General features: G+C 35.3%; 38 protein-coding genes and 4 pseudogenes. 36 read left to right on the top strand and 6 right to left on the bottom strand.

Annotation, left to right across the window (positions count from 1 at the left end):
* Nucleotides 1-507 (top strand): IS3 family transposase (locus M014_RS0119370; RefSeq protein WP_026593175.1); only part of this gene is annotated, 507 nt, incomplete at its 5' end.
* A gap of 30 nt (nucleotides 508-537) precedes the next feature.
* Here the strand turns inward: M014_RS0119370 and M014_RS0119375 are convergent.
* Nucleotides 538-1,521, bottom strand: a complete 984-nt coding sequence (locus tag M014_RS0119375) for a hypothetical protein (protein WP_231503973.1) — start codon at nucleotides 1,519-1,521, stop codon at nucleotides 538-540.
* Nucleotides 1,522-1,543: 22 nt separating this feature from the next.
* Here M014_RS0119375 and M014_RS27240 point away from each other — a divergent pair.
* The 15 genes and pseudogenes from M014_RS27240 to M014_RS0119450 all read left to right on the top strand — a co-directional run.
* A pseudogene (locus M014_RS27240) lies at nucleotides 1,544-2,176 on the top strand (helix-turn-helix domain-containing protein); the annotation flags it as partial.
* A gap of 85 nt (nucleotides 2,177-2,261) precedes the next feature.
* On the top strand, nucleotides 2,262-2,762 hold the full coding sequence (locus M014_RS27245) for a DUF3994 domain-containing protein (protein ID WP_051588604.1): 501 nt from the start codon (nucleotides 2,262-2,264) through the stop codon (nucleotides 2,760-2,762).
* A gap of 24 nt (nucleotides 2,763-2,786) precedes the next feature.
* Nucleotides 2,787-3,233, top strand: coding sequence for a hypothetical protein (locus tag M014_RS0119390; RefSeq protein WP_026593177.1), 447 nt, complete (start codon nucleotides 2,787-2,789; stop codon nucleotides 3,231-3,233).
* A 639-nt stretch (nucleotides 3,234-3,872) separates the two neighbouring features.
* On the top strand, nucleotides 3,873-4,340 hold the full coding sequence (locus tag M014_RS0119395; protein ID WP_026593178.1) for a DUF6985 domain-containing protein: 468 nt from the start codon (nucleotides 3,873-3,875) through the stop codon (nucleotides 4,338-4,340).
* Between the two features lie 508 nt (nucleotides 4,341-4,848).
* A pseudogene (locus M014_RS30490) lies at nucleotides 4,849-5,293 on the top strand (helix-turn-helix domain-containing protein); the annotation flags it as partial.
* A gap of 297 nt (nucleotides 5,294-5,590) precedes the next feature.
* Nucleotides 5,591-6,058 (top strand): SMI1/KNR4 family protein, encoded by a 468-nt coding sequence (locus M014_RS27255; protein WP_269321448.1) that lies wholly within the window; start codon nucleotides 5,591-5,593, stop codon nucleotides 6,056-6,058.
* A gap of 19 nt (nucleotides 6,059-6,077) precedes the next feature.
* Nucleotides 6,078-6,574 (top strand): annotated as a pseudogene (locus M014_RS27260) (SMI1/KNR4 family protein).
* 95 nt (nucleotides 6,575-6,669) lie between these two features.
* Nucleotides 6,670-7,359, top strand: coding sequence for a hypothetical protein (locus M014_RS27265; protein WP_051588606.1), 690 nt, complete (start codon nucleotides 6,670-6,672; stop codon nucleotides 7,357-7,359).
* Nucleotides 7,360-7,361: 2 nt separating this feature from the next.
* Nucleotides 7,362-7,790, top strand: a complete 429-nt coding sequence (locus tag M014_RS0119420) for a hypothetical protein (protein ID WP_026593179.1) — start codon at nucleotides 7,362-7,364, stop codon at nucleotides 7,788-7,790.
* Nucleotides 7,791-8,519: 729 nt separating this feature from the next.
* Complete coding sequence (locus M014_RS0119425) at nucleotides 8,520-12,011, top strand: DUF4132 domain-containing protein (RefSeq protein WP_026593180.1); 3,492 nt, start codon at nucleotides 8,520-8,522, stop codon at nucleotides 12,009-12,011.
* A gap of 15 nt (nucleotides 12,012-12,026) precedes the next feature.
* Entirely contained in the window at nucleotides 12,027-13,133 is a 1,107-nt protein-coding gene (locus M014_RS0119430) for an ATP-binding protein (protein ID WP_026593181.1), read from the top strand.
* On the top strand, nucleotides 13,094-15,400 hold the full coding sequence (locus M014_RS0119435) for a DUF5682 family protein (protein WP_026593182.1): 2,307 nt from the start codon (nucleotides 13,094-13,096) through the stop codon (nucleotides 15,398-15,400). The genes M014_RS0119430 and M014_RS0119435 overlap by 40 nt, the downstream gene beginning before the upstream one ends.
* On the top strand, nucleotides 15,390-16,496 hold the full coding sequence (locus M014_RS0119440) for a VWA domain-containing protein (RefSeq protein WP_026593183.1): 1,107 nt from the start codon (nucleotides 15,390-15,392) through the stop codon (nucleotides 16,494-16,496). Before M014_RS0119435 ends, M014_RS0119440 begins: the two co-directional genes overlap by 11 nt.
* Nucleotides 16,472-18,109 (top strand): SWIM zinc finger family protein, encoded by a 1,638-nt coding sequence (locus M014_RS0119445; protein WP_026593184.1) that lies wholly within the window; start codon nucleotides 16,472-16,474, stop codon nucleotides 18,107-18,109. Before M014_RS0119440 ends, M014_RS0119445 begins: the two co-directional genes overlap by 25 nt.
* The gene (locus M014_RS0119450) at nucleotides 18,081-18,359 is read left to right on the top strand and encodes a hypothetical protein (RefSeq protein WP_026593185.1); all 279 of its coding nucleotides are present in this window, start codon (nucleotides 18,081-18,083) and stop codon (nucleotides 18,357-18,359) included. Before M014_RS0119445 ends, M014_RS0119450 begins: the two co-directional genes overlap by 29 nt.
* A 379-nt stretch (nucleotides 18,360-18,738) precedes the next feature.
* Here the strand turns inward: M014_RS0119450 and M014_RS0119455 are convergent, their stop codons facing one another.
* The gene (locus M014_RS0119455) at nucleotides 18,739-19,365 is read right to left on the bottom strand and encodes an FMN-binding negative transcriptional regulator (protein WP_026593186.1); all 627 of its coding nucleotides are present in this window, start codon (nucleotides 19,363-19,365) and stop codon (nucleotides 18,739-18,741) included.
* A 389-nt stretch (nucleotides 19,366-19,754) separates the two neighbouring features.
* Between M014_RS0119455 and M014_RS0119460 the strand changes: the two genes are divergently transcribed.
* The 3 genes from M014_RS0119460 to M014_RS0119470 all read left to right on the top strand — a co-directional run bounded on the left by M014_RS0119460 (nucleotide 19,755) and on the right by M014_RS0119470 (nucleotide 23,283).
* Entirely contained in the window at nucleotides 19,755-21,716 is a 1,962-nt protein-coding gene (locus M014_RS0119460) for a bifunctional metallophosphatase/5'-nucleotidase (protein ID WP_026593187.1), read from the top strand.
* Nucleotides 21,717-22,104: 388 nt separating this feature from the next.
* Entirely contained in the window at nucleotides 22,105-22,461 is a 357-nt protein-coding gene (locus M014_RS0119465; RefSeq protein ID WP_026593188.1) for an Imm3 family immunity protein, read from the top strand.
* A gap of 126 nt (nucleotides 22,462-22,587) precedes the next feature.
* Nucleotides 22,588-23,283, top strand: a complete 696-nt coding sequence (locus M014_RS0119470) for an endonuclease V (protein WP_026593189.1) — start codon at nucleotides 22,588-22,590, stop codon at nucleotides 23,281-23,283.
* 318 nt (nucleotides 23,284-23,601) lie between these two features.
* Here the strand turns inward: M014_RS0119470 and M014_RS0119475 are convergent, their stop codons facing one another.
* A complete protein-coding gene (locus tag M014_RS0119475; protein ID WP_026593190.1) occupies nucleotides 23,602-24,030 on the bottom strand; it encodes a hypothetical protein in 429 nt (142 codons plus the stop codon).
* Nucleotides 24,031-24,930: 900 nt separating this feature from the next.
* On the opposite strand from M014_RS0119475, the gene M014_RS0119480 reads away from it, so the two are divergent.
* From M014_RS0119480 to M014_RS0119520, 9 genes are all read left to right on the top strand, one after another.
* The gene (locus tag M014_RS0119480) at nucleotides 24,931-26,400 is read left to right on the top strand and encodes a TROVE domain-containing protein (protein ID WP_026593191.1); all 1,470 of its coding nucleotides are present in this window, start codon (nucleotides 24,931-24,933) and stop codon (nucleotides 26,398-26,400) included.
* A gap of 304 nt (nucleotides 26,401-26,704) precedes the next feature.
* Nucleotides 26,705-27,049 carry a DUF2185 domain-containing protein gene (locus M014_RS0119485; RefSeq protein ID WP_026593192.1) on the top strand — a complete coding sequence of 115 codons (345 nt, stop codon included), beginning with the start codon at nucleotides 26,705-26,707 and terminating at the stop codon, nucleotides 27,047-27,049.
* Nucleotides 27,050-27,319: 270 nt separating this feature from the next.
* Nucleotides 27,320-28,195 carry a DnaD domain-containing protein gene (locus M014_RS0119490; RefSeq protein WP_026593193.1) on the top strand — a complete coding sequence of 292 codons (876 nt, stop codon included), beginning with the start codon at nucleotides 27,320-27,322 and terminating at the stop codon, nucleotides 28,193-28,195.
* 390 nt (nucleotides 28,196-28,585) lie between these two features.
* The gene (locus M014_RS0119495) at nucleotides 28,586-28,867 is read left to right on the top strand and encodes a contact-dependent growth inhibition system immunity protein (protein WP_026593194.1); all 282 of its coding nucleotides are present in this window, start codon (nucleotides 28,586-28,588) and stop codon (nucleotides 28,865-28,867) included.
* A 283-nt stretch (nucleotides 28,868-29,150) separates the two neighbouring features.
* On the top strand, nucleotides 29,151-29,546 hold the full coding sequence (locus M014_RS0119500) for an immunity 22 family protein (protein ID WP_026593195.1): 396 nt from the start codon (nucleotides 29,151-29,153) through the stop codon (nucleotides 29,544-29,546).
* Between the two features lie 67 nt (nucleotides 29,547-29,613).
* A complete protein-coding gene (locus M014_RS0119505) occupies nucleotides 29,614-29,961 on the top strand; it encodes a hypothetical protein (RefSeq protein WP_026593196.1) in 348 nt (115 codons plus the stop codon).
* 220 nt (nucleotides 29,962-30,181) lie between these two features.
* Nucleotides 30,182-30,391 carry a hypothetical protein gene (locus M014_RS0119510; protein WP_026593197.1) on the top strand — a complete coding sequence of 70 codons (210 nt, stop codon included), beginning with the start codon at nucleotides 30,182-30,184 and terminating at the stop codon, nucleotides 30,389-30,391.
* Nucleotides 30,392-30,653: 262 nt separating this feature from the next.
* Nucleotides 30,654-31,118 carry a GNAT family N-acetyltransferase gene (locus M014_RS0119515; protein WP_026593198.1) on the top strand — a complete coding sequence of 155 codons (465 nt, stop codon included), beginning with the start codon at nucleotides 30,654-30,656 and terminating at the stop codon, nucleotides 31,116-31,118.
* A gap of 273 nt (nucleotides 31,119-31,391) precedes the next feature.
* Entirely contained in the window at nucleotides 31,392-31,604 is a 213-nt protein-coding gene (locus tag M014_RS0119520) for a hypothetical protein (protein WP_231503977.1), read from the top strand.
* A gap of 58 nt (nucleotides 31,605-31,662) precedes the next feature.
* Here M014_RS0119520 and M014_RS0119525 read toward each other — a convergent pair whose 3' ends face one another.
* On the bottom strand, nucleotides 31,663-32,481 hold the full coding sequence (locus M014_RS0119525; protein ID WP_026593200.1) for an alpha/beta fold hydrolase: 819 nt from the start codon (nucleotides 32,479-32,481) through the stop codon (nucleotides 31,663-31,665).
* Nucleotides 32,482-32,872: 391 nt separating this feature from the next.
* Between M014_RS0119525 and M014_RS0119530 the strand changes: the two genes are divergently transcribed.
* The 3 genes from M014_RS0119530 to M014_RS0119540 all read left to right on the top strand — a co-directional run bounded on the left by M014_RS0119530 (nucleotide 32,873) and on the right by M014_RS0119540 (nucleotide 36,963).
* Nucleotides 32,873-33,304: a DUF7832 domain-containing protein gene (locus M014_RS0119530; protein ID WP_026593201.1), complete on the top strand. Its 432-nt coding sequence runs from the start codon at nucleotides 32,873-32,875 to the stop codon at nucleotides 33,302-33,304.
* Between the two features lie 479 nt (nucleotides 33,305-33,783).
* A complete protein-coding gene (pulA, locus tag M014_RS0119535; protein ID WP_026593202.1) occupies nucleotides 33,784-36,354 on the top strand; it encodes a type I pullulanase in 2,571 nt (856 codons plus the stop codon).
* Nucleotides 36,355-36,597: 243 nt separating this feature from the next.
* Entirely contained in the window at nucleotides 36,598-36,963 is a 366-nt protein-coding gene (locus M014_RS0119540) for a hypothetical protein (RefSeq protein ID WP_026593203.1), read from the top strand.
* 95 nt (nucleotides 36,964-37,058) lie between these two features.
* Here the strand turns inward: M014_RS0119540 and M014_RS0119545 are convergent, their stop codons facing one another.
* Nucleotides 37,059-37,313, bottom strand: a complete 255-nt coding sequence (locus M014_RS0119545) for a hypothetical protein (protein WP_155924352.1) — start codon at nucleotides 37,311-37,313, stop codon at nucleotides 37,059-37,061.
* Between M014_RS0119545 and M014_RS30495 the strand changes: the two are divergent.
* The 3 genes and pseudogenes from M014_RS30495 to M014_RS0119560 all read left to right on the top strand — a co-directional run.
* A pseudogene (locus tag M014_RS30495) lies at nucleotides 37,282-37,485 on the top strand (hypothetical protein); the annotation flags it as partial. The gene M014_RS0119545 and the pseudogene M014_RS30495 sit on opposite strands and share 32 nt — an antisense overlap.
* 158 nt (nucleotides 37,486-37,643) lie before the next feature.
* Nucleotides 37,644-38,273: a GNAT family N-acetyltransferase gene (locus tag M014_RS0119555; protein WP_026593206.1), complete on the top strand. Its 630-nt coding sequence runs from the start codon at nucleotides 37,644-37,646 to the stop codon at nucleotides 38,271-38,273.
* Between the two features lie 279 nt (nucleotides 38,274-38,552).
* Nucleotides 38,553-39,155 (top strand): DedA family protein, encoded by a 603-nt coding sequence (locus M014_RS0119560; protein ID WP_026593207.1) that lies wholly within the window; start codon nucleotides 38,553-38,555, stop codon nucleotides 39,153-39,155.
* A 254-nt stretch (nucleotides 39,156-39,409) separates the two neighbouring features.
* Here the strand turns inward: M014_RS0119560 and M014_RS27270 are convergent, their stop codons facing one another.
* Nucleotides 39,410-39,631 carry a hypothetical protein gene (locus tag M014_RS27270; protein ID WP_035415510.1) on the bottom strand — a complete coding sequence of 74 codons (222 nt, stop codon included), beginning with the start codon at nucleotides 39,629-39,631 and terminating at the stop codon, nucleotides 39,410-39,412.
* 1,549 nt (nucleotides 39,632-41,180) lie between these two features.
* On the opposite strand from M014_RS27270, the gene M014_RS28690 reads away from it, so the two are divergent.
* Together M014_RS28690 and M014_RS0119580 are read left to right on the top strand one after the other, a co-directional pair.
* Nucleotides 41,181-45,743: a Cna B-type domain-containing protein gene (locus M014_RS28690; protein WP_081811091.1), complete on the top strand. Its 4,563-nt coding sequence runs from the start codon at nucleotides 41,181-41,183 to the stop codon at nucleotides 45,741-45,743.
* Between the two features lie 789 nt (nucleotides 45,744-46,532).
* The coding region (locus tag M014_RS0119580) for an RNA-guided endonuclease TnpB family protein (RefSeq protein WP_026593208.1) at nucleotides 46,533-47,051 on the top strand (519 nt) is incomplete at its 3' end.

A 47,051-nucleotide genomic window follows, 5' to 3' on the forward strand; every position in this document is an offset into this window, starting at 1 on the left:
TCTACAACGACAATCAATGAAAAATGGGTAACGGATATTACCTATATTCACACGCAAAAAGATGGTTGGTGTTACCTTGCATCTGTCATGGATTTGTATTCTAAAAAAATTGTTGGATATTCATTTTCACGAAATATGACAACGAATCTTGTGGTAAAAGCGTTAGAAAACGCTTACTATGCACAGAAACCACCAGAAGGTCTCATTCTACATACTGACTTAGGAACACAATATACAAGTCAAGAATTCCAAACGATACTCGCGAACTATAAAATCACCCCCTCTTTTAGCAAAAAAGGGTGTCCATATGATAATGCTTGCATAGAATCGTTTCATGCCACTTTAAAGAAAGAAGAAGTATATCGTACAAAATATGTCACATTTAAACAAGCAAGCTTAGCATTATTTCAATACATCGAGGGATGGTATAACCGCAAGAGGATTCATAGTAGCATTGGTTATAAAACTCCTCAAGCAATAGAAGATCTAGCTAAAAAAGTAGCTTAGATTTAACTTTTTTGTGTCCAAAATATTGACTCAAATCCAGCGTTTTTCTTCATCTTTTATATATGGTAAGAGTTCAAATATACATATGTTTGTCATTTTATCGTTAATGTATTCTGGTTTTTCATGTCCTCTTAAATAGATAAAGACTAACTTTTCGCAATGGTCTTTGTATTTGTTATGTGTGTTTGATGTAAACCATGTCCAATAGGATAATTTTGAATCTATCCATAATTCTTGATTAGGTGATGACTTAAATAAGTTGTGTAAGTTATTGTCCATATTGGTTATTTTAAAGTCTGGTATAATCCAAAAATCATCACTTATATATGTTCTTTCTTGTGTTATATAGGTAACTGATAAACAATCAAAAACTTTTTCTATAATCTTTTCTAGTATCAGACCTTTGCTTCTTTCAAGTGGATTGTCCATAATGATTGATGTATAATCTATACCAAATTCATTTAAAGCGTTATAGTATGAACCAAAATAATTCACACAAGATTTATATACTTCACTATGATTGTTAATTAAATACATAGGCGTTAAACTGATTCCTTCATTATGAAGGTCTAATAATTTATTTTTCACTTTTTCTTTAGACCATACTTTTCTTTTTGTAATATTGTAGTAGTCAATTCCAGCCTGTTTAACCCCTTCTTCATAAGAATTAAAATACCATTTACATGCGTGATCTAATTCATTGTATTTTTCGGAAACGTATTTGGAGGTTAAATCTTCACCTTTATCGTGTAGTGATTTAATTTCATTTAAAATTTTTTCTTTTGACCATGTTTTTGTTTTTCTAATATCATCATAGTTTAAATTTATTGACTCGATAGCAATTTTATAAGAACCAAAAACGCGCTGGCAACTTGCATGCAAATTTCTATATTTTTGTTGCATGTTTTGAGATGATATATCTTCACCCTTTTCATATAGATTTCTTAACTCGTTTTGTATGTCTAGGGGAGTGAGTTTTTTAACTTGTGATATATCGTTATAATTAATACCCAAATGTTCAATTGTATTTTTATATGAACCATCATATAAAACTGTGCAACATTTAATGAAGAAACTTGTGGACCTGGACATGATCAAGCAGATAGCTATGAAACGAAAAAAAGATATGCTTCAAACTGCTAATGCAATTATTGTTCAACCTATTGTGGAAGAAGTGTCCGACAGGAAATCTGCTAAAAGTCCTACAAAGTGTCCGACCATTAAAACAACACCTGTTTCCTTAAAACAAAATATAAAAGATATAAACAAACGTAATAGTAATGAGAATAGCAATACCACTGAAGAGAATATTAAACAAGCTGATTTTGTTGCTCACTGGGTACCAGAACGTTTTGTTTCTTTAGTTAGCTCTTTTTATTCTGAATCAAAAACAATTCAAGAACTGTGGAAGGTCGTAAGACAGTGCAATAAAGTTACAAACTTCTCTACAGGTAATAAAGCATTTACTAAAGATCAGGAGCTTACTATTGGCTTAAAAGCTATCAAAGAGTTTGTTATGAAAATTAAATCTGGAACAAAAATGAAGAATGGTAAATTCGCTTATTTCAACGGGATTGTAAATAACTTAATGGACAAGTATTACTTTGATCGGGATTTTATTGGGAGCATAAAAAAACAAAATGCTAAACATTTGGAATTCAAAAAGTAAGGGGGAAATTCATATTATTTATCTGATTTATATTATGGTACAATATGTTAATTAATTACAATACTTTCTAAAAGGGGAATGCATAATGAAAGGAACGAAACTCGTATCATTAGCAATACCGATTCTATTATTAGTAGGTTGTAGTACAGAAAAACAAGAAATGAAACCGAATTCGATGAATGTATCTGATTTAAAGATAGAAAAAACTTCTACTACTAAAGGTGACTACGATGACGATTCTAGAGTACAAATATCTAGAGACGGTAAGGAGTTATTAGGTGAGTGGGGTAGTTACGTTGGTGACAAGTTCTTTGTGGGTTTAGACTTTAAAAGTGATGGTACATATGGTGCTTATGATAATAGTGGTAAAACTTCAAAAGAAGAAAACAACATGAAGGGTAAATGGAAGTACGATTATGACAATAAGCAAATCATCTTTACCATTGAAGAGACGGCTGGTGATGACAGACCAATAACTGATTATAGACCAGAAATAAAATATAAAGTTGACTTCTTTAGAGCAGGACAGTTAAAGATAATAGATGAAACAGGTAGTCCATTAAACGTAGAAAGAAAATCTAAATAATCAATATCAAAGGGGTATATGTTGATGAGAGCAAAGAAACTAATAACGTTAGCACTACCAATCATGTTATTAGGTGGTTGTGCAACAGACAAAGCAGAGAAGAAAGACTACAAAATGCAAATGGCTTATCAGATGAAAGACATTTCAGAAGAGTCAAAAGTTATTAATGACATCTTAACAAGTCAGAAACCAGTAGAAGAAAAAGCAAAAGAGTTTAAAGAGAAGTCGAAACCTCTTTTAGAAACAGCAGAGAAAGTTAAGAAGTTAGAACCAGGTGAAAAGTATAAAGACGTACAATCTCTTCTAAATGAATCTATGGATTTAATAAAAGAGTCTGTAAGTCAAACTCAAGACGGTTTAGATAAACAAGACCGAGTTCTTCTCAATCAAGGGTTACAGACTATGTCTAACTCATCTAAACGTATAGTTGAAGCACATAAGAAATTAAAGGAAATGGGTGAAGCAAATTAAGTAGAAAGGGGTATATAACAATGAAACACAAATTATTAGCAGTAGCAGTACCAATCATGTTAGTAGCAGGGGGTAGGTTGTTCTAAAGACAATGCAGAAAAAAAGAAGACTGATAGTTTACAAGTAGCAGTAGATTATAAAACTTCTATACTTGACTTAAGTAAAGCGTTAGAAAGCAAATTATCTACAGAAGAATTAAAAGAGTTACTTATGAATACTAAAGTTTAATACATAGTAAAAAAGTGCACCTCCAATTGTTAAGTGTGTCTAACAATTGGGGTGCACATCAAATTAAGAGCCGGCACTTTTTTATCGAATCCATCTAATATAAGACTCGTCGAAATAAATCCAACCTTTATCTTTAATGTAAACCCAATCTTTATTTTCTCTTAGTTCAACTTCCCATTGTCCAATGCAAATACGACTCCTAACACCACTGTCAGCAATGGAATAGTGGAAGCATTCTAATTCGTCTTTATTGTTCCAGATTACACCTTTAGTTTTACCATCTTTTTCGATTACGAATAAAATATTACTAAGATATTCGAATGATAAAATTTTATTACCTGATTTTATGGATATCTATTAAATTCTGTATTTGTTAGTGAAGGATTTGCCAATAAAAAAGGAGATTTTAAAATGATAATAAATGATGTGGTTTTTGGAGAGCTTGAATATAATTATGGGTGGTCTAAGGATACTACAATTAATTTTTTTGGAAATGAAGTCGAAATAGCATTGATGGTCGATGGTGATGAGGATGGTAAATTTGATGAAGAGCAATATACAGCATATACCTCACTGATGCAAAATTGGGAACACTTACAAAAAAGTTTTTTGCAACCAATATTAGACTATTACAAACAAACACGACATGAACTAGGTTATGATATTGAAGTAAATGAGAATTATCCATTAGTTGAAATAACTGATCAAATACTAGAAATGATAAGTTTAGATGGAATTGTTGTTTCATATGCGGATATTTTTGAAGGTCGAGATATCGGAATTACATTTAATTGTACATGGGACACAGAAAATGGACTAGGGCTTCGTCTATTAAATGAAAAAGTGACGGAAGTGGGTTACCAAGATGTTGCAATTTGAATATGGAATTTGTTAATAGGGACTAATAGAGAAAGACTAATGAATTATGAACACTGGGGAACAATCTACATATAGCTTAGATATTCTTTTCAAATATAAACCTGAAGAAAAAGAAGGTACCTATATAAATTGAGCAAGAATCTAAGAGATGTTTTTAAAGGTAACTGACAAACATGTTTTAATAAATTTACAAGGTTTATTCCAACTTGAATGATGAGGAGGAACGAGCCTTTTTTTATGGCAAAAAACAAAGGAGGAAAAGGAAAATTTGACGGCTGAAACTGATGGGGATTTGAAATAAAGTTTAACAGTACTCCAACAGAAGTCCCCTTCCTCAAGCGCGTGCAGGACATAATCCAGTGGTAGGGAGGGGATGAATGTTGGTCGTGCACAGCACGAAGTTTTCGTTTCCTTTTTTTGTAACTTCATGTATACTAGTATCAACACGAACGTATATTCGTTTTTGTTTTAGGGATTTGAACCACTACAATGAAAAAAGAGGAAGGTGATGACAATGTTGCTGAGCCAAAAATATAAAATTTTCCCAACGAAAGCACAGAAAGAAATGTTAGAACGTTGGCTACAATATTGTCGTCAAACCTATAACTCTGCTCTTTTAGATAAACAGAGAAAATAAGCAATTGTATACACATTCTGACATGCAAAAGCAACAAGTAATCGATAAGAAGAGATATCCTTTTCTGAAAGAAGTGCCATCACAGCCCTTACAAGAAGTATTTTTACGACTCAAAAAGGCATATGATGGCTTTTTGAGTGGGGATACAAACTATCCCAAATTGAAAACGTATAAAGACTATAATAGTCTCACTTTCCCTCAATTTGGATTCAAATCGAATGGGAAACACCGCTTTGCGATGTCATTTGCAGATAACGGCAATTTATATAACAAACAATTAGGAGAAATAGAGATTCATCTGCATAGGCTGATAGAAATTCTTTCATATAGAATAAAAACTGATTTGATAAATTAGTGTCATTTCGGTTTTTTGTTGCCTTTTTTGACACGCGATATCCGTATCAAACGTGTTTGTACCACCACTGAAGAAATCAACTTTAAAATGGTATGAAACGACTCAATACCATCATTGCGAGCATTATAAGATGAAAGATAGCGCAGCAGGTGTAACTGGATGAAGTAGAAAGTGAGGGAGATAGAATGTATATAAGTAAATTAAAAAATATAATTAAACCCAATAATTAAACCCAATAATGATTTATTAGATACATACATTAAAGAAAAATGGGATGAGATTGAATTCATATTAGGAATCAAGCTACCAACAGATTATAAAAAAATTATAAATACATCTGGAGTTGGAAGTATAGATGAATTTTTATTGGTTCTAAATCCATTTACCCAAAATATGAATTTAAATCTAATTGAAAAAGGTAAAGAAATTAGAGAAGCATATATTGTATCAAAGAATGCGTTTCCAGAAGATTTTGCGCATGATGTTTTTCCAACTGGGGGTGGATTATTGCCATGTGCAATAACAGATAATGGGGACGAAATTTACTGGTTAACATCTAATATAGGTGATGAATGGCATATAGTTGTATATGAATCAGGGTCAGCAAGCTATTATGAATATTATATGGGTTTAGCTGAGTTTCTATATAAAATTCTAACAAAGGAAGTAGAATGTTTCGCTTTCCCAGATGATTTTCCAGGAGATGAGTGTGAGTTCATAGTATAAATTATTTAGGCGGTATTAGATGGGGAATTTAGAATGGAAGTATGCGGATGATCCGATTACTGAAGAAATTGTTGGGAAAATAGGTCAAGCAATGGGGATTAAACTTCCGAAAGATTATATCGAGTGTGTAAAGGTGAATCATGGGGCTAATGTAGTAGCGTATTGTTTTGATGTTGAAGGAATAGAAAGAGTCTTTGGTTCATTACTTTCGTTTGATGAGGGAAGTAGTGATTACATCGTAACAGATTATGATAACTATCGTGCTACTTTACCTAATGGTGTAATTCCTTTTGGCATTGATCCAGCGGGGAATTTAATATGTTTTGATTATAAAAATCATAACGAAAATCTCATTGTTATCTTTTGGGAGCATGAAGGTGTGATGTATGGGAAAAAGAAGAACTGATGGAAGGTGAAGGGATTACAGTAGGAGAAGCAGAGGAAGTAGCAAGAGGAAATGTATTTTATGTGGCAAGTACTTTCACTGAGTTTTTAAAAAAAATGTATGATTCATGATAGTTAAAATAAAAGATGACAGATACTTATGATCGTTTTCATTTGTCAAAAATAAATATGTAAGTGTTTCTACAATTGTTAAGGGATGTGTGTGAATGGAAGAGTTTTATCACTCTAAAAAGAAGAAAATACGAGGGTGGAAACGACATAAGAGAAAGATAGAAAGATGGAAGCAAAATGTAATCGACATAGATATGAATTACATTCGTGAGCATCAAAGAGATTATGCAAAGTTGTGGATTCATCCCTTTTATTCTTTAGTCCGTAGAAATCCTCCTAATTGGTATAACCGTTTATTATTAAATGAAATGATAGATGTATATCTAAACTGGTATGAAAAAATGACAATGGAAGATGAAAACTTTTACCTGAAAATTTGGTTATATGAACCAGATTTTATAAGTTCTCAAATTGTCGTTTCTTACAAGGAGTGTATAAATACTTACAATGATACCTTTGACAAAAACCTTACCACGAAGAAATTTCCATTTCATAAATATGAATCATTAAAGGATAAATTAACTTTGTTTGATTGGGAAGCTCACATTGATACCGAAATGTATTGGGATGAGGAACTAAAAGAAGATATAGTAACAGGATTTAGAACAAAAGACGAGGTAAATGAAATAATAAATAAGGCCTATAAAATTCAGAAGATTAAGCTCAGTGATGGAGATGACGTTCTTTATAAGGTTAATGTTGGGGAAGTTTGGTTGGGAACACTAAAAAAAGGTCTTTGTAAATTGTTAGAAAATCAAAGAGGGAGAAGCTTTAGGAGGGAATGAAAGTGAATGTTTTGCCTAATAAATTAAACCAAGTTCTTGAAGAAGATATTTATAAACGTAAAGATAAGAAAAAAGTGAAAGAGGCCTTAATTAGCTTAGGTGTAGAAGTATCTGATGTATTCAGTGGATTTTATGATCGATATGCTGGCCCTTTTTGGGAAGAGCACGTTCCCTACGAGTTGTTAGATATTGTAGATGAGGAGAACAATATTCAATCAAATACAATGATTGCTCGAAATGAGCATGGATTTCCTAAAAAGTATCTAGTTTTAAGTGAAATGTCAGCAAATGCTGTACTGATACTTGATAGTGTAACTGATCGAGTTTATTCGGTTCATTTTGAAGGCGGAGATGAGCTGCTTTTAAGTGGAGAGTTAAAGGAAACTTGGTCAACATTTTATGTGTTTTTAAAAGAATATTTTAACTGTTAGCTAGGGAATAAGTTAATGTCAAATAGAATGATTGTAACTACTTAGCCACTCTATGAAAAACTGACAGAAAAGCATTTTTTTAAATGGTCGAAAGCGTCTGGCCATGCGTGAAACGGACAATTCCTTTTTCTGCCACGTGCAAAGTTCAAACAAAGAGAGAAAAGAAGTAGTAGGTTATTTTTTATTCAGCATGGCGGCGACTTGTGTGTTGGAAAGTCAAGTTGGATTTATATATATCATATATTTTTAGAAACGTATGTTCGCATAAATGTTAATATGCTATACTAGTAATGTAAATATATTCCGTATATTGTACAAAACGGTTTATCCCGCATTAACGGGCAGTAATACTCCCGCCTCAAAATTCAGCGAAAGCATTGTCCAGCTCTAGCGGCTAGAATCTCCGGTCGTTTCGCCCCCTCGGACGAGGCAAAAAGCGCCTCTCTGTCGGGGGCTCCAACGTCCTGCGATTCTAAGCGAGCCGCTTCCGCTTTTCTTAAGAAGTTAGGCGGGAGATAAACTGCCCGTAAAAGCCCGATTGGTGAGGGCTGATAATCAGTGGGGATGAAGAAAATCCCCCACTGATTAAAGTTTCACTTTATCGCAATTAAGTGTTTTGGAATTAGAGATTTCAGATATATGAAAAAATAAGCGTTATCATTTTTATATTATGTAATTAACTATAAGTTGCAGTGATGAGCTTATAAAAGAACTAGGGAGGCAGAGAAGATGGCAGTCAGTACATATCAGTTGTTTCAGCACCTTAATATGACAGGGGCACAAGAGGATTTGGCAATGCGTTACTTGCAGACGAGAGACGAGGAAGTTTTAAAAGATATAGAACGAGCGACCATTCGCGACAAGAAGCGAAATGATTTTGCTCGGCAGTTCATGAATGATTTTGAGAAAACGTATAAGCAAGATCCAGTCTTTTTTAGGTTATTTTATCATTTGCTTGAGGATCAATTATTGAATGTTCTTATTGTTCGTTTTTCAGAAGTAAGCTTTCCAAAAATGAAGGTGTATTTAGAAAAAAGCAGTCTTTCACTTGATCTTCTTGTAGCTGCTGCTTGTAAGCAGTTAACAAAGCTTTCAGGCTCCGTTAACGATGCAGATGTATTCCTTAGAGAGTTAATTAAGGAGAATCCAGCGTACATAGAAGAACGATTACAAGTACTAACAGGGCAGTCAAAATTGCTTTTACTCCTACTTATGTTTGATACAGACTATGAGAGATTTCATGCCTACCAGCCTTTATTGGAGGAAGAATTACAAGAACATGCGAAATTTATATTGCACTTTGGCAGAACGCGAGAGCAGATGGAAGAAGTACAAAAGCAGATAGATATAGCACAAGAACAGGTAGACGTAGAGCAACAGCAGATAGAAGCAGTTAAAAGATATGTTCAAGGTGAAACCGTCAGCAAGGTTGCTATCGGTTCATCGTTACCGGATTTAACTTGGTGGCTTTTATTTAGTGTGCAGCAGTATTCTGATGTTGCAAGACGGTATATTGACTTGTTGGCGAAATATTCTGTTAATAATTTTGTCTTTTATGCGACGGATCATGCATGCGGTGTTCTCAAACAGTCCTGGTACTATATGAGAAGAACGGTTCTAAGTAAACCATCGTATGAAACGCTTCGAAGCTTATGCGAACAATTTGGTGTGTCAGAGGAAAGAATCCTTGCCTACCATCTTGCTCAGCATAATCTAGAATATGCTGATTTTGAGAAAAGCTATGAATATCAATTACTGTTTCGCATGTTGGAAGAGCAACCAGAATTTATCCAGCGCATATTGCAATATTTGAGTAAAAGTCATTATATTTTCGTGTCAGCACTTTTGGAGGAAAAAGGATACGAATTAAATAAGAATAAAGTGCGCGAAGAGTTTTTGACGGTTGCCTTACAGTCGAAAGTATCTGAGATACGCAATCTATATCGCGACTATTTAGTTGGTAAAGTGTCACTTGAAGATATGATGCAAGTGTTCCAAGAGCCGAAATATAAACATAAGCGTTGGAGAATGCCTGTTTTAGAAATTGCGGCCCTTTGGGATACAGAGGAAGCTACGAAGAGGGAAGCAGTGCTTAGTCTTCAGTTTGCAAATAGCTATAGCCGTAGTTTATATGAACTTTTACGGCGGTATTCTCTGACGGGACATTCGCCAGAACAAATGTTTGAGGATATTCTTTCCTATGGCTTACCTAAGGAGAGGCTCGTTTCCTATTCAGTGGTACAAGCTTTGGGGCACGGTGAGAAGGGGAAAGAAGCGAAGGAAGCACTTATTCGTTTTTTTGTAAAAGAACGGGCATATGTGACAGAAAAATTTGCTGAATATAGTATAGAGGAACGAATTTTTATTTTGGATGAGCTGGCAAAAGATGATGTTGTTAAAACACGTCCCCTTCTTATTCAAAGTCTTGGAGATTCCTCTAAAAAAATACGTACCGCTGCAGTCGAGCTTCTTACAAAGGATGAAGCAGCAGCAGAGGATGTAGCAAAGGAACTAAGTAATAAAAAGAAAACTATACGAGAACAGGCAATGCGCATACTTTTATTCTATAAATCTGAGAAATATACACAACTTGTGGAGCAAGCTTTACAAGAAAAGAAAAATGCTTCCTTGATGGAGGAATTTGCTCATTTACTTAACGGTGCAGAATTAGACGGAGCACCAGGAAGTGTGGAAGCCCTTTGTATGCGTGTTTTAACGCCGCAAAAAAGAAACGCACTCGTGCAGTGGCTCGGATTTGAACCACAAATTCGTCTTCGAGATTCCGATGCAATTGCAGATGCAACGCTTCCGCTTGCTTATTTTCAGCAGTATGTATCGGAGTCCGTAATTGAGAAAAAGGAAGCGGCGGAAGTGATAGGTGCGGCTTTGAATGAACAAGATTTGAAAGAAAATATACAAGCGATCTATCAGCTGTGGATTTCTCAAGGGGCGGAGGCGAAGAAGCGCGGTATTCTTTCGATGTACGGCATTCATAGTGATGATGAAATGGCGCTGCTGCTCAAAAAGCAGATTGATGAGTGGGCTGTTGGCATGCGCGGAGCTATCGCTGCTGCAGCTGTTCAGGCGTTGGCGTTGTCTTCGTCACATCTTGCACTTATGACGATTAATACTATGGCATTCAAATATAAACATAAACAGGTGCGTAATGCTGCGAAAGAAGCGTTGAGTCTCGCTGCTAAAACACGCGGTATAACAGAAGAAGAGCTAGAAGATCAGCTTGTTCCGGACCTTGGTTTTAATAAACGCGGTGAAAAGACAATTGATTACGGAAGCAGGACGTTTACTGCCTATTTAACGCCAAACTTGAAAATTGAATTAAAAACAGAAGAAGGAAAACGAATAAAGTCGCTTCCGAAACCAAATGCAAAAGATCATACGGAAAAGGCAGAAGAGGCTAAGGCGGAGTTATCGTCTATAAAGAAACAGCTTCGAAGCATCATTAGTATGCAAACGCTGCGTCTTGAAATGGCACTTTCTCTTAATCGCTATTGGTCGCAACATACGTGGAAGTCTCTGTTTGTGGAAAATCCAATTATGCAGCAATTTGCTATCTCGCTTATTTGGGGCGAGTATAAAGAAGGGAAATTGTTTGCGATGTTCCGTTATATGGAGGACGGCACGTTCAATACGATTGAAGAAGAAGAGCATGAACTTACGCCAGACACTGTTATCGGTCTGATCCATCCGCTAGAATTGTCCGAAGAGGAACGGGAATTATGGAAGGAACAACTAGAAGATTATGAAGTTGTCCAGCCATTCCCGCAAATTTCCCGCGAAGTATTTCGTGCGAAGGAAGATGAGGAAGTAACTGTGGAACGGTTTGCTGGCATTCAAATCAATGGTCGTTCGCTGTTTGGTAAGTTGACGAAGTACGGCTGGAATCGCGGACCGGTTGAAGATGCTGGTGTGTACCATACTTTCTATAAGGAAGAAACGCGCACAGGATTAGGAGCGGAGCTTGCATTTGAAGGCGCCCCAGTTGGATATGAAGAAGAGGACGATGTATGTTTATTTGAAATTCAATTTTATAAAGCAGGCACAGTGAACCGCGGTTCATACTCTTATGACGAAGTTGATGCTACAAGACGCATCGTGCCAAAACAAGTACCTGAACGATTTTTCAGCGAAATTTTATATGATATAAAACGGACGACAGAATCGAATCTCGGCCGTGATGAAAACTGGCGCAGTAAGCGATAAGAAAGGAAATGACATATGCAGTCTATTAAACCATTAATGGAAGAATTATATGAAGTAGAATTGAATGCTTTAGAAGCGAATGATTCGTTTCCAAAACCAGCTAACTGGCGGTTGTCACCACGCGCGGTTCGTACGTTTATTATCGGACAAGAAGAGCCGCTTCTTTGGCAGGGTCAAGAAGTAGAAATTAGTCGTAAATTTTACGGTAATGATGCGCTTGTGGAACGAGCTATTGTCACATTAGCCGGGAATCGCGGACTTATGCTAATCGGGGAGCCAGGAACAGCAAAGACGATGTTAAGTGAGCTGCTTTCTGCTGCGATATGCAGAAATAGTCGTAACACTGTACAAGGAACAGCCGCTACGATGGAAGATACGATTAAGTACTCATGGAACTATGCACTTCTTCTTGCGAAAGGGCCTGTAAGAGAGGCCCTTGTGCCAGGTCCCCTTTTCGTTGGTATGGAACAAGGGATATTAACTAGATTTGAAGAGTTGACGCGCTGCCCGCAGGAAGTGCAGGATTCGTTGATCAGTGTTCTGAGCGATAAGGTATTGAACATTCCGGAGTTTGGGGAGCAGGGAATTCTTGCGGCAAAGCCTGGATTCAATATTATTGCGACTGCCAATACGCGCGATCGCGGCGTGAATGAAATGAGTAGTGCATTGAAGCGTCGTTTTAATTTTGAAACAGTGCATCCAATTAAAGACGTAAAGCTTGAAGCGAAAATTATAGAGTCGCAAGTGACGCGCTTATTAGGAGCTTCTGGCATCGTACCAGAAGTGGATCGGACGGTTGTTCAGCTATTGGCGACTGTTTTCCATGAATTGCGAGAAGGCGTGACTGCAGAAGGAAAACGAATTGATCAGCCTTCTTCTGTTATGAGTACCGCAGAGGCAGTATCGGTATATTATCAAAGTGCAATGGATGCGTATTATTATGGAAGCGGACAGGTGAAGATGGATGCACTTGTTCGATATTTATCTGGAACGATTGCGAAAGAAAACAAGGAAGACTTAGAAAAGCTGCGCAGTTACTTTACAAGCATCGTCAAAGCGCGAAGTCAAGTAGGAGGAGAGGCATGGAAGTCGTTTTTCGAAGCTCGCAATCAGCTGAAGTAAACACATTATTTCAAAGGGCTTACAATGTAAACAACAACGTCGTATACGTGCCGATTCGCCATCATAGTCCTGCATGCTCTTTTCATGTACAAAAGATCGTCGAATTATATAAACCGGATGCAATTCTTATAGAGGGGCCGATTGATTGTAATCCGCTTATTCCGCATATCGTGAGTGCTGAGAGTGAGGCTCCGATTTGTATATATTGCAGTTATGATGATAAACCGGATGTGCTTGAAAAAGGAGAGAGCGGAAAGTACCGTGCGTACTATCCCTTTCTCGACTATTCACCGGAACTTGTCGCGCTTCGGGAAGGAGCTGCGCGCAACATTCCAGTTTCATTTATTGATCTTCCCTATAAAGAATATTTGTATGTAACGAAAAACGAGGAAGAGCAGGGGAAGTATGATGAACAATATTTCCGGCACAGTCAATATGTCCGTATGCTCTCAGAAAGAACGGGTTGCCGAAGCTTTCATGAATTTTGGGAGAAATACTTTGAATTGCAAGGTTTTCATATGACAAGCGAGGAGTTTATCCAGCAGCTCTTCGATTATTGTTATTACACACGCGCGGACTATACGCAGGAGATGTTGATAGAAGACGGCTGTATGGCTAGAGAGATACATATGGCAAAGGAAATTGAAAAAGCGCGTAAAGCATATGATAAGGTGCTCGTAATTACCGGAGGCTTTCATGTGAAGGGACTTCTTGAATTGGAAGGAGAAAAGAAAAAGCTTTCTAAAAGCCCGTTGTCTGCTACATATGCAAAAACGTACCTTATGCCGTATTCCCTTTTGGAAAGCGACCAAACGCGCGGTTATCAGAGCGGTATGCCTGCACCTGCTTTTTATCAACACGTTTGGGAGAATAGGGATGAAACAGCAGCAGAGCAATTTATGATACGGATTGCCCGGCAGTTAAAGACAGAAGGGATATCAATAGCAGATGAGATTGAGGCTGCGCGAATGATTCGTGAACTTGCGCTGCTTCGGGGCAAGATGCGGCCTGGTTTGTATGAGCTGATGGATGCGGTGCGCAGCGCATTTGTTAAGGGAGAGCTATCCTCGGCAGATAAACCTTTGACGCTGCTTCAGAAGAGTTTGCAGGGGACGAAGCGCGGGAAATTGTCAAAATCCGCGGATGTACCGCCGCTTGTGCATGATTTTCGTGCCTCTGTTCGTTCATTCCGTCTTCCAGCCCGCTCCACTGTACCGCATGAAACGATTCTTGACATATATAAGAAAGAACGGCATCAGCATTTAAGTCAATTCTTTCATTGCCTCGCTTTTTTAGAGGTTCCGTTTTGTGAGAAGCTGCGCGGTCCAAACCTTGCCAGAAAGCAGAACATCAATCTTATGCGAGAAACTTGGAAATATCGTTTCTCAGCACAAGTGGAAAGCACTCTTATTGATTTATCTGTGTATGGCGGAACGGTGAGAGAAGCCGCGCAGGAAGTACTGCGAGCAAAGCTGTATAAGGCGAAAGGGCGTGCTGGAGAGGTGGCTCTTTTGTTGATGGAAGCCTACTTAAGCGGGTTATTTTCTGATTTTGCCATGTACACTTCTTCCATAGATGAGGCAATACAAGAGGATGGGGACTTCACGTCTATAGCAGATTGCGCTTACTATTTATCACAAATAAAAAAAGCAAATCAGCAAGTGGAACATGCTAGACATAAAGCACTTTCGTTATTTTCTGTGTTAGATGGGGGCGAACCAGCAATTATTGCTGAAAAGCTTATCGATTTGTATACAATGCAGCCTGCAGACCAGCAATTTATTGAAGCGCTGGAGCTTTATTTGCAAAAGGAAAAACGAGAAAGTCAAGTAGAAGGGGCAGTATTTGGGCTATTAACTTCATTAGGGAAGCGGAAAATCGATGAGGTAATGCAAGTGGCAGAAGGATATTTTTATGGAAGTGGCGATATGCAAAAGCAAGCTCCGATATTTTTGAATGGTTTGTTTGCTGGCGCAAAAGATATCTTTTTATATAACGAATCGCTGCTTGGCGGGATGTCACATGTTCTAGAAGAACTTGATGAAGAGACATTTTTACAAGTGTTGCCGCATTTGCGCCTCTTGTTCGGCCAATTTACACCGCTTGAGGTAGGTACGATTGCTAGACAAGTTGCTCGGTTATATGACACAACAGAAGAAACAATAAAAGAAGAAGCAATTTCCGAAGAAGTGCTGACGTACGCAATGCAGTTAGATCTGAAGGCGCGAGAAATTTTAATGAGACGGGGGCTAGAAGATGAAGAATAACATTTCTTTAAATCGCTGGCGTCTTGTTCTTGGGAAACATGCGGATGACCAAATCACATTTCAGGAAGAAGACCCTGCATACAGAGAAATGGATGATGTGCTGGAGTTTTTGTACGAACGGGAACGCGGGGAAGAACGCGGTGGATCTCTAGATCCTTCTCAGCTAACAGTGCCGACTTGGATTTCAAAAGTGCGGGAGTTATTTCCGAAGGAAACCATTGAAATTATGGAAAATCATGCGCTAGAAAAGTATGAATTAACGGCTCTATTGCAAGATAAGCAAACGCTTCAAAAAATGGAACCGAATATGAATTTACTAAAATGTATTTTACAATTTAAAGATTATATGAATCCAGATGTATTGGACACAGCTAAACGTATTGTAGCGAAAGTCGCTGAGGAGTTGCGCCTGAATTTAGAGCAGGAAGTGAAGCACGCTTTAAGCGGTAGAGCAGATCGAAATCGTTCTAGCCGCGTGCGAACGATGCGCAACTTTGATTTTAAGAAAACGATTCGAAAGAACATGAAGCATTTTGACAAGGAAACGAACACCATTCATATTGAAAAACCATACTTTTATGCAGCAACGAAGCACGTTAATCCATGGCGTGTGATTCTTGCAGTAGACGAGAGTGGAAGTATGATTGATTCTGTTATTCATAGTGCAGTTATGGCTGGCATCTTTGCAAGCTTACCGACGATTAAGACAGATCTGTTCATCTTTGATACAGCTGTTGTTGATTTAACAGATCGTATTGATGACCCGGTGGAGACGCTTATGAGTGTCCAGCTTGGGGGAGGAACATATATTGCTCAGGCGCTGCGCTACGCAACGAATAAAATCGAGATGCCTCATAAAACAATTGTCGTGCTTGTAACGGATTTATATGAAGGTGGTAGTTACAATGAAATGTATCAAGAAGCGATGAAGATTGTAGAATCAGGGGCAAAGCTGATTGTGCTTACTTCTCTTGATCCGACTGCACAGCCTTTTTATGATAAACAGGCAGCAAAAAAAATGGCGGCGCTCGGTGCTCATGTAGCGGCACTAACACCAGGGAGGTTGGCACAATGGATCGCAACAATCATTTCTTAAATGTTCTTTCCTCTATTGATGAAACATACTTAATCGCCATGTCCAACAAAGGGACATATAAGAGAGCGATGAAGGATTTGGCCGTTGTATCAAATGTCAAAATGGACGTAGAAGAAGATGTAGCGCATATACACCTTGATGACGAAACTACTGTAACGTTTACGGGTGATATACGTAGTTACTCTTGTAGTTGTGATGCCCGCTCCATTTGCAAGCATGTCATTATGGCTCTGTTCGAAGCTAAGAAGATGTACGAAGGAGAAGAAGAAACGAAGGTTAATTTTTCCCCTCTTTTGAATGTGGACGTACGCAGCATTGTTTCTGAAAAGGTGTGGGCTGAAATGATGTTTCGCGAAATATTTCAGCAAAAATTTGTTTTAGAAGAAGAGGGGGCTTTAATTGCGTCCTTCCCAGAAGAGAATATAACGGTTCGCTTTCTAACAGCTGAATCGGTAGCGGATGCGATCTGTACGTGCAAAGCAGAGGGGATATGCCGGCATAAGGCTGAAGCGGTATATTGGTATCAAAAAGAGAAAGGAATCTCGCATGAAACGAAACAGATGAAACCGCTTATTATTGCGCCGGAAAAGCTATCTATTTTCAAAGAGCTGATTGAGCAAATTGTTCACTTTGGATTGACACGTCTTACCGAAAATACAATCTATGAAATAGAACAACTTTCTGTAAAAGCACGTTCTTTGAAACTAGCAAAGTTAGAGAATTTATTTCGTAAGCTCGGTGCGGATATTGGGCTTTACCGGATGAAACATGCGTCTTTTCAAATGGTATCCTATCGACAAACGCTGTCCGCGATTTATGAACACATTTTGTTGTTAGAGCGCCACCATCTGCAAGAGAGTCCGTTTCGTTCGGAATATTATGACGTTCCACCACTTACTTTGTATGCTTTTGGTGCATCCGGCTGGCAAACGAAGTCTGGTTATGTTGGTGTGACGTATTATTTCTATAATCGAGGACAAGAAAAGTGGATCACATACACACAGTCGCGCCCCATGTTTTATGAAGGAAGCAGCACAACTCCTGAAGAACTTCATGAAAGGCAAGGTCCATGGGGGATTGCAGGGAAAGGATACGAACTATCTCGTTCATCTTTCCAGTTGAAACAGGCAAAACTTAATGCCGATTTTCAATTGTCATCTAGCTCACAGACAGTAGGGGAAGTGGAAGGGAAAACAAATGTGGCAGAGTGGCAATCTCTCTTTGTAACCTCATGGGAAGAATTACTAAAAAAAGTAAAAGAGAACAGGTTAGAGACAAATAAACAAGGAGTCTTTTGTATCGAAGTTGCTGAAATGGAAGAATGGAAGTTTCAGAAGCACGAACAGAAATGGATCATACCTCTTATCGATAAGAATGGTAAAACATTGCAAATGCAAATGATGAAACGACCAGAGAATGAGCGGATGATTCGACTTGTAAAAATATATTTGGATTCGTTACATGTAAAGAGAATGCTAGTTCATCCTTATCAGGAAGGAACAAAGCTTGTAGTTACACCTATTATTTTATATACAGAAGTAGGAGAGATTATAAATATTACACTGGGTGAAGGGGAAACGTTCTATGATAGAGTTAGTGCGCCTAATCGATGAATTGGAACAAGTTTTAGATGAGATGCTTGTCTCAGGAGCAGGGACTGTCCCTCCTTCCTTTTTTCAGGATATAAAACGAGAATGCGAAAAGTACGGTCTTTCTTATGCTGCCGCGCAGCTGCTTGTCATAGAGGAAGAACGAAACAAAGCACGCTTCCTTCATAAAGAAGAAACAAACGAGCTCGCAGAAGCGTTTTGTAAGTTGCAGGAATATATTCAAGTTGTAAAGGCTGAAATGTTACATTTATAGATAAGGTAGCAGATACTGCGATAGGTTAGCTACTAATATCATAAAGATGAAACTAAAAAAGAAGCAGAAGAGTATTTTTGGGAAATCTTTGCTTGATTTCTAGTTGTTAAAAGCTTTTTGATACTTGGATCAGAAACTTATGACAGTAAATGAGTGTGATGATATTTTAATACCCCGATTCTTATTGTATTCGTAAACATATCTATTACTTATTTTGATATTTGTTTCATTAACAAACGAATTATTACTATGATAAATTATTAGTAGTATGAATAAGCAAAGCGAAAATTCCTGTATTGTCCTGGCAATTCGTACAATACAGGAATTTTCGCTTTTTGTATGTTTTTCTTTCTGCCACCTCCGTGATTTGGTTCTGAACTTAATTTTCATTAATTGGTCTAACTTTTTCCATCCAGTTAGCTACTTCTATTGCAGAGACATCGTTTTCATTCTCAAGATTATTAATAATTGATTTGTAGTCATCATTATTTCGGTTTTGACTTAACTTAAAGGAAGCTTCAATTTTCTCAATTTTTACTTTGAAACCTACAATCCCTTTCATCTCTTGTTTTAAAAATTGTGAATCTAAAGTATCCCATAATACTGCGTTATCCCTACCTTGTTCATATTTCTTTAGCATTTTTGTTAACATAATCTCTAATTCTTCGCCTTCTACGAGCTGAGCTGTACCATATACATGGACTGATACATAATTCCATGTGGGTACATTTTCTTGCGCATACCAGGAAGAAGACACATAAGCATGTGGCCCTAGAAATGTAACTAATACTTGAGGATTTTCTTTTAACAATTTCCAGTGAGGATTGGCATAAGCAAAATGCCCAGATAAATAAGTATGTCCTTGTTCATTATATACATCCAGCGGAAGGTGTGTTGCAATTGGAAAGTCTTTCGTACTAGATAGTAAGGTTCCAAATGAATGGTTTTTGATAAATTCTAAAATAAGCTCTGAATCTTGCATTTCAAAATATTTAGGTGTATACATAAAAATCCTCCTTAAAGTGTGAAAATTTATAATGATTTATAAAATATAACATAGGTTATTCGGAAAATATTGTATATTATTTACTGGTGTTCTTTTTCGCAATGAAATCAGTGATGTGTTGAAACGATGGGAGTAAGAATTTTAGCAGAAAGGAGAATAATAGATGAGTCAAATTGCGATTAAGATAATAATGTCAGGCTGATCATGCTTCCATTTGAACAAATTTTATTTTTCTATACTGATCACACACCTCTATAGAGTAATAGTATCAGTATGTCCAAAATTTATAGATTACTTGCAATTGACTTGAAGTTTTCCAAATAATAAGTTACATTTTTAAAGTTCAAGACACTATATGACAGTACAAAAAGGGGAGAAACATTGTTATTATGTCAAAAATGAGATGGAAGAGCCGTGTATGTTATTTTGTTATTTTTATACTGCTTGGAGCAGCAATAACAATCAAACCAGTTATCTCTAAAGCAGAGGAATCTGATGTTAATATTACATTATTAGGTACTGCGGATATTCATGGTAGGTTTATGCCTTGGGATTATGCACTTGATGGTGCTAATATGAGTGGAAGTTTAACGCAGCTTTATACGGTTATAAAGAAGGTACGTCAAGAAAATCCAAATACCATATTATTAGATGCCGGAGATACAATTCAAGGGAACTCAGTAGAATTATTCAATGATAAGCCACAGTCTCCAATGATGGTAGCAATGAACGAAATGGGATATGATGCTTGGGCATTTGGGAATCATGAATTCAATTTTGGATTAGATACATTGAAAAAAGTTAGTGAGCAATATAAAGGAAAGACATTATCAGGAAATATTTACAAGGAGAATGGAGAGCGTTTTCTTCCTGCATATACGATAGTTGAAAAAGGTGGCATCAAAGTTGGGGTTATTGGCATGAATACACCAATGATTAGTGATTTTGAAAAAGGAACAGATCATTTGGCTGGTTTAGTGGTGAAAAATCCAGTAGAAGAGACAAAAAGGGTAATTAAAGAATTAGAAGGTAAAGTAGATGTAATGGTAGGAGTTATGCATATGGGACTAGAAAATGAGAATGGCATCTCTGGTACTGGGGTTCAAGATATTGCAAATGCCTGTCCAGAACTAAGCGCTATTTTTGCAGCTCATATGCATAAACTTGTTAAAAAAGAAGTTGTAAATGGTGTTATTATTACAGAACCAGATAAATATGGTACGCATATCTCACGTATTGACCTTACTTTTACAAAGCAAGATGGGAAGCTGGTTTTAAAAGATAAAACAGCTACCACTTTACCTGTAAAAAATGCTGATGGAACAACGGTATTATCCGATCCTGCACTTGAAGAAACATTAACACCTTTTCACGAGTATGCGAGAGGAGATGCAAATGTTGTAGTCGCTCAATTAAAGGGGAGAAATCTTGTTCCTGAAAATGAAATAAAGGGTATTCCAAGTGTGCAAATTCAAGAGACACCTTTATCAGATTTTTTTCATGAGGTTATGCTTTATTACAGCAAAGCAGATGTAGTAGCCCATCAAATTGATAACGATTATGCTCGTTTAGATGTAGGTCCTATTAAGAAGAAAGATATTGCGTATAATTACCAATATGCCTTGGGAGAAATTACAGTATATAAGATAACTGGAAAAGATTTAAAAGATTATATGGAGTGGGCGGCGGGGTATTTTAACACATCCCGTGCCGGAGATGTAACAGTTAGCTTTGATAAAACACGCCGTGCGTCTAAATACAGTACGAACGACTTCTTCGGAGGCGTGAAATACGAAATTGACTTAACCAAACCATATGGAAGCCGAATTACAAATTTACGATCTATTCGTACAAATAAACCAATTAAAATGAGCGATGTTATGACTCTGGGAATGAATGCATATAGAATGGAGGCTCTTCAAGCGAAAGGAGGGGCTTTAGAGGGACGTAAGTTTGAACAGATTTGGTCATCTAAACAAGAGAATGCCTTTGGCGAAACAGGTGGAACCATTCGTAATCTTGCTATTACATATTTAAAAGAGGTAAAGAATGGTGTATACACGCCAAAAGTTATGCATAATTGGAAAATTACCGGTGTAGACACACATTCTTCAGAGCATAAGGCTGTAGTGAATCTCGTAAATAAAGGGATTTTAGAAATTCCAAAAACAGAAGATGGAAAATATACAAATATAGCATCTATAAATACTAAAGATTCAATTACAAAAGAAGAGATTGTAGCACTCTCTCAAAAGGCTCATATTAATCCAGATCAGTTTAAACATGTAAAAACAAAAGGTGAATTTTATAAAAAACTAAATAGGGTTATTGAAAATATAGGGGAAATCTAATACTTAGATTGTTTTAGGGAAAGGGAAGAAGTAATAATTGATTTTGAAAGTACATTCCCTATTACATTTTAAGGAAGAATTGACTGGCCCAGTATTCAAAAGTACGGCTATATAAGGTAAGTAAACCAAAATCTTGTTTATATGAATGTTTTGATTTGTATTCTAATAGGGATGTTACAGTTGTAAGTTTTGGTGCTGAGCAAAGAGGTATACGCCATTGAAGTACCATCGATTAATTAATATCAATGCGGGAATCAACAAAGCTAAAGGTGTTTTCATATAAGTAAATAAAAAGCACTTGATTGTCTTTTATAGGTAACAAGTGTTTTTTATTTTAAGATTGCAATAAGGGATTAAGCCATAATATTTTTGGATGGAGGGAGATTTAGTGAAATACTGGGGATACAACGAATTATTTGAAGCGATCAAAGAGGACTATAATGATTTTTTTAGTTTAAATAGAGGATATAGAGATGCAATAGCAAGACTAGTCGATGAATACTGGAATTTAGGTGAGATAGAAGATGTTGTGAGGGATACTGCTATAGGAGAGATTTTAATTACCCATGACAAAGTTTTCGTTGGTACTGTTGAAAGGATAACAAGGTGTTTAAGTATGTTTAACTCGTTAGATGCGGAAGAGGAGTTAACTAAAGAGGAAATCGCGGATTTATCTAATAGAATAAAAAAAGTATTGGAAGGTCTAAAAAAAGTAGAAATTGATTATAATCCATATGCCGGATAGTTTGGAGAAACGGCTTCTCAAAAGTAGAAATACAGTATAGGATTTGGGATAAAAATAATCACATTGTTGAAGAAAAAAGAGCTAACTATTAGATTTGGACTATGTGAAAAATTCGGGTGAAAAATTATGAAAAAACACGATATAAATGAGTTAGAGAAACTGCAAAAACAATTATCAAGTAACATTTCTTTAAAAGATATATTTGAACTAGAAGATATAAAATTAGTAGCGGGAATAGATATTGCTTATTGGTCTAATGAGGGAATTGACTATGGAGTCTGCTGTATTGTTGTGTTCGATTATCTTACAAAGGCAATTATTGAAGAAGTTCATCATATAGATAAAATTGAGTTTCCTTATATTTCTGGTTATCTAGCATTTAGAGAATTACCATTAGTGCTTGATACAGTTAAAAAATTAAAAAGTTTTCCAGACTTATATATGTTTGATGGAAATGGTTATTTACATAATCGTCATATGGGGATTGCAACGCATGCATCTTTCTATTTAAAAAAGCCAACTATTGGAGTAGCCAAAACGTACTTAAAAATAAATAATGTTGATTTTACCGAACCTGAAAACGAAGTAGGTTCGTATACTGAAATCGTTGTAAATGAAGAAGTTTATGGAAGAACGCTAAGAACTAGAGCGAATGTAAAACCAATTTTTGTTTCTTGTGGTAATTGGATCGATTTAGATACTGCTACCCATGTTGTTTTGCATTTTGTAGAAAATAATAGTCGTTTACCTATTACAACAAGATACGCAGATTTAGCTACTCATGAAGCGAGGAGAGAGGAACTTTCAAAGATAGAAAAGTAAATATAGTTTCAAAATCTAATAAAGAAAAACACTTCTTTAGATGAACATATATTATGACAATGATTGAGCAAATGTTTCAAATAAGAAACATTTGCTCTTTTTTGATGCAAAGAAATTGAAGGTAAGCACCCAACGCTAAGTACTCAAGTGAATGATGATACTTGTAAAGGGGTATGATGTACAGGGACTTCGAGGAACTTAATTGATTCACTATCATATTAGTAGTAGAAAACTAGCAGTTGGAATACCCAAGCCTCGACATCCTGACCCGAAAGTCCTTTAAGATAAGAATCTGTTGATTTTTCATATAACCTATTTTTAAGCCGTTGTAAACCAATAAACAGCAAAATAACTTTCTTCCGTTTCCATAACAAAAAATTCATCATTCCATTCTGGTTCATAAGCATAAGCACTTCTGATTCCTTCAATAGGGAACTCGATAGGTTTAATAAGAGGAGCATATCTGTTTCTTAATTCTGTGAATTCTTCTTGGGATATTGCTTTCAGTTCTTCTTGTTCGGCTCTAAATTTTTTTTCAAATTCCCACATAGGCATATCTTCAACGTGTTTTCCTTTATACCAAAACCAATGCATATTTCTTCGTTCAATGAATTGGCACCTTGCTGCAAAATCTTCTAAGGTTTTAATCGTGTCGTAACTTCTTTTTCTTTTACTATGTTCAAAAATATATATTGTCTCTTCACCGCATTCTGATAATTCATCATCTTCTATCACAAAATATTTCACATCTAACATCTCCTAACTTCTTGTCTTGGGAATAATTAATATCTTTTGAAAGAAAAATAATACATGCCATATTGAACAAGGATGGATACATTTTTGTTCTATTGGTGTTTTATGTAAAATTTGTATATCTGCTAGTTAGTCTAGCACATTATTTTCATATAATCTAATTCACTTAAATTGTGAAATACAGAAATTTTAAGATTCATAGATAAAAAAGATAAAATTTTTCAAAAGTACTAATAATTGCCAAATATTTAATTAACGAGTATAATGAAGTTAATAAGTAGCAAAAAGAAAAGGGCAGTGTAGGAAAGAATTTCTTCGCCTGTCACGCGGTAGGTCGCAGGTTCGAATCCTTGCCTTCCCTGATGTTTTCTAAACATCAGGGAAGTAGCTCAGTTTGGTAGAGCAACATATTGAGTCTTTCCGCCTATCTCCCTTTTTAATACTTCATATTTAATAGATTTGGGCAGTGTAGAGAAGGATTTCTTCGCCTGATAAGCCGTAGGTCGTGGGTTCGACGCCCACCTTCCCAAATTTGGGAGGTAGCTCAGTGGTAGAGCGACGTAATGAGCCTTTTCGCTTATCTCCCAAATCTTTAAACATTATATATAACAGGAACAGTGTAGATAGCTCATACTTCGTTTACTAATATTAAATGTTATAGATTCGATCCTAATCGATGCGGGGAGGTCCGCACCGAGTTCGTACTTTTCTTTGATTCATAACACTAAGGTAGGAGTTACTTCGTCATATAGGGATTGTGTTTGTGGGATTCGATTCCTGTTTTGAATATTTCTTAAGTGTTAGGAATGAGTGAAAAGAGCAACGTATATACGTTGCCTTTTTTATTTGTATTTCAACCAGTCGTGTCAAAAAAACATCTGGGGGTAGATAATAATGTCAAAGTTTAATCATTCTTCTCAAGGAAGCCGTCAAACGTATACAAAAGAGGGCGGAACAGCTTATAAAATGTATGATAAAGATAAATTAGTAACGATGGTATTAACATCTTTTTTTAATGAACCTAAATTTTATGGAGACAACAGTGAAGAATTAGTTACTATTGCAAAACAAATCATGGACAGAGACCCTAGATTTGTTGCGAGTTTAGCAGTCTATGCACGTGAAGTGTTTTATATGCGCTCTGTTACACATGTATTAGCAGTGGAACTCGCAAACCACCCTGAAGGTCGTAAATATGCTCGTCAAACAATTTCTCGTATTGCACAGCGTCCTGATGATGTAACAGAAATGATGGCATATCAATTAGGGGTATATGGTCGGAAAAATCCAATCCCAAACTCTTTGAAAAAAGGGTTAGCAGATGCCTTTTCTACATTTGATGAATATCAATTAGCAAAATACAACCGCACAGGGAAAGACGTTACATTGAAAGATGTATTCCGTTTAGTTAGCCCATCTGCAAAAAAAGGAACAGAACGTTACGAACTTTATAAACGTTTATTAGAAAGTACACTACAAGTACCATTCACATGGGAAACACAGCTTTCTCAAAAGGGAAACAAAAAAGAAGTATGGGAAGAATTAATTGATAGCGGTAAAGTGGGGTATATGGCCTTACTTCGTAACCTTCGCAATATCGTAAATTCAGGTGCATTAAATATTGATACAGTATATAACATTCTTCGCGATCCTGAGCGAGTAAAAAAATCAAAACAATTACCATTTCGCTTTTTTTCAGCCTATCGTGTTGTACAAGAAAAATTACCACAAGCAGGAAGCGAATTATTAGATGTATTGAATGACGCCATTGAAGCATCTGTTACAAACATGCCGAGATTATCAGGAACAACATTCATGACAGCAGATATCTCAGGCTCTATGACATGTTATCCTGTTTCGAAAGATGGGACCGTTAAATGTGCAGATATTGCTACACTCATGATGGCAATGGCACACTCCTTCTGTGATAATTCGATTACATCTGTATTCGCAACTGATTTCAAAGCGATAAATGTTTCTACCCGTTCTGGTATTTTAGAGAACATGAACACATTTTTATCAGAAGTTAATAAACATGGATATGGAACAAACTTACATCTTTCTATCAAATATCTATTAGATAACAAAATCAAAGTTGACCGCATTCTTGTCTTCTCTGATGAGCAAGTGTATGGAGATAGGTATGGAGGCAATTCTTCACAAATTCTTCTTGAAACATATCGTCGTGAAATGAATCCTGATGTTTGGGTTCACTCTTTCAATTTGAATAGTTACGGTAACCAACAATTCGTAGGAGAGAAAACAAATTTAATCGGTGGCTGGAGTGAAAAATGTTTGGACTTCATTCATTATGCAGAAGAAGGAACTGGTTCTCTTATTTCAGCTATCGAAAATTATCAATAATTTTTGTTACATTCTTTTCGTTTAGAAGACGGAATAATAGCAGGTCCAGTTAACGATGATGCAATAAAAAGAAATTCATAATCTTTATCTTAAGGAACCGATGAGTTTCTAAATTAAAGCAGGTTTACCTGGAGCTGCTTCTCTATTTTTATGATTTGAGCCGTTAGCTAATCTTGGTGGGGATAGATTAACTACAAAAGTAACTGGATAGTAACAAACAATGAATGGCCTACTGATAAGATGAAACTAGTTTATGAAATTCTATTAAAACATGCTGTCAATTCCAGTATTAAGGAGTTTGAAAATGAAAATAAATAACAGTGAGTATGGTGGTTTTGTCGTTTCAAAAAATATTCTTGCTGGAAAACCAGTTAGATATTCATTTAGAGAAAAAGGTTCTATCCCGCAATTAAATGGCTGGAATTTGTATTCTATAGATGATACCGATGAATATGTGAATCATGCGGAAAATTTTATCATCTTAAATGCGGAATCTATTTTTAAAATTGCTCCTGTAATGTTTGAGATTTTTGCAGCTCCTTATGGAACGGATCTATGCTGGTTATATGAAGAAGGAGTTCATATAGGATTTTATGATTTAGTCGCTGATAAAGAAGTGACAATTAATGAAGTTATCAAACAAAATTAATTTTTTCATGCAGTATTATTTTAGAAGTTCTTCAGCAGATGACAATAAAAGAAGCTCCTTATAAGCCCCTAATAAACCCCTGCCAAGTAATAAATCATTAAATAAACAAAAGAAAAAACAACTACAAGAACTACTACAAAAAAATAAAAAAGTAACATTCTAGTACTAGTAAAAATTATAAAATAAATTTACCAAATCCCTGCCTGCAATCCTATATATAGAAGGAGTAACCAATTCTATATTTACCATTAAAGGATGGGAGGAAGAAATATGGGAGTATACCGGAGTGTACAGGTGAATTTTTGGCAAGATGAGTTTGTGCTGGATTTAACGCCAGAGGAGCGCTATTTTTATATGTATTTGCTGACATGTTCGAAAACGAGACAATGCGGAATTTACCCACTGCCACTCCGTTTGGTAGAGATGGAAACGGGGTATAATCGTGAAACGGTTGAGAAGTTGTTGCAGCGGTTTATTGCGTATGGAAAGATCTTATTTGATGCGAAAACGAAGGAATTATATATTTTGAACTGGTTACGTTATAACCCAATTACGAATACAAACATAGAAAAGTGTGTGTTACGTGAGTTAAAGACTGTGAAAAATAAAGAGCTTGTACATATGTTTCTTCAAAGATGCCTCGAGGAAGAGTTGAATATTCCGTTATTGCTAGAGCATTTCGGAATGCCTGTTGAAGCATCTGATATGATTCCGCAAGAAGTTGTTCAAGAATGTGCAGTGAATGAGGTAGAAGAAGAAATAGAAGTAGAAGAAGTGAATCCAGGTAGTAGTGTATACACATTTTATGAACAAAATTTCGGTAGTTTGTCATCATATGCAGCGAAGGAATTAAGTGAATGGATTACAGATTTGTCGGAGGAGCTTGTACTAAAGGCACTTCAGATTACCTATGAAAATAATAAGCGGACGCTTGCTTATGTGAAGGGGATTTTACGAGATTGGCATAGGAAAGGATATACGAAGCTCAGTGAAGTAGAGGAAGCGGCAGTTAAGTTTCGAAAGAAAGAGCCGTCGCTTCTTTATGAAACGGAGAAGTTTTTGGAGGAATGTGAAGAGTGGAAGAAGAATGTACCGTCTGAGGAAGAATTACAGAAGTTCTTGCAGGAGGATGGGTGGCAGCCGTGAGTGTTTAACATATCGAGGCGGAACAAATGGTATTAGAATATTTGCTTTTTGATAGCGAACTGATTGTGGTTTCCATGATGCTAATCAATTATTTGACTTGCAGAAAAATATATGGGTTTCTGATGAGGAGAAGTGGTGGGACTAAAAATCAGAAGATAATTACCTGTTTTTTACTAACTAGTGTATGAAGTGAATAAGGAAATAAAAAAACACTTAAATTTTCAAAAAGTCCTGTTAAGGTAAATTATTAACATATTACCTTAACAGATATCAATTAAAAAGGTATTAGAAATTATACGTGTATTAAAAAAGTGGATATTGCTAACTCTGAAATAGTTTTATGAGCTATGATTGATTTTCAAATTTAAAGTTTTAGTAAGAGGGGATAACTTGAGTCGGAAATTAAATTTTGAAACTTTTAAATATTTTCTTGAATGCTATTTTAATGTAAGTGCGGATTATGATGAATTGGATAAAATTATTAAAGATTTTAACTTGGTTGAAAATATGGAGTATCGTAAAAAACTTCGGACAGAGTTAAAGCAAATTTTGCGCCTAGAGAATTGGGATATGGTTCAGAGATTCGTTAAAAAATATGGTATGAGAAAGATGAATGAAGAGAAACTAAAATGGTTAATTCAGAGCGTTTTGGATAATTTAGAATTGAATTAAATATATTATAAAGTGACCAAAATTTGGCATCATCTTTTGCTAGCCTTTTTTATTTCGGAGTCAGAATATGAATATTTTCTAAAATACGAAACAGAGAAATTTGAGAAATTATTAGAAGAGAATCATGAGGATCCTTTTCATGTTAGCAGGGAACCTATAAATTGAGAGTTAGCTAGTTTCGATAAAAGTCTATTATGGTTTAAGCGAAATAGTACATTTTATAGAAAAGATAAATTAAAGAACCGAAAAAGCACTTTTCCAAGAGAATGAAAGGGGGGATAAGATGAATGAAAAAGTAACAGTATGGATTGGGAATTTTGAGAGCAATGATGAGCTTATAAACTATACGAATATTAAATATACGGAAGATGGAGATAGTATACCCTCTATATTCGAACAACATTTTAACTTAGGTTATTATGATCGTGATTTAGTTGAAAAGAAATGGTTTGGCCAATCACCGGTAAATAATATTCAAGATTTATTGAGGGGCTTTTCATATTATGAACAATTTACTGAACAATTTGAGAACAGAAATTTTAATAAAGAATGTAATACAGCAATTCTAGTTTATAATTTTGAATATAACGCCAGAAAAACAAAGATTACATATAAAAATAACGAATTGGAGTGTATTGGTGTTGCTCAATATACTGTAATTTTTGATGATAGGTGGTAAAGACATTAGATTCAATGGAAGAATCGGAATATAATAAACACGAACAAGGACGGAAAGGGATAACTGAATGGAAATAATAAAAGAGTTGGAATTAACGAAATTCATGCAACGAGACAAAGTAGAAAAGGTGCCTAGTAAGATGTTTAGTGATGAGAGATTAAAAGAGTTTTGGAGTTATTATGATTTTTTAAGGCATACTACAATGAATTTAAATGGAAAAGAAGCGAAACATTCAATCATATATAGTACATATTATTGGTATACAAAATATAAGAAAAGATATTTTGAGATTTATGGATATGACGCGGGTATTGAACAAGAAGGGATTTGCTTATTAGAAGAACTTGAAAATGAGTTAGAAGACGGCGTAGATTGGAGCATTATACAGGGAATTGAGGAGAACCTCGTATTTTAGATCCTCTTTGTTTTTGAGTAAATTTAATTTTATGTGTGACTTAACTCATAAAATTGCATACCAATAACCCATAACTTTGCATCAAAATATCGTTTTTAAGGTCTAACATTACAAAATTCCCCTTCAAAATAACCCATAAACTTGCAGAAAGTTTATTTTGTAGTCATTCATTTTGGGGGTTTCATGATAAAATTTACATATATATGGAAGGTGGAAGGCTATGAAAAAATTTTCTCGAACAGGAAAAATATTATTAGGTTTTGGAGCAATTCAAGTGTTTTGGGGACTTGTAATGCTTAATGTAATTAATGGAATTAATTTATTTGAGCATACAAGTGGAATGGTAAAATATAGTATTCTAATTACTGGAATAGTTTGTTGCATTGCATCTAACTTTTTTAAAGAACCTAAGAATTGTACTAATAAGTGAGTTAATGTTAATTTATTGGAAGCATAAACCTGCATTTTATGCAAAGTTATGCTTCCTGTTATATTATGCGTTAATTTGAATGAAAGTCACGATGCTTGCAAAAAAGATACAATGCTTCACTCATTCGTTATATTTTTTGAATTATTATATAATAATGACAACTTTAAGTCGTTAGGCTTATTTCAACTGCTAGCAGTAGCGAGCATTGGAACTTGTTGTTTATATAAACTAGCTCAATCACGTTAAAGTAGGAGGGGATTAAGTGATTACATTAAAACCGATGAATAAAGAAGAATTTCAACTATACATTTCTGGTGCAATTGAGAACTATGCAAAAAACAAAGTTACTTCAGGAAACTGGAGTGAAGATGAGGCAATCAATCTATCTAAAAAAGAATTTTCTAGACTGTTACCTAAAGATGAGAAATCTGAGCTGAATTACTTGTACTCTATTTTTCAAGACCAACAACTAGTCGGAATGATTTGGATTGCACAAACATCAACTACAAATCCAGATCAAGGCTATATTTTTGATTTTATAATCTATGAGCCACACCGAGGAAAAGGGTATGGTAAGCAAGCGATGAAAGAAATTGAAATTATTGCTAAAGAATTAGGAATGAATAAAATTGGTCTTCATGTTTTTGGTCATAACACAGTTGCACGTGGGTTATATGAAAAGTTGGGTTATGAAATTACAAATATAAATATGATGAAGGTCATTTAAGAAAGATACTGGATAGTGTGTCAAAGTAACTTTATATACAATAGGTAGCTTGCATTGAATAATTTGAATCTGAAAATAATCAATCTTTTTTATAAAAACTTCTATCTAACTGAAATACAAAATGCTCATTATAAGGAGGGTAGTAGAGTTGGTTACCGTAAGTTTAGTAGTGCGTCATAATTCGAATTCTAATAAGTATCTCCCTTTGATTAGAAAAAAACATCTAAATCGATAAGTGAAATCAAACAAAATATGAAAACAGAAAAGCCTATAATGGAATGTAACTACAGTGATGCAGATCAATTGAAATCTTTGGTGAGATTTGCTGAGGAATTACTTTCAATGGGAGCAAGTATAAAACTTTATGAAGAGGAAGAATTGATTACACTTGAGATGGTAAGAAATTTAATTGGGACTATAGAAGGGGTTGCAAAAGACAGCGAGGCAATCGACAATGTAAAGTTTGGAGATGATTCTGATGACTAGTAGTCCCGAAATAAATAAAACTAGCAAATTTCATTTTGCTAGTTTTTATTTGTCTTTATTAATGTGAACGACAAATCGCGTGTAATTTCTCAGCAAATTCTTTATGATGACTTGTGTTATAGCCTCCATGATGTCCAGGGAATTCTACGATATCTGTTCCTAGTTGTTCTGTTAATGCGACTGCGCAGCGGTAAGCGAAAAAGTCCCGTGAATCACTTCCTCCTGCTGGAAGCACCTGCATCGATGAAGATTTTAATGCAGTTTGCAAGGCATCGATATCTAGTGAATGGTCGAGAACGCCTGGAATTTCATACTCAACGAAATACGTTGAATTACTAAGCATTCGCTTTGCTTGCACATCTTTCGGTTGTTTTTGATTGTTAGTGTCCGCTCGTGCATTTGATAATAACTTTATGACCTCTTTTTTATGATTTTTCTTAAGGTCTTCCATGAATTTTCTAGCCTGCACCTGCTCGTCACCGAATAAAATTTGCAATAAGACGGGTTCGTGAGGGATTAGTAGCTTTATTTGTCTTGGGTGGCGTATGCACAGATCAAGTCCGATAACAGCACCAGAGCTGCTTCCAAATACGTATGCCGGTTCATCGGTCAGTTTAGTTAGCAGGTGGTGAGCATCGTCGCTATGTGTTTCCACGCAGTAATCTTCAGTTTGATTGGTAAGCTTACTGCGAGAATGGCCACGGCGGTCGTAGGTAACAACTGTATACCAATTAGCAAGATGATTAGCGACCTTAAGAAATTTATCAGCGTCACCACCACCGCCATGGATCATTAGAAGTACAGGTCCTTTTCCTCTGATTTCATAGTAAAGACTCGCTCCAGGCACTTGCAATGTTCCGTTCTGCACTACAGTCATTTGTGAAATCTCTCCTTTTTTTTATTTATTATACAAAATGAATAAGCGATTTATAATTGGTAGTCACCTTTACTGTATATGATTGGCGAATGATATAAAACGCAGAAATTAACTAAGAAACAAAGTCACCATAGTTTACAGTTACGCTCAAATTGTTGTTTTGAAATCATGTGGGATTAAAAATACCTCAAAACTAAAATTTTATCTCTCCACAGTTATTTATGAGCATTTAATGTATGTTTCGCTTTTGTAACAACGAATTTCTTATATGAGATTTTTATCATAGTTGTATGTTTTGAAGATTAGTTATGGTGATATAGATATATTTTCCTATTCATACCTTATTTTTGGTAGAATAGAAAAAATAGGGTATGAAATGGAGTTGGGCATCGTGATTTATGATAAAGCAAAGTACTATTTTGATGATCTTCCAGAGGATTTGCCAATTGAACAAGCATATGTACATACTGGTATGTTTCTTGGATGGATTATTGAAAATCATTTATTTAGTAAAGCGTTTGAAGAAAAATCTCGAGATGACATTAATAAATTTAATCTTAGACAAATGACTGGCACGCAAATCTATATAAAATGGGGTGGTGTGTTTGCAGATGACATGTTAAATGATGAGGGTAATCAATTTGCAATGTATTACTTTAATAGTGATAATGACTGGAAATATCTATATGACTATAGGGATGTTTTTGTAGGTGCAGGCGAGACACTTTATCATGCACAAGATACTTGGGAAAACTATTTTGAATTAAAAGAAGAGGTTGATTATAGCTATCTCAATTGGAAAAATAACATACGGAAACTGTAACAACGTATTATCGAAAAAATTTACCGCTTAAAGTTAAAGAAATAGAGGGAAATAACGATCTTTAAGATTAGTCGTTGTTTCCCTTTTGGTATAACCGTTTATTTTTTTTAAATAGGTTTTGTTTACATGTTAACAATATATACATAGGGTAAAAACAGAAAATTAATAATATATTGACCTCTTTATAGTTCTTGCTATAAAATTGAAAGCGATAACAAACGTTTTCTTTAGAATGTTTTCCATGATCTTTTGATATCTAGAGATATAAGGAGGAATAAGTAAGTCTTTTTTTTGATATTTAATGCAAACGTTTTCGTTGATTTCTTATCCCTTTCTACCTTTGATTTTTCTACCAAAAGATCATTGGAAATAAGTATAAACATTCAATACGGAGGTGGTATAAAAGCGATTTCTAGATTAACTTATGCAGTGTTACTCATAATGAATGGTTCATAATATTGTAAGAAAGGGTGAATGGAGTGTATATGACAAAAAGATTAATAAACAAGACGTTTTTATTACTTACTGTAATTGCTATGCTATTATCTGGTTTTTCTTTTCAGAGTGTACAAGCGGAATCAAATGCGAAAACAACGGAAATTATCATTCATTATAAGGAGAAGGTTGGAAATGCAAAGGATTGGAACCTTTGGATGTGGACCGAAAATGCGAGTGGCAGGTTCTATGAATTTACTGGGGAAGATGAGTTTGGTAAGTATGCTAAAGTAAAAATAGATGGTGATTATAATCGTGTTGGATTTATAGTTCGTACGAATGAATGGGAAAAAGACGGTGGTGATCGTTGGATTGAAAATATTAAGGATGGTCGTGCTGAAGTATGGGTTCTTTCGGGCGATGATAAAGTATATGATTCTAAGCCATCTTCTGAACTTGCTATTCAGAAAGCGACCATTGATAGTTTCAATGAAATCACTATGACTACCAATGTTCCATTCAATATTAAGGAGCATAAAATTGAAATTGACGGCGTTAACATTGAGAAAGTTAATCCTTATGACACAAATAATGGAGATATTACCAATAAGGTTAAAATCATTACAGAAAAGAATCTTGACTTGAAAAAAACATACAAAATCAAAATGGGAAATTCCATTGAAGCTAATACTGAAATTGGTAAAGTAATCCGTAGCGAGGAATTTGATCATTTATTTTATTATGATGGCAATGATTTAGGGAATATTTATACGCCACAGGAAACCAAGTTTCGTTTGTGGGCTCCCACTGCGAGCGAGGCAAAGTTGGTTACTTATAAAAAATGGAATGATGAAAAAGGTACTGAAATAAGCATGGATCAAGGTGAAAAAGGGACTTGGACTGCAAAACTTACAGGTGATCAAAAAGGTCTTTTTTATACATATAAGGTGAAGATTGGGGACAAATGGACTGAGGCCGTTGATCCATATGTGCGTGCTGCTTCTGTGAATGGTGATAAAGGTGCAGTCGTTGATTTAAAAGAAACAAATCCGAAAAATTGGAAGGGGAATAAAAAGCCGAAATTTAAAAACCCGGAAGATGCTATTATTTATGAGTTGCAAGTGCGTGATCTTTCCATTCAACCTGAAAGTGGTATTAAAAATAAAGGGAAATATCTTGGTGTAACAGAAAAAGGAACGAGGGGACCAGAAGGCGTAAAAACAGGTCTTGATCATATTAAAGATCTTGGTGTTACTCATGTTCAGTTTTTACCGATATTTGATTATGCTTCAGTAAATGAAGAAAAATTAAACGAACCACAATATAACTGGGGATATGATCCGAAAAATTACAACGTACCAGAAGGCTCATACTCTACTAATCCTTATGAGCCGACTGTTCGAATTACTGAATTAAAGCAGATGATTCAAACACTTCATGATAATAATCTTCGTGTTGTAATGGACGTTGTATATAATCATATGTACAGTGCGGCTGAATCTAATTTCCACAAGTTAGTTCCAGGGTATTATTATCGTTACAATGAGGATGGCTCACTCGCCAATGGAACAGGTGTAGGGAATGATACAGCTTCTGAACGAAAGATGATGAGGAAATTTATGATAGATTCCGTCGTGTACTGGGCGAAAGAGTATAATTTAGATGGTTTCCGTTTTGATTTGATGGGTATTCATGATGTTGAAACAATGAATGCGATACGTAAAGCGGTTCATCAAATTGATCCTTCTATTATTCTTCATGGAGAAGGTTGGGATTTAAATACGCCTCTTGCGCCTGAGTTAAAAGCAAATCAAAAAAATGCGGAGAAAATGAACGGAATCGCTCATTTTAATGACGATATTCGTGACGGATTGAAAGGCAGCGTATTTGGAGATAAGGATAATGGTTTTGTGAACGGAATGCAAAACATGGAAGAACGCATAAAAAAAGGAATTACGGCTGGTCTTGATTATGATAAAAAGGTGTCTACTTATCAGGATCCTGAACAAGTACTGACATATGTTGAAGCACATGATAACCATACATTATGGGATAAGCTTGAGTTGACGAATCCTGGCGATAGTGAAGAAGTACGTAAACAAATGCATAAGTTGTCTTCTTCTATCATATTAACATCGCAAGGGGTTCCATTCTTGCATGCGGGGCAAGAGTTCATGCGTACAAAATATGGTGACCATAATAGCTACAAATCTCCTGATTCGATTAACCAGATGGATTGGGTGCGCCGTGCAGCATTTGATAAAGAAGTTGAGTATATGAAAGGGTTAATTGAGCTACGTAACAAGTATTCAGCTTTTCGCATGACAACTGCTGAACAAATTAAAAAACATGTAACGTTCATGGATGCGCCAAAAAATGTTGTAGCTTACACAATTGATAGCAAAGAAAATGGAAATAAAAATGAATATTTTGTTGTAGCTCACAATGCAAATAGAGAAGCTATGGAAATAAATCTTCCATCAAAAGGTCCTTGGAAAGTGCTAGTAGATGGTGAACATGCAGGAAGTAAAGTGCTGTATGTATTCCATGATAATAAGATGAAGGTTCCTGCATTAAGTTCATTTGTTTTAAAAACAGAGAAACCGATTAAATAAGAATAGAGGATGTAAAAGGAAATCTTGCTTGAAACTAACATTACCTACATCACAGGAGTGCAAAAGGTTATTTAGTTATAGGCTATAAAGTAAAAGGTAGAAACACTCATACTCCTATTAATAAATTAAATCCGAATATGATAATATAAATCATGGAAAAAAGATGAAAAATTGTAGAAAATATACTAAACTGAAGAGGGGAAGGTTTTTATTAAACGGAAAACATTTTAAGGGGAGTTTGAGATGAGTATAAAAGTAATAAGGGCAACAGGAATGATGGGCGGAGCTACAAGAGTAGCTTTAAAAGTAGATAATGAAGTGGTAATGAAATTAGAAAATAATGAAGAGTATACGCTTCCTTCTGATGTAAAAGAAGCAAAGCTAAAAGCAAATCAATTGTTTTTTGGAAGTAAAGAAAAGCAAGTGAAAAGTGGCGATATAGTCGAAATTAAGATTAATGGTCTAGCGATGCTATTGTGTATGGTATCGGTAATAGCAGTACTATTTGGGTCAAAGATTGATCCTAATGTTATTTGGTTTGGTGTAATTGGCTGTTTGGTAACGCTTGTCTATTCATTAAATAATTGGTTCACGTTAGAAGTTAAATAATAGGAAACAGCAGAGATATTATAAACTCTGCTGTTTTTTTACACCATAATTGTTTATATGTGTTTCGTATTCTAGTAACTAGTGAGTATCAATGTCTAAGATAGTGACTGACGCCTGAGCAATGCCAGCACGAGCTGATTAGTCATACTTCCGAAAACACCCGAATAATCAGAGTCAAGAAAACCCATTAGTTCTTTGAATTTCATTAACTTTTGCCAATTAGAATAGGGCACTTCCATCCAATTAGCAATTTCGTCCCCTACGATTTCTCGAATTAGAGCAGGAATAATGTTATCAAACATCTCACCCAGAATTATCAAAACAATACCTGGAATTTTTATTTTATTCATATCAAATCTTGCTTTAGCAGAACATGTTCGAAAAAAGCTTATGTTAGATTTACGTAGAATCCCCATCATGATTGTTATTAATGAGTGTATACAAAATGAAGGGTTTGCCAAAGCATTCTATATTGCAACACAAAACGGTATTCAACAAGCATATCTACCATTTTTGGAATAACACGAGCTGCGTTTGGTAATTATACTAGACGCGGCTTTTCGTATTTTTTCTCATATTATCGTTGACTCTCCCTTAAGGGGAGACATTACTATTATAATAAGGCATTCGCAATAAAATACGAAATTAAATTATATTTATATAAAAGGGAGCTTGTAAATATGAATAAGGTAATATATAGAGATTTAGTCAAAGAAGATTACGAGTCTATTAAAAAATTAATTGGCGAAGCATTTGGCTTCAATGAAATCATAAAGGATAAAAAATTTTTAGATTCAGTATTAAACATCTATCTACAAAGTTGTATTTTAGGAAGTTCATTTAGCAAAGTAGCAGAAAGAAACAATAAGATTATTGGTGTTATTTTGGGCGATTCAACAAAAGACAAAAATCGTTTAAGGAAAGCTCATAATACGTTCAGTTATGCCTATAACATGCTTAAAATGTTCATAGCCAATAAGGAGAATAAACAATTCATGAAAGAATTTGTAAAAGTTCAAGATGCATATAAAGAACTTATCTATGGAAAAGAAGATGATTTTCAAGGTTGTATACAATTATTCATTGTATCGGGGGAATCCAGAGGTCTTGGAGTTGGAAAGACTCTAATGAACCATTTGTTTAATTATATGGAAAGTATGGATGTAAAATCTTTATATTTATATACAGATGCTAAATGTAACTATGGATTTTATGACAATCAAAACTTTGAACGTATAAATGAAAAGGAAATTTACTTTGATTCAATGAAGGCAAAACTTAATGTGTTTTTATACTGTTATGATTTTTAACTATTAGTAAAAACCGTATCTCTTATTTGTGATACGGTTTTCCGCTTTTTACTATCCAGCAAAGAGCCTTCTTGAGTATTATCGTAATCAACCTAATAAGTTATTCGCTTTTTATTTTTATGATTGGGTGGAACTTCTGTTTTTTAATTATTGTGCAGAGTAAAGGTTTATGCTGCTTTGGAACTACTCAGCATTGAAATGCCTAGATTCTTATGAGGACTAGTGTAACCACTGGTTGTTGTACGTGATTAATACTGTAGAAAAAAAGGAGAAAACAATATGGAATGGGTTTATGAATTATTTCAGCAGTACGGCTACTATGTAGTACTTGTTGGAACACTGTTAGAATATATTGCATTTCCGTTCCCAGGAGAGCCAACACTAGCATATGCAGGCTTCTTGGCACATAAAGGAGATTTACAATTACCACTTTTAATTATTTTATCCTTTATTGGTACAAGTGTAGGGATGACAATTCAATACTTTTTAGGGAATAAACTTGGTATGCCTTTTATACAGAAATATGGGAAATATGTATTTTTAACACAAAGAAAAATTGATTTAACGAGAATGTGGTTTGATAAATATGGATATTTCCTTATCTTTATTGGATTCTTCATCCCAGGTGTACGTCATTTTACTGGATACTTTGCAGGTATTATTAATTTACCGTTCCGTCGTTTTGCCATAACGATCTACGCCGGTGATCTATTTTGGGTATCTTTCTTTTTAATTGGTGGCTATTGGTTAGGAGGAAAATCACATGTTATATTTGCGGTGCTCGGACAGCACATTGGGAAAATTATCTTCGGAGTGGTTATCATTGTAGCCATTACGCTAGGTATTCGTTTTCGAAAAAAATTAAAGCGTGTGTTTGTATAAAGTATAAATTAATACGAAATTCACTCTGATCAAAATCAAAAAGAATCATTTACCGAGTATTTGAAGGTAAAGTATAAGGGATGTCTATTGGTACTCTTGTCCATCATTATTTACAGTACTCCAACAGAAGTCCCCTTCCTCAAGTACGTGTAGGGCGTAGATCAGGAATCATTCAATGAAATTGTTGTACCGTATTTCCTCCTAATTGATAGAAAAATTCTAAATGAGTTTTAATCGGATTTTTTAAGTGAACTTTATTTCAAAGCTACAGTCAGAGCAACTTTTCCTTCATCAACACCTATTACAACTTTTCCTGCTCCAGATAGAATTAGAGTAGGGAATTGAATGAGATGTAATAGAGAAGTATGAACAGGAAATTTTGCTTTTTTCATCATTAATAACATTTTTTTGTCTATTGAAAATGAATCGCGTAGTATTTGTTGCGTGTACGGTTCGTGTTTGTAAAATTTCATCATTAAATACCCGTTCCTACTCACCTTGTTCTTTTATTTATTATCAATAGAGAGAAAAGAAAGAAGATGATGCTGTTGGCTTCAATCGAAGTAGAATACGTAACATTGTTATGCCTTCTTCGTTATTGATGCGAATATAATTAAACTTATAAATGGCTTTGTTTAAAATGCATTGTAAGGAACTTTTGCTAGTATGATATAAGCCTCTCTAAGAAAAATGTCGAAATTAAGAGAAAATTGAATAATTTCGTCTTGTTATACGTTATGTTTAGTGTTAAACTCATAATACAAAGAAAGAGTAGCTGAAAATATCCTCCTTTAAATATAAAAAAGACTGAAAATTTAGTTTTTTGTCTGATTGACATTACGCTTACTACTCTTTCTTTGTTTTATATAATATCTAGCATTATATACAAATAGTGAGGTGACTAAGATGTAATTATTAATTATTTGGTAGAAGTAGAGCACGTGTATTTTGTTATTCTGATGACACCTTTATTACTTAAGTGCACATGTATTACTTAAGTGCACATGTATTACAGCTATTTATAAATGGCCTATATGCCATTGTACCGACCAAGCAATGTGAAATCTGGTTTTATGGAAATAAAGAAATAAGCAACTACAATTAATTATGAATCTTGTCGTGATGCTGAGAATTTAATTGAAGATCCGGTATAGCGAGATTTAACCAAGAAGTTTATACGTCATGTAAGTTGTGAATAAAATACGAAATTCATAAGCTGAGACAAATTGAGGATGTTACCGTTCATTTTCTTAAAAAGCATAAGCCAACGTAATTACAACCTGGAAAATGATTTGAAAGATTTACATGAGTAAACAAGGTTACTAGGGATTTGTAATTTTCACTATGTGAATCAAGGGTTCGGTAGGGGGGATGGCGCAAGCATTTAAGAATGATATTTCAGTGTATGTAGGAAGGAGTATAAAATAAGAAGTATATTCAAAATATCGTATTTATGTTTGGTTTCTTTAATTACAAAATCAGTTATAAAAGTTACAAAAGCTATTTTTATTTTCAAAGTAGTCATATATTACGGAGGAGAGCATAAAAAATGCCTTTAGGAGGGGGCAAAAGGTTCTGGTAAATAAAATTGTGAATCATTAAAAAGGTGCTATCAAACTTGGACATACTGATGTTATGAATCTGAAAACAATGGCAAGTAGTATGAATAAACCAATAGCATTGGGATGAAAACATTATTAATCAGGAATTTATGCTCACCATGAGATGGTAGATATGATACAACATAAGATTCCGAGACTTGATAGGGATGATGAAAAAATGTAATTTAGACAGTTACAATAATATCAACAATTGTTAAATTTGTAAATAGTAAACTTAGTGAAATTAGTGTTGCATTAGAAAAAATGAAGGTTAATGGAGAGCAGAGGAATCGTTTTAGAAACCTGTTTTCAAGTTTTTAAGTTTATAACAGTTAAAAAAGAAGAAGTGTCATCATCCTATTAAGTCATTGTCATTACATATTCATATTAGAAGCCATCTAATAATAATTGATAGGAGAATGACATGATAAAAAGAGTAACTTCGATTTTTTCGATTTTAATGATTTTTATGTTTACTATAGGTCAGAGTTTGGTGCCTATAATAGCAAGTGCACAAGAATTAAATAAAACAGGGTTAGTTGATAGTTTTACATTCGATAAAAAGGAATTAAATTACGGAGAACGAACAGGAATAAGAGTAACGTTTAGTGATAAATCTGGAAATCAAATGAAAGCTGGAGACACACTAACACTAACGTTACCTTCAGAATTGCAAGGATATAGTAGGACCATTGCATTAAATAATGATGCAGGTGTTAATTTTGGTACTTGCCAGATAGCTACAACTAATGTGGTTTGTACATTTAATGATACAGTTGAGAAACTTCAAAACATTAGAGGGCATTTTAATTTTGAAATTAAAGCGACTAATAATGTAGGAACGGGACAAACCATAACAGTGGATACTAACTTAGGTACCAGTTTAGCAAATCAAACGGTAACTATTAAAGGTCCAAATGAAGGAACGAGTACAGTACCATTTGCCTACAAAACAGGTTCAATTAATCCAGAAACCCCAAATCAAGTGAACTGGGAGTTGAATGTAAATGGTAACAGTAACAAAGAACAGCTAAGTGATGATATTGTTTTGTCCGATATTTTACAAGCGGGTCAAACACTTAATCAGGATAGCGTTATCTTAATAATTGGAAATGAAAGTTTAACAGCTCAGCAGTTTAGGGATAAAGGTTACGGAACGATTACATTTAATGATAACTCTTTCGAGATTAGGGCTTATAAGGATCACGCAAGTGGTAAGATTCTTAGTATAAGATATAGCTCTACTATAACTGAAAGTGGAATGAACCAAGAGAATTTCTTTAATGATTTTACAGTTAAATATCAAATTCTAAATCAGCAACCGGAATCTTTTTCAAATACGGCTTGGGTTAAGAATATAAATGCGGGTGGCGGTGCCCAAGGTGATTTACCACCAAAAGGAACGTTAAGAATTGTTAAGCATATTGAAGGGAATACGGAAAAATTCATACCTGATGTCTCGTTTAAATTGTATACGGAATCGGGTCAGCAAATTGGAAATACTTATAAAACCGATGAAAAAGGTATGGTTGAAGTTCCTGATTTAAAGCCAGGAAAATATTATGTGCAAGAGATTTCGGCTCCAAACTATCTAGATTTTGATCCTCAAGCAAAAGTAAGTTTTACAATTGATAGAAATGCTGAAAAAGGTGTAAAGCTTATGATTCCGAATAAGGTGAAAACTACATCTGTTTCAGGAACGAAGATATGGAATGACAACAACAATAAGTTTGGCAAACGCCCAGAAAGTATCACGGTTCAATTGCTTCAAAATGAAAAAGAATTAAAAACACAAGAAGTAAAAGCTGATCAAGCTGGCAACTGGAACTTCAGTTTCGCGGATCTACCAAAGTACGATGAACAAGGAAATGAGTACGCGTACACAGTAAGTGAAGTAAAAGTAAACGACTATGAAACAAAAGTAGAAGGAACAACGATTACGAACACTTACAAGAATGTAGAAACAACAGAAGTAAGTGGCAAAAAAGTATGGGATGACTACAACAATAAGTTTGGCAAACGCCCAGAAAGCATCACGGTTCAATTGCTTCAAAATGGTACAGAGTTGAAAACACAAGAAGTGAAAGCAGATCAAGCTGGAAACTGGAACTTCGATTTCAAAGATCTACCAAAGTACGATGAACAAGGAAACGAGTACACGTACACAGTAGGTGAAGTAAAAGTAGACGGCTATGAAACAAAGGTAGACGGAACAACGATTACAAACACTTACAAAAACACAGACAAAACAGAACTAAATGGTAAGAAAGTATGGGATGACTACAACAATAAGTTTGGTAAACGCCCAGAAAGCATCACAGTTCAATTGCTTCAAAATGAAAAAGAATTAAAAACACAAGAAGTAAAAGCTGACCAAGCTGGTAACTGGAATTTCAGCTTCACGGATCTTCCGAAGTACGATGAACAAGGAAACGAGTACAAGTACACAGTAAGTGAAGTAAAAGTAAACGACTACGAAACAAAAGTAGAAGGAACAACAATTACGAACACTTACAAAAACACAGACAAAACAGAAGTAAGTGGCAAAAAAGTATGGGATGATTACAACGATAAGTTTGGTAAACGCCCAGAAAGCATCACGGTTCAACTACTTCAAAATGGTACAGAGTTGAAAACACAAGAAGTAAAAGCCGACCAAGCTGGCAACTGGAACTTCGATTTCAAAGATCTACCAAAGTACGATGAACAAGGAAACGAGTACAAGTACACAGTAGGTGAAGTAAAAGTAGACGGCTATGAAACAAAGGTAGACGGAACAACGATTACGAACACTTACAAAAACACAGACAAAACAGAACTAAATGGTAAGAAAGTATGGGATGACTACAACAACAAGTTTGGTAAACGCCCAGAAAGCATTACAGTTCAACTACTTCAAAATGGTACAGAGTTCAAAAACCAAGAAGTGAAGGCTGACCAAGCTGGTAACTGGAATTTCAGCTTCACGGATCTTCCGAAGTACGATGAACAAGGAAACGAGTACAAGTACACAGTAAGTGAAGTGAAAGTAAACGACTACGAAACAAAAGTAGAAGGCACAACAATTACGAACACTTACAAAAATACAGACAAAACAGAAGTAAGTGGTAAGAAAGTATGGGACGACTACAACAATAAGTTTGGTAAACGCCCAGAAAGCATCACAGTTCAATTGCTTCAAAATGGTACAGAGTTGAAAACACAAGAAGTAAAAGCTGACCAAGCTGGTAACTGGAATTTCAGCTTCAAAGATCTACCAAAGTACGATGAGCAAGGAAACGATTTCAAGTATACAGTAAGTGAAGTAAAAGTAGACGGTTACGAAACAAAAGTAGAAGGAACAACGATTACGAACACTTACAAAAACACAGACAAAACAGAAGTAAGTGGCAAAAAAGTATGGGATGACTACAACGATAAGTTCAACAAACGCCCAGAAAGCATCACGGTTCAACTACTTCAAAATGGTAAAGAGTTCAAAAACCAAGAAGTGAAAGCAGATCAAGCTGGAAACTGGAACTTCGATTTCAAAGATCTCCCAAAGTACGATGAACAAGGAAACGAGTACACGTACACAGTAAGTGAAGTGAAAGTAGATGGATATGAAACAAAGGTAGAAGGCACAACGATTACGAACACTTACAAAAACACAGACAAAACAGAAGTAAGTGGCAAAAAAGTATGGGATGACTACAACGATAAGTTCGGTAAACGCCCAGAAAGCATTACAGTTCAACTACTTCAAAATGGTACAGAGTTGAAAACACAAGAAGTAAAAGCCGACCAAGCTGGTAACTGGAATTTCAGCTTCACGGATCTCCCAAAGTACGATGAACAAGGAAACGAGTACACGTACACAGTAGGTGAAGTAAAAGTAAACGACTACGAAACAAAAGTAGAAGGAACAACGATTACGAACACTTACAAAAATACAGACAAAACAGAACTAAATGGTAAAAAAGTATGGGATGATTACAACAACAAGTTTGGTAAACGCCCAGAAAGCATCACAGTTCAATTGCTTCAAAATGGAACAGAGTTCAAAAACCAAGAAGTAAAAGCTGATAAGGATGGCAACTGGAACTTCGATTTCAAAGATCTTCCGAAGTACGATAAGCAAGGAAATGAGTATAAGTACACAGTAAGTGAAGTGAAAGTTAAGGACTATGAAACAAAAGTAGAAGGAACAACGATTACGAACACTTACAAGAATACAGAAACAACAGAAGTTAGTGGTAAGAAAACATGGAAAGACGATAACGCAAAAGATCGTCCAGAAATGATCAAAGTAGACCTACTACAAAATGGCAAAGTAATCGCAACACAAGAAGTAAGCGCAGCAAGCGAATGGAAATATGCGTTTAAAGATTTAGCAGCATATGATGAGAATGGTGTAGCTTACAAGTATGAAGTAAAAGAACAAGCAGTAGACGGATACAAATCCGAAGTAAAAGGAAATGACATCACGAATACAAAGGTTGGCAAAACAATAGTAGAAGGAACAAAGACGTGGAATGACGGAAATGCGACAAATCGACCGAAAACAATTAAAGTAGATTTACTACAAAACGGTCAGGTTATCGCAACGCAAGAAGTAAGTGAAGCAACGGGTTGGAAATATACATTTAAAGAATTAGCAGCATATGATGCGAATGGTGCAGCGTACAAATATGAAGTGAAAGAACAACCAGTAGATGGATATCAATCCGAAGTAAATGGTTATGATATCACGAATACAAAAATCAAGGACAATCCAAGTACAGAACCAAAAGATCCAAATAAAGAACCAAAAAATCCAAGTACAGATCCAAACGCAAATACAGACACAAATAGCGATTCTAAAGTTCCACCTACTAAAGAAAATACTAAAACATCAGTATGGCTTCCTAAAACAGGCGGAACATCGATGGATATAATTTCATACATTGGAGGTATGTTGTTGGTGGCTTTAGGTGGATTCATATTTGCTCGTCAACGAATGAGATAAAAAAATTGGATTTGGTGCAAGAAACCTATCAAACTTGGACATACGGATACTATTAAATTAGAAAGACTAGAGATTATATATGTCTAAGTCAAGTGATTTCAAAGAAAAACTATTATCAACTAGGGATTCATTTAATAATAAGTGACTTAGTGGAAAAAATAGATCATCTATTGCTTATGTAGTGATTATTACCTGGGTTCATATAGATGATTCAAAATTAAATCATCTATATGAAAGTAAATGAGTAATAGATGTAGTAATAGCGTACCGTTGATTCAAGAGAAAATACAATTGATTTTTAGTTAGGTAGAATAAGAAATAAAAAGGTCGCAGAGCGTTTTTTGAAGAAAAGCTTTGCGGCCTTTTTATATTTAAAATCCTTGTGCTATTAACCTAGACAAGTACACGGTCGATTTTATCATTTCCCGACAGAAAACTCCCACCTCAAGGAATGGGTAGGACATGGTCCAATGAGTAGGTGGGAGATGAATGGCGGTTAGGTAAAGGCCTAACATTTCTCCTTGCGGAAGAGTCAGTATGAGGTATCGGGATCCGTTCGTTCCTATAGAAGGGAGATGATGCAGGAAGAAGCATTTTTACATATAAGGAATTGTTCCATTATAAAAGTCTTTTCATATGTATACATTTTTGAAGGGTGGCAGAGGAATTTCGACAAAAAAGAAGAAATGATACGAGAGAAGTATTTTTGAGTATATTCCGATATCGTTCTCATACATATCGTGAAAAAAGCATGTAGAAAAACTAAAATAGAAAGTGAGGTGGAAAGTGCTGCTTGTCCATAAAGCGTATAAGTTCCGGATCTATCCTAATGCAGAACAAAAAATACGTATCGCGAAAACAATGGGTTGTTCTCGTTTTGTATTCAATTATTTTTTAGCAAAATGGAATGATAGATATAAAGAAACAGGGAAAGGATTAACCTATGGCACTTGTTCTTCGCAACTACCTGCCCTCAAAAAAGAATTTGTATGGCTCAAAGAAGTGGACAGCACGGCTCTTCAATCTTCTCTTCACAACCTCGCTGACTCGTATTCACGATTCTTCAACAAACAAAACAAAGCACCTCGGTTTAAGTCGAAAAACAATAAAGTCCAATCCTATACAACGAAGCACACAAATGGGAACATCGCGATTGTGGGAAATAAAATAAAGTTACCGAAACTTGGCCTTGTCACGTTTGCCAAAAATCGTGAGGTAGAAGGACGTATTTTGAGCGCTACTGTCAGAAGGAATCCAAGTGGAACATATTTTGTCTCGATTCTTGCCGAAATAGAAGTGCAAGAATTG

It is taken from the genome of Bacillus sp. UNC437CL72CviS29 (assembly GCF_000482345.1).
GTDB lineage: Bacteria > Bacillota > Bacilli > Bacillales > Bacillaceae_G > Bacillus_A > Bacillus_A arachidis.

What these genes read in the sequence shown, in the direction of transcription:
- M014_RS27245 (WP_051588604.1), top strand. Translation starts at nt 2,262, where the DNA reads ATGAAAGGAACGAAACTCGTATCATTAGCAATACCGATTCTATTATTA.
- M014_RS0119390 (WP_026593177.1), top strand. Translation starts at nt 2,787, where the DNA reads ATGAGAGCAAAGAAACTAATAACGTTAGCACTACCAATCATGTTATTA.
- M014_RS0119395 (WP_026593178.1), top strand. Translation starts at nt 3,873, where the DNA reads ATGATAATAAATGATGTGGTTTTTGGAGAGCTTGAATATAATTATGGG.
- M014_RS27265 (WP_051588606.1), top strand. Translation starts at nt 6,670, where the DNA reads ATGGAAGAGTTTTATCACTCTAAAAAGAAGAAAATACGAGGGTGGAAA.
- M014_RS0119425 (WP_026593180.1), top strand. Translation starts at nt 8,520, where the DNA reads ATGGCAGTCAGTACATATCAGTTGTTTCAGCACCTTAATATGACAGGG.
- M014_RS0119430 (WP_026593181.1), top strand. Translation starts at nt 12,027, where the DNA reads ATGCAGTCTATTAAACCATTAATGGAAGAATTATATGAAGTAGAATTG.
- M014_RS0119435 (WP_026593182.1), top strand. Translation starts at nt 13,094, where the DNA reads ATGGAAGTCGTTTTTCGAAGCTCGCAATCAGCTGAAGTAAACACATTA.
- M014_RS0119440 (WP_026593183.1), top strand. Translation starts at nt 15,390, where the DNA reads ATGAAGAATAACATTTCTTTAAATCGCTGGCGTCTTGTTCTTGGGAAA.
- M014_RS0119445 (WP_026593184.1), top strand. Translation starts at nt 16,472, where the DNA reads ATGGATCGCAACAATCATTTCTTAAATGTTCTTTCCTCTATTGATGAA.
- M014_RS0119450 (WP_026593185.1), top strand. Translation starts at nt 18,081, where the DNA reads ATGATAGAGTTAGTGCGCCTAATCGATGAATTGGAACAAGTTTTAGAT.
- M014_RS0119455 (WP_026593186.1), bottom strand. Translation starts at nt 19,365, where the DNA reads ATGTATACACCTAAATATTTTGAAATGCAAGATTCAGAGCTTATTTTA.
- M014_RS0119460 (WP_026593187.1), top strand. Translation starts at nt 19,755, where the DNA reads ATGTCAAAAATGAGATGGAAGAGCCGTGTATGTTATTTTGTTATTTTT.
- M014_RS0119470 (WP_026593189.1), top strand. Translation starts at nt 22,588, where the DNA reads ATGAAAAAACACGATATAAATGAGTTAGAGAAACTGCAAAAACAATTA.
- M014_RS0119480 (WP_026593191.1), top strand. Translation starts at nt 24,931, where the DNA reads ATGTCAAAGTTTAATCATTCTTCTCAAGGAAGCCGTCAAACGTATACA.
- M014_RS0119485 (WP_026593192.1), top strand. Translation starts at nt 26,705, where the DNA reads ATGAAAATAAATAACAGTGAGTATGGTGGTTTTGTCGTTTCAAAAAAT.
- M014_RS0119490 (WP_026593193.1), top strand. Translation starts at nt 27,320, where the DNA reads ATGGGAGTATACCGGAGTGTACAGGTGAATTTTTGGCAAGATGAGTTT.
- M014_RS0119500 (WP_026593195.1), top strand. Translation starts at nt 29,151, where the DNA reads ATGAATGAAAAAGTAACAGTATGGATTGGGAATTTTGAGAGCAATGAT.
- M014_RS0119505 (WP_026593196.1), top strand. Translation starts at nt 29,614, where the DNA reads ATGGAAATAATAAAAGAGTTGGAATTAACGAAATTCATGCAACGAGAC.
- M014_RS0119510 (WP_026593197.1), top strand. Translation starts at nt 30,182, where the DNA reads ATGAAAAAATTTTCTCGAACAGGAAAAATATTATTAGGTTTTGGAGCA.
- M014_RS0119520 (WP_231503977.1), top strand. Translation starts at nt 31,392, where the DNA reads ATGGAATGTAACTACAGTGATGCAGATCAATTGAAATCTTTGGTGAGA.
- M014_RS0119525 (WP_026593200.1), bottom strand. Translation starts at nt 32,481, where the DNA reads ATGACTGTAGTGCAGAACGGAACATTGCAAGTGCCTGGAGCGAGTCTT.
- M014_RS0119540 (WP_026593203.1), top strand. Translation starts at nt 36,598, where the DNA reads ATGAGTATAAAAGTAATAAGGGCAACAGGAATGATGGGCGGAGCTACA.
- M014_RS0119545 (WP_155924352.1), bottom strand. Translation starts at nt 37,313, where the DNA reads ATGAATAAAATAAAAATTCCAGGTATTGTTTTGATAATTCTGGGTGAG.
- M014_RS0119555 (WP_026593206.1), top strand. Translation starts at nt 37,644, where the DNA reads ATGAATAAGGTAATATATAGAGATTTAGTCAAAGAAGATTACGAGTCT.
- M014_RS0119560 (WP_026593207.1), top strand. Translation starts at nt 38,553, where the DNA reads ATGGAATGGGTTTATGAATTATTTCAGCAGTACGGCTACTATGTAGTA.
- M014_RS27270 (WP_035415510.1), bottom strand. Translation starts at nt 39,631, where the DNA reads ATGATGAAATTTTACAAACACGAACCGTACACGCAACAAATACTACGC.
- M014_RS28690 (WP_081811091.1), top strand. Translation starts at nt 41,181, where the DNA reads ATGATAAAAAGAGTAACTTCGATTTTTTCGATTTTAATGATTTTTATG.